Origin of the sequence: Streptomyces sp. NBC_01454, assembly GCF_036227565.1 — a bacterium.
In the GTDB taxonomy this organism is placed as follows: Bacteria; Actinomycetota; Actinomycetes; order Streptomycetales; family Streptomycetaceae; genus Streptomyces.
The window spans coordinates 230,687-288,357 of the sequence record NZ_CP109460.1 but is presented as its reverse complement, the minus strand read 5'-3'; the positions used below and the strand labels follow the sequence as shown (position 1 = coordinate 288,357).

Genomic DNA, 57,671 nt, shown 5'->3' with positions numbered 1-57,671 from the left:
CCAGCCGGTCGATATCGGCGAGGTCCTCGTCCGTACCGGTCTCGATGACGTGCCCGATGAGGCTGAGGTGCGTGTACCAGTTGCCCTCGTCCAGCACGGTGAGGCTGACCCGCGGATCACGGCGGAGGTGCGCCAGCCGTTTGCGGCCCTCGTCCATGTTGACCAGCACCCGGCCGTTGTCCCAGAGGTACCAGGTGGCCGTGGAGACCGGCTGGCCGTCCGACCGCAGCGTCGTGATGACCGCCGGGTTCGCCTTGGCCAACACGGCGACCGCCGCATCGGGAAGCGGTGGCTTCGACATCGGGGGCGCTCCTTCCTGGGCTTCTTGATCCGGTCCGGGGCCATCTTGCACGGATCCCCGCGCTTTATTCGGCAGCACCCACCGCGGGAGCGGCACACCGGTGGCTGCGGCCGGTGGGCCGTGCCGGTCCGGTCGATGCCACCGGGGCGGTGCCGGGCTGCTCCGGGGCGGTGCCGGCCGGCTTCCGCAGCAGCAGCATGGCGGCGTCGTCGTGCAGCTCCCCGCCCACGTGCGCGAGCAGGTCCTCGTGCAGTGCGGCGAGGGTGCGGGACGGTTCCTCCGAAAGGTGCTGGGCCAGCCGTTCCCCCAGCGGGTAGAACGCCCGCTCGTGGTCGCGGGCCTCGGTGACCCCGTCGGTGTAGAAGAGCACCTGATGTCCGTCGACCAGCGTCACGTGCTGGAGGCTCGGCGACTCGCCGGCGAGGGACCGCAGTCCGAGCGGCGGGGCCGGACGGACGGGTTCGACCGGCAGGATTCCGGAGTCGTGGACCAGCAGCGGAGCGGCGTGCCCGCAATTGACGAGCTCCATGCGGCCGTCCTCCGGGTACCCGGCGAGCACCGCCGTGACGAAGTCGTCCGGACCGAGGTTGCGCGCCAGGCTCCGCTCGATACGGTGCACCACGTCGAGGAGGTCCGGCTCGTCGTAGGCCGCTTCCCGGAACACGCCCAGTACCAGGGCGGCGACCCCCACGGCCGGCAGTCCCTTGCCGCGCACGTCGCCCACGATGAGCCGCACCCCGTACGGCGTCGGCACCAGCGCGTAGAGGTCACCACCGATCCGTGCCTCGGCAGCGGCGGCGCTGTAGTGGACCGCCGCCTGGAACGGCCCGACGGTCGACGGCACCGGCTTGAGAAACGCGTGCTGGGCGGCTTCGGCCACCGAACGGACGGCGGCCAGTACGTGTTCGCGGCGGCGGCGCAGCGCGCTGGCCAGGCCACCGGCCAAGGTCACGGCGGCCAGCGCGGACAGCATGATCGCCTGCTCGGTGCCCGGCGCGCCGCCGCGTACACCGAGCACCGCGGCCAGCGCCACCGCCAGGGCGCCGATGCGCAGCACGCCCCACGGCCCGCTGGTGGCGGCGGCCAGCGCGGGGCCGACGGCCAGCAGCGGCAGCCAGTTCATACCGGTGCCGTCGGCGAGGGCGAGGAACGCGACGACGGCGATGATCAGTACCGGCGCGTGGTGGGTGTAGTGCCGGAAGACGCCTGTGGTGGCGGACGGTTCCTCCACCGAGCGGCGCACCGTTGCCCACAGAGCGGAGAGCGGTGCGGTGAGCTGCCGTCGCGGCCGGTGGTCGTGGGGGTGGATTCGGGCCTGGTGCATGTCCTCGTCCACAGCTCGCTTCCCTGCTCATGGCACATACGCGCCGAAATGTCCGTTTCATCTAGGAAACGGGAGTCGCGCGGCAGCCGCAAGGACCCGGATTTCAGATAGTGAGCGACAAACCCCTGGTCACGCGGCTCGCTGCCGGAAGCAGTCGGTCCCGGACCTCGTCGAAGCGGGAGATCCGGTCCGCCCGGAGCGAGACGCCGAGGGAGCCCAGTATCTGCCCGCTGTACACCGGCACCGCGACGCAGAACGTGCCGAGGGCGTACTCCTCCATGTCTGTGACCACCGGCGATACGGGCATCGTGTCGAGCCGTCGGAGGAGTTCGGCGCGGACGGTGATGGTGCGGGGGGTGAGGTCGGCCAGGGGGTGGCGGGACAGGTAGTCGTCGCGGGCGCCGGCGTCCAGCTCGCGCAGTACGCACTTGCCCAGCGCCGTGGCGTGGCCGGCGTCCTCGAAGCCCACCCACAGGTCGACCCGCGGCGCCCGGGGGCCGTCGACGATCTCGGCGACCCGTATCTCGCCGTCCTCGAAGAAGGTCAGATAGGCGGCGGCCGACAGGTCGTCGCGCAGGGCCGCGAGCGTGGGCCGGATCCGGTTGAGCAGGGCCTGGGCGCGCCCGCCGGACTGGAGTGTGTCCAGCTTGTCGCCGAGGACGTACCCGCCGTCCTCCAGCTTCCGGATGTACCCGTCGTGAGTGAGCGTGCGCAGCAGGTGATAGGCGGTGGCCAGCGGCAACTCCGTCTCCCGTGCCAGCTGCTTGGCCGGGGCGCCGCCCTCGTGTGCACCCACGGCCTCCATGAGGCGGAAGGCTCGCTGGACGGAAGTGATGAGCGTCGGGCCTTCTGCGGTGCCCATACATTCAGCGTGCGCCCGGCGTCCCGCTCAGGCAAGGGTGGCCGACGGGAGGCGGCCCTCCGCGCTCCCTCCCCCACTCCCTCCAGAACATACATTCGAATATGTGGGTACGCTGGAGGCATGGTCACGCACCTCCAGGGCTCACTCTTCGACCAGACCGACGAGGTCCGGCTCGGGTCGCTGTGCGGGATGCGCCGGACCGTGCTCGGCGACGGAGCCTGGCTCGATCTGCTGCCTGGGTGGCTGAGCGGGGCCGATGCCCTGTTCGCCCAGCTCGCCGCCGAAGTGCCCTGGCAGGCCGAGCGCCGGCAGATGTACGAGCAAGTGGTGGATGTACCGCGGCTGCTCGCCTTCTACCGGTCCGGCGACCCGCTGCCGCACCCCACACTGGACGAGGCGCGCGAGGCGCTCACCGCCCACTACGCCGACCAGCTCGGTGAACCGTTCACCACGGCCGGGCTCTGCTACTACCGGGACGGCCGCGACAGTGTGGCCTGGCACGGCGACCGGATCGGTCGCGGGCGACGTGAGAACACCATGGTCGCCATCCTGTCCGTGGGTGAGCCGCGCGATCTGCTGCTGCGCCCGCGACGCGGCGGCGGCAGTGTGCGGCACCCGCTGGGACACGGCGACCTCCTCGTGATGGGCGGTTCCTGTCAGCGCACTTGGGAACACGCGATCCCCAAGACCGCGCGGGCGGCGGGGCCGCGGATCAGCATCCAGTTCCGGCCGCACGGCGTACGCTGACGGCAGGGGCCGCCGGCGACCGCACACCATGGGTGCGTGCCTCGCCGACATGACGAACGGACCCCCGAGCCGAAACGGCTCGGGGGTCCGGTTACTGCCTGGGCGCGATGGTCAGCGACGGTGCCGGCACACCAGGCGCTCCCGGTGCCAGACCCTGATCCAGCGGCCACCGTGACGCATGCCGTGTCCGTCACGCCAGGCCGGGCGCCAGACGCGGGCCCAGTGTCCGCGGAGCATGTGACAGTGCCCGCGGTCGAGGTGTCTTGTGGCGGTGTGGTCGCCGTGGTGAGTGGGTGTGGCCGAGGCGGTTCCCACCGTGGTGAGGACGGCGCCTCCGGCGAGGGCAACGGTGGCGGCGCCCAGAGCGAGGGCGCGCTTGAATCCGTCAATCATTGAGGATCGTGCCTTTCTGCATTGCCGTGGTGCGAGATGCCCTGCCGACGGCCGGGCATGAATGACCATGCACCGGTGACGCCCACCAAATCCGGTCAACACCAATGGCTTTACGCAATGCATACAGAACGCGGAAGAAAGCGACATCTCACGTATCTGCTGTCCCATCTGTCGCAACTTGATGGGGATTTCTCCAGGAGTGCCACGATCGCGGCGTGGCGTGTTTCCTCCGTGGGCGGCGGAGAGGAGTCGTGGGGGCAACGCCCCGGTCATGCACGGTCCTTTCGCGGGGGAAGCGCGTCCGGGAGAGGGGGCGCGGGCACAACCCCGTCTGGTCGCCGGTCGGTGGTCCCTCCGGTGTTTGTCGCCCAAGTCCTGCCGGCACGCGCCTGGTTCGTGAAAGACGCGCCGGACGCGCAGATCACGGCGCCCCGGACCGCCACGCCGCGCCCGCCCCGCCGGCTCCCGCAGACCTGCCCGGCCCCGGCACCGTCCTGCGCCCCGCAGGCCCCGGCCGACACCCGGGCACGCGCCGTTCCACGACGTCCCGCGGCGGCCGCTGCGCCTGATCCGCCGTACGGGTTCCCGGCCGGAGAGACGCATCGCACCAGGTAGCAGGAATGTGGCTGCCGCCGACCGGTTCGCGGGCGGTGCGGGCCCGGGGCCGTACAGGTGATTCCTGCGGACCCGTGGCCGGGCGGGCGCAGTGCGGCGCGGTGGCAGTCCAGAATGGCTCCGCGCCGCCGTGCCACGCCCTCACAGGCCGCTTGTGGCGCCGACACCTTCCGAGGGCGGGGCGCCCCGATGGCCCACCCCCACCAGAGGTGTTGAGTTGAAGCACACAAGCGCACCTACGCCCCGCACCCTCCTCGCCGGTGCCGGTGCGGTGGCCCTGATCGCCGCCGCACTCACCCTGCCGAGCGCCGAGGCCGCTCCCGTCCAGGGGCCCGACCCCCAATCGTCAGCCGCCGCCGTGCAGCGCGCCAAGGCCCTCAGTGCCGCCCTCGGCGCGCGCGGGGCCGGCGCCTATTACGACGCCAGGAACCACCGTCTCGTCGTCAATGTCACCGATCGGGCCGCCGCGGGCACGGTCCGGGTGGCCGGCGCCGAGCCCCGGGTCGTCCGGCATTCCCTCGCCTCGCTGGACGCCGCCCGCGCCACCCTCCGGGAAAAGGCCACCATCCCCGGCACGGCCTGGGCGATGGATCCCAAGGCCAACCGGGTGATCGTCGTCGCGGACCGAACCGTCCAGGGCCGCAAGCTGCGGCAGCTGACGACGGTCGTCTCCTCGCTCGGTGACCGCGCCGCCCTCCAGCGGTCGGCGGGCCAACTCCGGCCGCTGATCGACGGGGGCGACGCCATTTGGGGGCCCGGCGCACGCTGCTCGCTGGGCTTCAATGTCACCAAGGGCGGAAAGCCGTACTTCCTGACCGCCGGGCACTGCACCAGTGCCATGCGGACCTGGTCCGACACACAGGGCGGACCCGAGATCGCGAAGACGGTCTCCAGCGACTTCCCCGGTAACGACTTCGGCATCGCGCGGTACACCGACGACGACATCGAGCACCCCAGCGCCGTCGACCTCTACGACGGCGACTCACAGGAGATCACCGAGGCCGACGACCCGATCGTGGGCCAGCGTGTGGCGCGCAGCGGCAGTACCACCCACCTGCGTGAGGGGGACGTCCTCGCGATCGACGCGACGGCCAACTACCAGGAGGGGACGGTCGACGGACTGATCCAGACCAGTATCTGCGCGGAGGCCGGCGACAGCGGTGGCGCGCTCTTCGAGGACGAGGCCGCGCTGGGCCTGACCTCGGGCGGCCGGGGCGACTGTGCCACGGCCGGCCAGAGCTACTACCAGCCGGTGCGCGAGGCCCTGGAGGAGACCGGAACGCACCTCGGCTGACCCGGCCGTCACGCCGGAGACGCGCAACGCCCTGCTGCGCCACGGGAGGTGGTGCGGCAGGGCGGCGTGGTGCTCGGGGTCCTCAGGCGCGGAGAGCGGCGTCGAGATCGCGAAGGATCTCTCCCACCCGCCCGCCTCCGGGAGGTGCGGCCGGCAGTCGGCCGAGTACCGCGGTGACCGCTGTGGGGGCGTGCTCACGCGCCCAGTCGAGGGTCCCCGCGGTGACGCGCGGGTCCGCTGCGCATGCCAGTTCTTCGGCTCGTGCCGCATGTGCTGCCGCACCGAGTATGTGTTTCACCTGATGGGCGCTTGCCTTGGGATGAAGGTACGCGGCGGCGGCCGCATGGCTCGCCGCTCGGGCCGCGTCGACCACAGCGGGGGAAGCGGCTTGCTGCGCCGCTCGGTACGCCGCCCACGCGCTCTGCCGCAGGGCGCCCGTGCGGCGGCCGCCGGCGGCGAAGGCGTCCGCTGCCTCGATGGCGGCGCGGGGACGCGGGTCAGCAGGATGCATCTCTTCGAAGAGCGCCAGCACCCTGCGCGCACCGTCGGCCGCGTAGCCCGCGATGTCGCGAAGTTCGTGTTCCGTCAGCTCGATCTCGTCCGGTTCAGTGGGCACGGGCCCATCTTGCCGCAGGTCGTCCCTGTGCCGGGGATGGTCGAACCTGGTCGTTCGGACTGTCGCGCCCGCGGTCCGCGAGGTCAAAAACGGCGGACGTAGCGCTTTTGCCAGGGGGTTTCGACGGCGTGGGCGTCATAGTTCCGCCGCACGAATGCCACGGCCTGGGCTGGCGGTACGCCGTCCAGGACGGCGAGGCAGGCTAGGGCGGTGCCGGTGCGGCCGCGGCCGCCGGCGCAGGCGACCTCCACGCGCTCGGCCACGGCACGGGCCCACACCTCGCGGAGCGTCTGCAGTGCCTCCGCACGGTTGACGGGCAGCCGGAAGTCAGGCCAGCGCAGCCACCGGGATTCCCAGGAGAGCGGGGGAGGCTGCGTGCCAAGCAGGCGGACCGTGAAGTGCGGTGGGGGGCCGTCGGGCAGCGGTCGGCGCAAGGCGCGCCCCCGGATAAGGCGTCCGGAGGGAAGCGTCAGCACTCCCGTGTCGGTGGCTGTCCAGGAGTCGGTCACCGGTTCACTGTAGTGCCGAGGCGGGCGCGCGAGGACACCCCGTCGCGACCCGTGCTCTTCGCCGGAGTGGCCCAACTCGGCGCGGAGGGACGGAGTTTATTCGGAGTGGAAACAAAACCTGATGCCGGGACCGTTGCCGCTGTGTAACATGTGCACACGCCAAGCAGCTATTACCGGGGAGGGCTTGATGGTTCCGGAACTTGTCAGGGTGTGGGTGTCCGGCTGGGTGGTGTCGCGGCGCCGGCCGCGGCCGGTCGAGCTGCCCTGGGGGCTCTATATCGACGTCGGCAAGCCCGGTCAGGTGGGGCGTCATGTGCTGCCCGACGCCGAGGAGTCCGCGGTGCGGGCGGCCGCCGCGTCGGTGACCGTGCCGCACACCTGGCTCAAGGTGCCCATGGAGCCGGAGAAGGTGGGGGACTGGCTGTCGCGGGACTGGGTGGTGGACCGGGACGAGGCGGGCCATCTGATGGCAACCGACCTGTGTGCCACGGAGCCGACGGTGCCCGAGGGCTACACTGTGACCACGGAGACCCGTGAGGGCGTCCGCCACGTCCGGGTGCTCGATGCGGCGGGCGAGTGTGCCGCCGACGGCCGGATGGCCCTCCTCGGGCCGGCCGCGGTCGTCGACTGCGTCCGGACCGAGGACGCCCATCGCCGCCGCGGCCTGGGCGACTTCGTGATGCGGGCGCTCGCCGACCACGCCGTGGCCGAGGGCGCGTCGCTCGGTGTCCTGGGGGCGACCGACGACGGACGCGCGCTGTACGAGACGCTGGGCTGGAAGCGGCACGCGCGGCTGGCGGCATGCATCTACCGGCCCTGACGTGGGCACGAGCCCGCGGTGACCGGCGGAAGGTGACGCAATCGTGCGACGCCCCACCGGGTGACCTGCGACGACGCGGTGCGGGGAAGCGCCCTGCCGGGACGGACGCACGGCGCTCGGTCTCAGCGGAGCAGGGCGTGCGTCAAGGTCATCAGGCGTTCCCGGGCGCGGGCGTCGTATGCCTGGTCGTGCGCCCGGGTCTCGGTGAAACGGTCGAAGTAGCGGCCCGTGGTGGAGGCGAGGGCGGGGTCGAGAAGCAGCCGTACGGTCGGCCGTACCCCCTCTTCGATGCCCACCGCGGGCGTCAGGCCATAGGCGCGCACGCCCTCGGTGTCCATCAGATGGGCCGGGTGCAGGGTGTTCACGGTGACGCCGGTGCCGTCGAGTTCGGCGGCCAGCTCGAAGGTCGTCATGATCATCGCGAGCTTGCTGCGGCAGTAGGCGCGCAGTCCCTCGTAGTCGCGCTCCAGCATGACGTTGTCGAAGTCGATGGCCTCCTGGCCGATCGACGCGACATTGACCACCCGGGCGGGGGCCGAGGCGATGAGCAGCGGCAGCAGATCGCGGAGGAGGGCGTAGGGGGCGAGGTGGTTCACGGCGAACCGCAGCTCGTGCCCCTGCCGGCTCAGCTCCCGTCGCAGCGGCTCGGTGCCCCCGCCCGCGACCGCGTTGTTGACCAGCGCGTCGAGCCGGGGTTCGGTCGCGCGGATCCGGTCGGCCATCGCATGGACCTGGTCCAGGTCGGCCAGGTCGGCGAGGTAGGTCCGGACGGTGGTGCCCGGTGCGATCGTCCGTACCTGATCCGCGACGGCATCCAGACGCGTGCGGTCGCGGCCGTGCAGCAGCAGGGTGCCGCCACGGGGGGCCAGGTCGAGCGCGATACCGCGGCCCAGCCCCTGGGTCGCGCCGGTGATCAAGGTGGTGTGTGTGCTCATGCCCGCGATCATGGCGGGCCCGGTACGTGAACGGGAGTGCGTGCTGATCCTGGTGTGGCGACCACCAGTCACCGTTGTGGCCGGTGGCGAGGTGGCGGGGCGGTCCGAACGGCCCTCAAGTGGCCTGTCGTGGAATGCAGTGGGGCGCTGTCGACGGCCGGTGGACACTGTCGTGATGTACTCGGACGCCGATGCCGCCGCGCTGTATGACCTGCTGAATCCGTGGGAACCCGGGAGCCGGTCCAGTGACCGCTTCTACGACGAGCTGGTCAGGGCCGCCGAATCGGTGCTGGACGTCGGCTGCGGGACCGGCGCCATGCTGCACTGGGCGCGCGAGCACGGCCACACCGGCCGTCTCGTCGGCCTCGACCCGGACCGGGCCGCGCTGGCCAGGGCCCGGCGTCGTACCGACATCGAATGGGCCGAGGGCACCGCGGCGGACGCCGCGCCGGAGGCCACGTTCGAGCTCGCGACGATGACCGGGCACGCCTTCCAGTGTCTGGTCACCGACGAGGAACTGCGCGCCTCGCTCGCCGCGATCGGTGCGGCGCTGCGCCCGGGCGGCCGTTTCGTCTTCGAGACCCGGCGCCCGCAGGCACGTGCCTGGCAGGACTGGAACCCGTCGGACGCCCGCGACCTCACCGGCCCGGCCGGACGCGCCCTGCGGGTCTGGCACCGCGTCGAGTCCGTCACCGGTGACCTGGTCACCTTCACCGGCACGACGGCGGAGCCCGACGGCAGCGTGCTCCGCGTCGACCGCACGACCCTGCGCTTCCTCGAGGTGGCGGCGCTCGACGTGTTCCTCGCCGAGGCGGGCTTCGCCCTCGAGGGCCGCTACGGCGACTGGGACCGCGGCCCGGTCACGGGAACGAGCCGGGAGATCATCACGATCGCCCGCCGGAAGTGACCGGAACGGTCCTCGGCGGGCGGCCGGTTGTCGGTGGCGGACTGGTCTCCGGGCCCGTACGGGCGGCAGCGCCGCAACCGGCTCCTCACCCCGGATAGGCCGGGGCCAGCGCGGAGGTCATCAGGCGGTGCGGGGTGCCCTTGCCGTCGGCGGGGACGGTCCACAGATCGGAGCCGTAGTCGCCGGGGAGGGCGTAGACGAGGGTGGAGTGGTCGGACCACAGGGCCTGGTCGTCGATGTTGCGATGCTCGGTGGTGGCGGTTTCGGCCATGCTGCGCAGGTCGAGGACGTACAGCCGCCAGGGGGCGTCGGGGGAGGCGTGGGCCACCCGCTTCTTGTAGGCGAGGCGGGTGCCGTCGGGGGAGAGGGAAGGGCATTCGACGTTGCGGTGCAGGGTGGTCAGGGTGCGGGCGGTGACATCGCCCCGGACGAGATAGGTCCGGCCGCCGGTCGCCAGGGTGGCGTAGAAGCGGTGGTCGTCGGCGAAGGTCACTCCCCAGACATTGACGTCGGAGGCGTGGTATGGCCGGCCGTCCTTGGTGACGGCGAAGGACTCCAGGTTGTCGTCGATCGCCCAGGTGCGGGTGTCGACGAGGGCGGTGCGGGTGGAGAAGTTCGTGCCCGCGTAGGAGTCGCCGCTGACGAAGACGGTCCATGCGACGAGATGGCCGGACGGCGAGACCCGGGCGCGGGTGGGGATGCCGGCGGCCGGGAAGTGGCGGCGCTCGTGCAGCCGGGAGTCGAGGACGACGGCCCGGTAGGTGTCCCGCAGTGCGCCGTGCTCGGCCTGCAGGCAGATCGCGGTGCCCGCGGCCGCGTGGAAGCGCAGGCACTTGACGCCGGAAACGGTGCGCGGTGCCGAGGGCCGGCCGGCGGGCACGGCGGCGATTTCGTCACGGTGCGGGCCCCAGGCCAGGTTGCGCACCAGCAGCTGACGGCCGGCGGACGACTGCAGCGCGACGGTACCCGTCCGCACCGGCGGGCCACCTGCCTGGTCCCGCTCGCGCGAGCCGGACCGGTCGGCGGCGCGCAGCACCGCCACGGTGCCCACGGTCCCGAGCAGTACGACGGCGGCCAGCAGGATGACCACGCGGGTGGTGCGGTTCATGCGGACACCTCATCGTCGGTTCGGTCGGTTCGGTCGGTTCGGTCGGTTCGGTGTGTTCAAGGGTTCAAAGGCGAGCGGGCGCTCCAGCTGCTGGTGCCCACCTGCTGGTCAACCACCTTGACACCAGACGGAGTTCACCAGCGCGGCCGAACCGGCAAGCTCAGTGATGCCCCGGCGGGCCAGGGGCCACACCGGTACCGGGGCAATGGGGCGCCGTAACCGTAGAGGCCGCGGAGGTTCCCGGCCGGGTCCGGCGGGTGAAGACCGGGCGAACGCTTGCCCCGCGCAATCGGGCGCCACCAGGGGCGGGATGCCCGCTACCCGACGGCGCGGGCGATGAGCAGGGCGACATCGTCGTAGTCGTCGGGGTGCCGCAGGGTGCGCAGGAGGTGGTCGCAGGTCTCCTCCAGGCTCATCCGGGGGGTGTCCAGCAGGCCGACCAGGACCTGGAGCCGGGTGTCGATGTCCTGGTCCCGGGTTTCGACCAGGCCGTCGGTGTAGAGGACGAGTTGGTCGCCGGGGGTCAGGTCGATGGTGGTCGCGTGGAAGGTGACGTCACCCACGCCGAGCGGGGCACCGGTGGGCAGGTCCAGGAGCGCGGGAGCGCGGCCGGGCCGGAGGAGAACGGGGGGCAGGTGGCCGGCGGTCGCGATGCGGCACTCGCCGCGGTGCGGGTCGTGGACGGCGTAGACGCAGGTGGCGATGGCCTGTTCCAGGCCGGTGCTGCTGCGGTCGACGTGCTGGAGGACCTGCGCGGGATCCAGGCCGAGATCGGCCAGCGCGCGCGTGGTGTTGCGCAGTTGGCCCATGGTGGCCGCCGCGTTGATCCCGCTGCCCATCACGTCCCCGACGACCAGCGCGGTCCTGTCGCCGGTCAGCGGGATGACGTCGAACCAGTCGCCGCCGACCTCGCTGGCCGCTCCGGCGGGCTGGTAGCGGGAGGCGATCTCCAGCCCCGGCTGGGGCGCCGGACGCTGCGGCAGCAGGGTGCGCTGCAGGGTAAGGGCGGTGGTGCGTTCGCGCTGGTACCAGCGGGCGTTGTCGATGGACACGGCGGCCCGGTTGGCCAACTCGCCGGCCAGGACCAGGTCGTCGTCGTCGAACGGCAGCGGGTTGCGCAGGCGCTTGAGGTCGAGGGCGCCGAGCACGGTGCCGCGCGCGATCAGCGGCACCGCCATGTAGGAGTGCAGCCCGGCCCGGGCCAGACGGGCCGCGGACTCCCCGTCCCGGGCGATCCGCGGCAGATCCTCCGCACCGACATGCGACACGAGGACCGGGGTGCCGGTGGTGACGCACCGGGTGACCAGCCGGTCCGCCTCGTACCGGGCGGGTTCGCCGACGGGATCGGCGGCGCCGACCGCTTCCGTGTCGTAGGCCGCCGCCACCGCCAGGGCACGGAACACCGACTGCCCGCCCGAGGAGCCCCCGGGGCCGGGGGAGTGGTGCAGGGTGGTGTCGAGGATGTCGACGGCGGCCACGTCCGCGAGGTCGGGAACGACGGTATCGGCCAGCTCCCGGGCGGTCTGCTCCAGATCGAGAGTGGTGCCGATGCGCACGGAGGCATCCGCGATCAGCGCCAGCCGCTGACGGGCGTGGTACGCCTCGGTGGCCGCCCGGTGCCGGTCGGTGACGTCGATCACCGAGGCGGCCACCCCCAGGACGGTGCCGCCCGGAGCCTCCAGCCGGTAGTACGACACCGACCAGGCATGATCATGGTCGGGGTCGGCGGGGGTCCGGCCGACGACCGACCGGTCGACCTGCGGGACACCGGTGGCCAGTACCTCGCGCATCGCCGCCTCGACCGCCTTGGCGCCGAGAAAGGGCAGCGCCTGGCGGACCCGCCGGCCGAGGTGCGCCTGTGCGGGCATGCCGTTGATGCGCTCGAGCGCCGGATTGACGGCCACATAGCGCAGGTCGGTGTCCAGCACGGCCAGGCCGATCGGGGATTGCGAGACGAGTCGGGTGGAGAGCGCCACATCCCGTTCCACCTGGCGCAGGATCGCCTGGTCGGTGGCGAGCCCGAGGGCGTAGACGTCCCCGCTGTCGTCGGTGAGCCGCATGTTGCGGAACTCCAGCAGCCGGGTACTGCCGTCCTTGTGCCGGACGGGGAAGATCCCGGCCCAGGTCTCCCCGCTCTCCATCACCCGGGCGAAGAGCTCCAGTACGCGGTCGAAGTCCTCTTCGGCCACCAGCAGCCGGGCCGCGTACTGTCCGAGCGCCTCCTGGGCGGGGTAGCCGAGAAGCTGCTCGGCCTGCGGGCTCCAGAGCACGATCCGCCCGGTCGCGTCGAGCACGACCGCCGCGACGGCCAGTACGTCCAGCAGGCCGCGGGTCGGCGACGGCCCGGCCGAGGCGCGGGCTTCGGACGGGCCGAGATCGGCCTGGAACCCCTCGGTGTCCATACCAGCCGCTCCTGATACCGCCCGCCGAAACGGCGGCCGGTCCCTCTGGTTCACTCACCCGACCCCCCTGAAGACCAGGGGTCTCTTCATCCTCTCTCGACACCGGTGGCTCCCGCAGCTTCACGGGGCGGCGCCTGGATGCCCCGTCGCCCCCGGGCCCGGGGGCGACGGGGCCCTCCGGCTCGCAGCGCGTCCCCTCCCGGTCCGGGCGAGGTCCCCTGTCAGGGCCCGGACGGCTCGTCCGGGGCGAGGGTGAGCTCGGCGACGGCCCCGCCGTCGGGCGCGTTCGAAAACCGCAGCGTGGTGCCCAGCACCCGGGCCTGCCCCAGGGCGATCGTCAGCCCCAGACCGTGCCCGGCCTGCTTCCCGCTGCCCGGCCGGCTCCGGAACCGCTGGGGGCCGTGGGCCAGCAGCTCCTCGGGGTAGCCGTCGCCGTGGTCCCGTACGGTGATCACCGGACCGTCCACGGTCACCGTCACCGGCGGACGCCCGTGCTTGTGGGCATTGCCGACGAGGTTCCCCAGCACACGCTCCAGCCTGCGCTGATCGGTCTCCACCCGGGCGTCGCGCACCACCCGTACCTCGGCCGCCAGCCCCGTGGCCCGCACGGCGCGCTCGGCCAGCGGCCCCAGCGGATGCACATCGAGGTCGGCGCGCTCCGCCTCGGCATCGAGCCGGGAGATCTCCAGCAGGTCCTCGGTCAGCCGGCGCATGGCCCGGACCCGTTCCTGCACCATGTCGGTGGGCCGGCCGGGCGGCAGCAGTTCGGCGGCCGCGTGCAGACCGGTGAGCGGAGTGCGCAGCTCATGGGCCACATCGGCGGTGAAGCGCTGCTCGCTGTGCAGCTTGGTCTGCAGACTCGCGGCCATCGCGTCGAGCGCGGCGGCCACGGCGGCGGGCTCGTCCCTCGCGTATCCGGGGCGCAGGCCGCGGGGGTCGTCCACCCGGGCGTCCAGATCCCCGTCGCTGATCCGGCGCGCCACCTGCGCGGTGCGGTGCAGACGCCGGGTGACCCCCGAAGCGGCGTACAGACCGACGAGCAGCGTCAGGAAGATCGCGACGGCCGCGGAGCCGATGATGGCGCGGTCCAGCCCCTGAAGGACCACGGCCCGCTGGGTGTAGTCCTGCCGGACGGCCAGCGCCGTGCCGTCGGCCGGGGCGACCGCCCACATGACCGGATGGCCGGCGTGCCGGCCGAGCTGGGTGCCGCGCTCGCCCCGCCGCGCCAGGTCGCGCAGCGCCGGCGGCAGATCCGAGGGGTCCACCCTCGCATCGTGGCCGAGGGGTTCGCCGTCGACGTACGCCTCGACCGCCGAGTCCAGCTCGACCAAGGCCGCTTCGCGCGCCTGGTCCTCGGTCTGCCGGCCGACCAGGACATGGACCAGCACACCGAGCACCGTGGCGAGGAAACAGCACATGACGACGGTGAAGAAGGCGGCCTTCCACCGCAGCGTCGCCGTCCACCCGAAGAGGCGCCGGGGCGCGGACCGGCCGGCGCTCATGAGGTGCTCTTGCGGGGCGTGGTCCGGTAGACCTCGTCGAACTCCATGACCCGAAGGATCATGGACTGGGTGCGCTTGTCCCAGGAGTAGACCGTGCGCATGTCGTAGCCGGGCGTGCCCGTCGGCTCCCGGATGATCACATCCCCGCCGGTCACCTCCACCGCCAGCGGTGTGGCGCCGGCGTCCATGATCCGGGTCACCGCTCCGTCCTTGAGCATGAAGACCCACAGGGCCAGGTTGTGGTCCGAGCCTTCGATGCCGACGACCAGTTCGTCCTTGCCGTCGTCGTTCAGATCCCGGTACTGAGGGGCTCGTACGGGGCAGTGCTTCCGGTCGGTGGCACAGTGGTCGATCTTCTGGGTGGTGGCCTGGTCGAACTCCGGTGTGCCCTTGAGCTCGGAGCCCGCCTCGACCTGTGCCTTGACGATGGTGAGCAGCGGCACCTTGCGGATGTCGCCGGACGGGACGCGGGGCACCCCGCGCAGCCGCGCGGGCCGCTCGTGGGAACCGACCTCGTCGGCGGAGGGCTGCGGTGCGGGCGAGCGCTCGGGCCACAGCCGTGCCGGCGCCGACGCGCCCGCGGTGTGCCCCGCGCTCTTGGGCTCCCCGGTCCCCGTGCATCCGCTCAGCAGCAGGACCCCGATCGCCATGCCGAGCACCGGCGGCAGGACCCGTATACGACCGGGAGCCGGCCGGGAGCGGGGAAGGGACACGGCAATTTCCAGTCGGGGAAGCGGGAATGTCAAAGGACACGTGGGCGGCTGCTCGCTGTTGCGGCAATCCCGCGGAAGTGTAACGAAAGGATATGCAGCGGCAAAAGGCACGCTTCCCCGGCAAAATTCCGTGACCGGGCGAACGCGCCTCGAAATCCTCCCAGGTGAGGCTGGGGTTCGGCACTCCACCGGCTCGGTCCGGCGCACCGCGCGGTGTTCCCCGGAGTGAAATTCCCGCGCAGCGGGCGGTGTTGCGGAAACTTTTCCTTGTCGGCTCGATGATCAGGGGTTACAGTCCCCGAGCACATATCGGGGGATCACTGCAAGCGGGGGACATGGCAGACGAAATCGGCGCGCCTGCGAAGGGCGCGTGGGGGCAGGCCGTCGCGGCCGGGGCAGTGGTGGCGGGGCTCGCAGTCGGTCTGTGGGCGTTCGGGGAGACATCGTCCCCGGACAGCGACCCGTCGCCCGCCACCTGCTCGGGCGGGGAGCCCGGGAAGACGCAGGGGGAGTCCGGGAAGGCGTCTCGGCACGTCTCCGGGGCGCAGCTGTGCACGGCGCTGAACCGCCGCGACCTCGCTGAACTGCTGGGCACACCGGGGGAGAGGGCGAAGACCGCCGGCGGCAGCGGCGGCTCCGTGAAGTTCGCCGACGGCAAGGAGATCGAAACTCCCTCGGCCCGCGTCGAGTTCGGGACATACACCGTCACGCTGTCGGCCACCTACGACCGTCGTCCGGTGGCCGGGTCCGCCCTGCTTATGGGGGACGGCGTGCGGCAGCGGAAGGTTCTGGGCCGCCCGGCGGTCCTGTACTCGGACCGCACCATCGGCATCAGCTTCCGCCTCGACGGGAGCGACACGAAAAGCGGCCCCGGCGTCCCGGCCCGCACCGTCATCGTGGCCCGGGACGCACGGGACAGCGGCGGCTCCTTCGAGGTGGCCCTGTGGCGCGCGGACGGCGGGATACCGGACGACGCGACGCTGCTCGGCGTCGCGGAGAAGGTGCTGCCGACGATCCCGGGGTGGACCGCCGGCGGGTGACGGCCGCTGATACGGACGGCGGCCGGGTGCCCGTACGTCCTGCGGGCACCCGGCACGACTCCGGCCGACGGCACGACCCAGGCCGAGTCCGACGACGCGACCCCGGTCGATCGGCGCTACTCGGCCACGTAGGTGCAGCCCGTCCAGACGAACACCTGGAGCGTATGACCGTCCTGCCGGACCCGCTCCGCCGTCGGCTCGAAATGCTCATAACGGTTGCCGCAGAGCAGCTTGAGCGGCGACGCCATGTCCGGCACATAGCGGACCCGCTCCTCCTCTGCCACGTAGGTGGTGGGGCCCCCACGCAGCACTGCGTTCATTTCGTTCATCAGCATGGTCAACTGCCCTTCTTCGAGCCCGTTCGACTGCGTAACTGATCGGCTTTCGGGGTGAGGATGTGCTCTCCGCCATTGGAGCAGGGCCCATGTTCGGGAAACCCCTAAAGCGGCCGCCGCCGGGAACGCACCGCCCTCGCCGGGATCCACCCGAGCCCGGGGCCGTCCGCGGTGCCCGCGCCGGCGCGGTCGAACATCCCCGTCCGATCCGGAAAGACTGGGCATTTCCCCGGGACTTGAGGCGCGGCCGCCCACTGCGGTGGTTCCGTCCGGGCACCCGCTCTAATCTCGGCCGTGCGGCGCCGTGAGGTACTGCTCCGCGCCGATGCCCCGCGAGGCGCGCACCCACCGCCGCAAGGACAGGAGACGCGATGATCGATGAGCTGCTGCCGGAGACGGTCTCCGCGGCCGAGCTCTTCGGCGACGAACCGCCGGCCGCGGCGCTCCTGCCCGAGGAGGAGCCGCACGTCTCCCGCGCGGTCGACAAGCGCGTACGCGAGTTCTCCGCGGGCCGCTGGTGCGCCCGCCGGGCGATGGCCGGGCTCGGTGTGCCGCCCGTACCGGTCCTGCCGGGCCCGCGCGGGGAACCGGGCTGGCCCGCCGGGCTCGTCGGGGCCCTCACCCACTGCGAGGGCTATGCCGCCGCGGTCGTCGCACGGTCCACGGAGGTGCTCGCCCTGGGCATCGACGCCGAGCCGGCCCAGCCGCTGCCGGACGGCGTCCTTGAGGCCGTGGCGCTGCCCGGGGAACGCGCCGGACTTCCCCACAACCCTGACGGGGCACCGCCGTTGCCCTGGGACCGGATGCTGTTCAGCGCCAAGGAGTCCGTGTACAAGGCCTGGTACCCGATGACCGGGCGCCCGCTGGGATTCGAGGACGCCTTCCTCTCCTTCGACCCGGACGACGGGACCTTCACCGCGCGGCTGCTGGTGCCCGGATGGCCGCTCGGAGAGGACCTGCTGACCGGCTTCCGGGGGCGCTGGGCCGTGCGGGCGGGCCTGGTCCTGACCGCGGTCGCCGTCCTCGCCGTCCAGGGAGAGCGGACGAGTCCCGCGCCGGGGTCCGGGGCCGCGGCGGGGTCCGCGCGGTGACCGGCCGCCGCGCCACCTCCGGCGTGGACCGCAGCCGGCCGGGCACGGCACAAGACACCATGCCCCGCGGGACGGTGCGAGGACGCCCTACGGCCGCGACGTCAGGTCGCTGTCCGCTCCGGGTCGAAGAACGAACCCAGGCCACGCCGCCCGGACACCGCGAGCTTGCGGTACACCGAGGTCAGATGCTGCTCGACGGTGCGCTGGGTCACGAACAGCTCCTCGGCGATCTCGCGGTTGGTCTCCCCCACCGCAGCCATCCGCGCCACCTGCGCCTCGCTCGGCGTCAGCGACTCCACTCCGCTCGAAGTGACCCGGCGCGGACGGGCACCGGTGGCCAGCAGCGCGTCGTTGGCCCGGGCGCGCAGCCGGGCGGCGCCGAGCGTGTAGGCCAGATCGAGTCCCTGGCGCAGCGTCTCCCGGGCCGCTTCCGTGTGACCGCACGCATGCAGCGCGGCGCCGTAATCGACCAGAGTGTGGGCCAGTTCGAGGCGTGCCGGGGAACCGGCGAGGGCGGACAGCGCCTCCTCCAGCATGCCTAGCTTCCGGGGGCCGCTCTCCGTCGTCGCGAGGAGCCGCAGACCGGCACCCAGCGCATCGGTCAGATTCCCCTTCCGGGCGCTTTCCACCGCGTCCTCCGCGAGCTCCCGGGCCGGTGCGAGCGCCCCCAGGGCGAGATGGGCACGGCCGGCCCAGGACCACCAGGACGACACCGCCGGACTCGTCCGGGTCCACTGGTGCTGCCGTCTGCCGGCCTCCAGGAGATCCGCCAGCGCCGCCTTCGGATCCTGGTGAGCGAGCCGCAGGCGCCCCCGCGCGCACAGGAACTCGTTCCACTGCCAGGTGTCCAGGCTCGTCGACGGGAAGGCCTGCGCGGCCGCGGCGTCGGCGCCCGCGAGATCACCGGTGTCGATCAACGCATGGATCTGGGTCGCGACCGGCAGCGCCAGCGTGCGGCCCCAGTGGCGGGGCGGTACCACGTTCAGCGCCGAGCGGGTGGCCGCCAGCGACTCCGACAGCGCCCCCAGCCGGTAGCGTGCCTCGGCCCGCAGCGCCTGGCACAGGCCGTACAGCAGCAGCCGCTGGCTCGCCCGGGTGTCGTCGATGATCCGCCCATAGGCGGCATCCGCCTCGTCCGGCAGACCCGCGTACAGCAGCGCCGTCGCCGCCGTGGTCAGGAAGAACGGCGAGTCGACACCGGGCACGCTGCTCTCCAGCACGCGGCGGGCCGCGGCGGCCGACTCCTGCGCCCGGTCCGCGCGCACCGAGCAGAGTCCGGCCCCCGCGGCGATCAGGGCCCGCTCGCCGGGGGTGGTGCCGGGCCGGCTGATGTCGAACGGATACTCCCGCAGGGTCACCGCGAAGCTGCTCAGGTCCTCCGCCGACGCCATCAGCCGCTGACCCTCCAGCAGGCGCTGCAGATCGGCGTCGCGGACCGTCGGCGCCTGCTCGGCGAGCAGCCGCACCGCCTGGAGCGACTGCCCGCTGCGGATCAGGCCGCTGGCCAGTGAGCTGAGCAGCCGGAAGCGCAGCGACGGTTCATGGACGTGCTCCAGCGCCGCCTGCAGATGCCGGACGCTCGCCTGCGGGTCCACGCCCGCCTCGGCCAGTCCCAGCTCCACCAGGACCGCGGTGTCCTCGGGCGGCTGCCCGTCCGCAGGAAGGCAGTGCCGCAGCAGATCCACCGCCAGCGCCGGGGCGCCGCGGAACGACGCCTCCCGGGCGGCCTCCCGCAGCACGGTCACCGCCCAGTCCTCGGTGGCCGGCAGGGTCGTCATCAGCAGATGGCCGGCCACCTGCTCGGCACGCGCCCCCGCGTCCAGCAGCAGACGGGCGGCGCGCTGGTGTGCCTCGGCGAGCCGCTCGGGGGGCAGGTCCGCCACGATGACTTCCCTGATCAGTCCGTGATTGAAGGACCATCTCCGGCCGTCGTCGACCTCCGAGACCAGCCCGTTGGACCGCAGGGCCCACATCGCGGCCGAGTGGGTCGCGTCATCGAGCCCGGCCAGCCGTGCGCACACCTCCGGCAGGGCCTCGTCGCCCATCACCGCCAGCGCGCGGGCCGCCGCCGAGGCGGACTCGGGCTGGCTCTGCAGGATGGCCCGGACCGCCTCGTGGACGAACGTGCCGTCCTGGGCGATGTACCCGAGAGCATCGACCGTGGGCGGCCGGCCGTCGAGCCGGAGCACGCTCAGCAGGGAGTGGACGAGCAGCGGGTTGCCGCCGGTGAGCGCCAGGCAGGCCTCGTGGAATTCCTCGTCCGCCTCGTGACCGAAGACGGTCTTCACCATCCGGCCGATCCCCTGGCAGGTCAGCGGGCCGGGCCGCAGCACCCGGCACAGCGGCTGCGCGGCGATGTCACCGAGGAGCGCGGCGTCCGTCGTCGCCTTGTCGCCGGTGCGCTGGGACAGCACCAGCAGGATGGGCAGGCCCTCGATCCGGCGGGCGAGGTGGGTCAGGAAGCGCAGCGAGGCCATATCGGCGCAGTGCGCGTCGTCGACCACGATGACGAGCGGCGCCTCCGCCGCCACATTGCAGGTGAACCAGTACAGCCCGTGCAGCACGGCGTACGACATGTCCTCGGTGGGGAGCATGACGTCGCCCGGCAGCGTCTCCCCGCTCAGCGCCTGCGCGGCGGTACGGGCACTGCCGGCCAGCAGCCGGGTGAGCCGCGGTTCGTCGAGGGTGGCCAGCAGTGGCTCGAAGAGCTGGCGTACGACGCCGAAGGGGAAGTCGCGCTCCAGCGCGTCACAGCGGGCCTCCAGCACCTGCAGACCCTCGGTGGGGAGCGTGGCCACGAGCCGGTGCAGCAGCAGGCTCTTCCCGATGCCGACGACGCCCTCCACGAGCGCGATACCGCCTGACCCGGCGCGGGCGTCCTGCACGAGAGCGGAGAGCGAGGACATCTCCTCCTCGCGGTTGACGAGGGCCAGCGTGTCCCGCCGGCACTCGAACGCGTCGGTGGGTATCCCGTCGGTCATCGGGAATCTCCTCTGTCCGCACCTGCACCCGGCACGGTCGTGCCGGGCAGTCCTCCGCGGGCAGGAACGCGGCATCCGGGCGCCCGCCGGCCGCCGGCCGGTCGGCTCCCGCCGGAGCCCCGCGCGGTACGCGGCGGCGCCTGTGCGCACAGGAATGCTGCCTGTCCATGACTGTTTCCTTGCCCTCTCCCCGCTGGGAAGCTTTCTCCAGTTTCTCCTATATGTGGTGAACGGGAGGCCGCCGGGGGTGCCCGGGAGGCGACGCTTGGGTGAAGAGGCCTCCCCGTGGCCGTGCGCGTCGTGCTGGAGCACGCCATCTGCCCATCCCTGAGCTGGGATAACTCCGCTCAGGGGCATATGCCCGGGCCGCCGGTGATGCATGCCGGCGACAGCGCGTTCCCGCGGAGTTGACTCTAGCCCGAGCATCCGGCCGGGAGTGAGACCCGTGCACCGTGTGGCGGGACGGACGGGGGCATCGGCAGCGGTCCGCCGGGGCCAGGGTGGCGGTGCCGTACGGGCCGCATCGCCGTCGTCGGCGGCGCAACGCCGCTGCGTGCGGTCCGGTTTCCGGAGTGTGCGGCACGGTGGGGGCCGGCGGCAGGCGCGGGCGGGCTGGCGGCGACCCGGGGCGTACAGCGAAAGTGACGCTACGTCAATTAATGTCGGCGCCAAGGAAGATGGGGCGAATTCCTGGCGAGCACCCGCCCGAAATGCAACACCGGCTCCGTGCGGAGGGGGATTGTCCGCACGGAGCCGGTGTGCTCCAGGCCGGAGGCGTTTGCCGGCCCTTGTCGCCGTCCCAGCAAGACTCCCGGAGCGCGGGGGCCCGGCTCCCGAGAGCGGCTTCGGCGACATATCCATCCTCCCCCGGGGGCAGTTGAGGAATTCCCTACACCCGGGGGTCAGGAGCCGGGCAGGGCAGGCGTGGTGGCCCCGGTGCACGCGGAGGGGCGCCGGGTGCACCGAGAAGGGGCGCCCCGTCGGGGACGCCCCATGGTGCTGCCGGCCGTGCTGAAGCCCTATGAGGCCCGGGAGTTCGTCATGCCCGGCGCGGTCCGGGCGCCCGGTACGGCCGGCGGTGTGCGAGGCGCCGCGGCCTCGGAGCGGGCGGCCGCGGTGCGCTGCCGGGACGCGTCCGCCCGGCGGTTGCGGCTGCGCCGGTTGTCGGCGTCCTTCACGAACTCGGGAAGGACCCTGGGCGGCCAACTGCCGATCGTGAGCATCCCCATGGAGTGCGCCCGGGCGACCAGCGCGGCGCGGTTGGGGGCCTTGAGCCGACGCAGCATCAGACCGACGTGGTACTCCACGCCCTGCCTGCTGAGGTAGAGCCGGGCCGCCAGCTGGACCGTGGAGGCGCCGCTCGCGACGCCTTCGAGGATCTGCGCGTCGAGTTCGGTGAGCAGCTGCCGGCGGCTGGCCGGCGCCTCATCCTGGCCGGTGAGCGCGGCCGAATCGTCGTCGGGCCGCACGACCACGACGAAGGACGGTGCCTGTTCCGATTCGCTGCGCACCGCTATCCCGGTCAGTTCGCCCGAGAACGGCACCTCCTCGCCACGGATTCCCACCATCCGTTCCACGAACCGTGCGCGGTGCCCCTCGGCCAGCCGGGCGAAGTGCCGGTTCAGCAGAGCGGGAGCGCTGGGGTGCAGCAGGGAGTAGAGGCTGCGTCCGCAGGCCTCGGTGGAGTCCTGGCCGAACAGCCGGAAGAACTCCGCGTCGGCGGCCATGATCGCCAGCGTGGCGTCAAGGCTTGCCATACAGGCCTGTTGGGGCTCGAGCTGGCGCCGCCCCGCCGCGGCGGGTTGGTCGGGCGCGCGCGGCGTGTGGGGGTTCGGCGCATGAGGGGCCGCCGCCAGAGGCATCGGGTCGGCGTAGTGCTGGGATGTCAAGGGAGCTACCGTCTTTCTGCGGTCGACGCACCGGGAAATCCGCCCGTCGAATGAGGCATTGGTCGTCCTCGCTCCTTCGGTCCACGGAGCGAAGTGCCTTTCTTTGCATTGGTATTCCGCTGTTCCGAGCCTAGGAACGCCGCAACCCTGGAGTCAACGCGACATGTGGCAAATAGCAAAACACTGTGGTGTCTCGGTGCGGTGGTTCGGTGTCAATACGGTGCGGTAGCAATAACTCTTTGTCATGACCCGATTGTTGAGAGAGGCCGGCGCCGCCAAGCGACGCCGGCCGGTACCACAAATCCGAGGCTGTGCCGGGTCAGTAAGGCGCCGCCGCACCGGAGGAGTCGGACTGCCGGTCGAGTTCTCCCAAAGCCGTGGAGAGATGCCCGCGCCCCGGAATTGACATCTTGCGGTAGCAATTCGTCAGACGCTTTTCCACCGCACGGCACGAGATGTTCAGCTCGTCGGCGATCACCTGGTTCGTCAAACCTGATACGGCAAGCTCGGCGACCTTCCGCTCCGAGGGGGTGAGCTGACCGCGGGTGGCCTCCGGGTCCGGCGGCGCCTCGGCGAGCAGCTCCTCCGCCCGGCCGGCCAGCCACGGGGTGCCGCACACGACGGCCTCCGCGTAGGCCTGGCGCAGCGCCGTGCGGCCACGGGCGTCGGCCGGGCCGAGGCGCTCGCCGAGATCCAGCAGGGCCTGGCACAGCTCGAAGCGGTTGGCGGACAGCCGCAGGACGTCCACCGCCTCCCGCAGCACCTCGGTGCTGCCCGGTCCGTCGACCATGTGGCTGTACACGCGCAGCGCCCGCCCGAGCGGCCCCGGCGCACCCCAGGCACGGGCGCGTTCCACCTCCAGCGCGCTCAACTCCCTGGCCTCCTTGCGCTCGCCGAGGTAGAGGTGCAGAAACGCGGCGGCCGAGGCCCAGGGCAGCAGCGCCGGGTTGAGCCATCCGCACTGCTCAAGACGGCGCCCGGCATCGAGGAACCAGCCCAGCGCCCCGTCCAGATCGCCCGTCCGTGCCGCGCTCTGCCCCTTCAGCATGGCCAGCCCGGACCACACGTACGGATCGTCCTCCGCCCGGTATTTGACGGCGAGCAGCCGGTCGGCGAGCTGGTGGTCGCCGGTCAGGATCGCGCAGGTGGCGAGGGTCATCGACGACACGGTGAAGACTTCCTCGTGCTTCTCCCCGCCCAGTTCGAAGGCCGCGAGCGCCTGCTCCTTGGCCTGCGCCAGCCGGCCGCGGGCCAGCGAGACGAGCGCCTGCTCGGTGCCGATCAGCGCCTGCTCCACGCGCGTCTGCCGCCCCACCGCGTTCTCCTGGACCGCGTCGAGCCAGGAATCCAGCCCCTCGATGGAGTCCGCGGCCACGAGGCTGGCCACCACCATCGGCAGGGTGGTGTGCACATGGGCGGGCAGCGCCGGCTCGCGCTCCAGGACGCGGTTCGCCAGCGGCGCCACCTCATGGGCGGGCAGGGCGTTGGAGAACGTCGCGGCACCGATCAGCGGGGCGAGCAGCTCCCGCTCGGCCACCGTGTCGGTCCTCGGCTCGTCACCCAGCCCGACGAGACGGGCCACGGAGTCCGCCAGTTGCTCCGGATCCGACAGCGTCGACTGCCGGATGCGGGCCTCCAGCCGCAGCGCCAGCTCGCGGTCCGCGCCCTGCAGCCGGTCTCCGGGCCCCAGTGCGTCCGCCGTCTCCTGCAGCAGTTCGTGGACCGGCAGCAGCGTCGAGGAGAACGCACTGGGCGCCAGCCGCACCACGGCCTGCGCGCGCTGTACGGGTCCGTCGCACAGCAGAACGGCCTGGGCGATGTGCCGCACGGCCGCGTACGGGGCGAAGCTGCGTTCCGCCGTGGCCAGGTCGATCAGCAGATCCGCCCGGTCGTTGTCCGGTGCGCTGCCCATCAGCGCATGCCGCAGATAGCGCGCGGCGACCTCGGGTGCCGCTCTGCGCTGCGCGGCGCAGGCCGCCGCGCGCAGCACCTCGGTGGCCCATGGGTAGGTCGGTGTCGTGAGGGCCATCAGATGCTTCGCCACCTGCTCCGGCGGCCGGCCCGCCCGGTGCAGCAACTCGGCCGACAGCGCGTGCATGGCGGTCCGTTCCTCCGGGGGGATGCCCTCCACCACCGCCGTCTGCACGAGGGCGTGGACGAACCGGGGGCGCTGCATGCCGGTCGTCAGGCCGAGGTCCGTCAGCCGGCGCAGGGCCTGGTCCCGTTCGGCGGAGTCCGCCTCGGCCAGCCTGCTCAGCAGCTCGGGATTGGTGTCGTCGCCGAGCACGGCCACCGCCCGCGCAGCCCGCCTGAGCTGTACCGATTGCATGTCCAGGCGCAGCAGCAGCCGGTGTTGCAGCGAGGCCGGCCGCAGCGCGGCGACCGTTTCGGCGCGGTCCGCGGTGGGCCGGAGACCGCGGGGCGCCGCATCCGCCAGCAGGCAGCTCAGGAACAGCGGATTGCCGCCGGTGGCCCGGTGGCAGGCGGCCGTGAACGCCTCGTCCGGCGCTTCCCCGTAGTATCGCCGGATCAGCTCGCCGGTGTCCTGCACGGCGAGGTTTCCGGGGCACAGGGTGTGCGTGGCCTGTGCGATGACAGCCCGGACCGCCGGGTCCTCGGTGAGGGTGTCGCCCTCGCGGACGGCACACACCAGCACCACCGGCAGATCGGACGCCCGCCCGCCCAGGTGCCGCAGCCACCGCAGGGTCGCCGGGTCCGCCCACTGCAGTTCGTCGACGAGCAGGAGAACAGGCTGGTCGCGGGCCATGTTCTCGAGGAGTGCGGTGAGGCCGTCCAATACGGTCTGCGACGGAACGGCGCCGCCGGACCGGCCCGCTTCGATCACGTCGCGCGCGTCGCCCGCGGTCCATCGCGCCAGGGTTTCCGGCGAGGCGTGCCGCAGCGCCGGCTCCAGCAGCTGGCGGGCCACTCCGAAAGAGAAGTCCCGCTCCATCGGGGCCGCGCTCACCCGCAGGTGCAGGGCCCCCTGCGCCGCGCCGAGTGCGCCGATACCGTCGAGGAGTGCTGATTTGCCTACCCCCAACGGACCGCTGACCAGGACCAGAGCGCCTCGCCCGCTCCGCAGGGCGGTGACGGCCAGGTCCAGTTCCACATCGCGGTCCAGCAACATCAGGTTCAGATCCCTTCAGACCGCGAACTGTTGTCGCGGCGGCGGGTGCCGAGGGTGTCGCACGCAGTGCGGGCCGGTGGGGGCGGTGCCGGGGATCTCCCGGCCGCGCAGCCGTCGGCGCTCGGCGCACAGGGCACGTACAGCTTCGGACATGCCGCCGCGGGTGGCGCTGGAGGAGGGGCAGGAAGCGCAAAAATCCGGCTGGGCAGTGCGGTCGAGGCAGCCTGCCGGGGTTTTGCCGCTCACGCCGAGCGCCCGGCGTGTATTGCGGTGAGCCAACTTCTGTTGTGGCCTCCTGTCAGCGCTCACCCTCCAACAGCAGTGCGGTTCACGGGTATTTCGTCATTCGCTGTGTTCAAGGTTGCCACATCGTTCGGTGAACCCTTCCCAGGGGCGCGGAACGGTGCGCTGGACGGCTTTCGAAGGGAGTCTCCTTGGCGGATCCCGGAAGGGGCCTGAAGAAATACTCGGCAGTAGCCTTTCTCCGGGGAAAGAAAAGTTCCTGTGAACGGCGTCCCTCATGAAATTTTTCACGGGATTCTCAGGCTCGGTGCGGCTTCGGGCTCCGCGCGGTGCCGGGACCGTGGATCGCACGGGGAAGGCGAAGCGGAATTCCACCGGAGGCTGACGGGCCGTAACGGTGTGAGCAATGTTACGCACGCATCTCAGGTCTGCTGCGAGGCTCTTGAGGAGAATCTGAGCCTTCTCCTCCGCCGGGGGCGCCCTCGGCTTGTGGCCGGGCCGGGTGTGTCCGTCCGGTCGCCGCGCCGAGGGGTGGTGCACGGGCAGCCGGACCGAACCTCTCAGTCGTGCCTGTCCGGCTGTCTGACAAGTCCTGGACGAATCGTCGAACTCCAGGTGAGAGGTGTCAACCGGACCAACGTCCCGATCTGTGCCGCCACCCGTCCCGCGTCGCAATGACGCAGGTCGTGGCCGGTTTCCTGACCTGCGGGCGGGCGGGTTCGGCCACTCTTCTAGGGAAAAACACAGAAGTTCCCGGTGTGCGTTGACGCCTTTCGTGAGGCGGCCACAGGATGCGACACATGGCCGACCTGGACAGCAGGACAGCAGCGGTACCGTCTCGGCGCGTCAATGCGATGGAGATCGTGCTGAGAGACCTGCGGGGCGCCATCGAGCGCGGCGACTACGAAGTCGGTGACAAGCTCCCCTCGGAGGCGGAGCTGGGTCAGCGCTTCGAGGTGAGCCGCTCCGTCGTCCGCGAAGCCCTCCGCGCCATGCAGGCCTTGGGCCTGACGGCCTCCCGCGCCGGCAAGGGGACCTATGTCGCCTCACCGGGAGCGACGGAGGACCCCACCTTCGGCGCGTACTCCTCACGCGACCTGGTCGAGGTCCGCCGGCACATCGAGATCCCGGTCGCCGCCTACGCCGCCACCCGGCGTACCCAGGACGATCTGGACCTCCTCGACCGGCTGCTCGTACGGATGGAACGGCAGACCGACACCACGGCGTGGGTCGCCCTGGACACCCTGTTCCACATCACCATCGCGCAGTCGGCCGGAAACCCCGTGTTCCGCAAGGTGATTGAGGAGATCCGGGACGCCCTGGCCCGGCAGTCCACCTTTCTCGACATGCTGGCCAGGGACCGCCGCGAGCAGTCCAACCGGGAGCACCGCGCCATCGTCGAGGCGATCGTCGACCGGTCCGAGGACGGCGCCGTGCGGGCCATGACCGCCCACCTCGAACATGTCGAGTGGGCGCTGACCACCATCGTCCGGCCGGACCGCACCGGCGCAGCGGGCCGCGAGACCACCCCGGTCTGCCGGTGTGCGCAGGCGCCGGGGATCCCGGCACCGGCCGACCGCTGATCACCGGCCGCCGACCTCGCGCTCAGGGACATCAGCGCGACCCCCCCTCACCAGGCCGCCTCCGTGGCCGGCAGCACCACCCCCACCAGCACGTTCCTGCCCGCACCGAACCGCTGCCGGGTCTTGCTCGCTTATGCTACTTTTTGCTCGTGAGTGCGAAGAGGGTGAGTGAGCAAGGTGGCCGGACCTTCACCGAGGAGGCCAGGCGCGCCCAGATCGTGCGGGCGGCCATCGACACGGTGGCGGAGCACGGATACCCCAACACATCGTTCAGCAAGATCGCCCAGCGGGCGGGCCTGAGCAGCACGGGCATGATCTCGTACTACTTCGCCGGCAAGGCCGAGCTCTTCGACGAAGTGGTGTCCACGGTCCTGCGAGCCGCCGAGGAATTCGTCGGACCCCGCATCCAGCACGAGCCCACCTACCGGGCGAAGCTCCGCGCCTATATCGAGTCCAATCTCGACTTCATGGCCAAGTACCCCGGGCACACCCTCGCCCTGGCCGAGATCATCATCGGCACCTGCGACCGGGACAATGTGCCGGCCGGCGCCATGAACCAGGCCACCGCCTCCCTCGACGCCCTCGTCGACTGTCTGGACAAGGGGCTGGCCGCCGGGGAGTTCGCGGACGTCGAACCGCGGGTGATGGCCGTCGCCATCCGCGGCGCCATCGACAACACCCTGCGGCACCACATGCTCACCCCCGGCGTCGACCTCGAAAGCTACGGCAGCAAGCTCGCCGACATCTTCGACCGCGCCACCCGGGCCGGCTCCTGAACGACGCCGGGCGGCCTCGCCCCGGTACGCGGGGCGCGCAGACCTTCCTCCCGGCACTCAGAAGGCGCGCGGCGGACAGCGGCACTCCCGGGCCGCCCGCAGTGCCGCCGTCGCCCCCCTCCGGCCCGGCTAAGTGGTCGGCTCCGGAAGTCCTTCGGGGGTTGACTCCTGAGCCTGTCTCGTGCGCGGTGCCGGGTCAGACGTTGGGGTCGGCGGGGTAGAGACTGCAGGCGCAGTCCAGGGCGCCTTCGGGGCTGCCGGCGGGTAGGGCGGTGTCCTTGTAATGGTTGCTGGCTGGTGGCGGTTCCTCTGCGGTGCTGTTTGTGATCTTTCGCGACTGCCCTTCCGGAGCTGCACCCCGGCAAACCAGATGCCGCAGACTACACGGCGACGTAATGTGTGATCCCGGCTGTTGTCTATTACCTGGTCGTTGGTACGGCCACGGCTTCGGGAGGGCTTGATGGTTGCGGACATAGTGAGGACTTGGGTGGCGGGCTGGGCCGTGTCCCGGCGGACGCCCCCGCCTGTCGAGAAGCCCTGGGGGTTCTATATCGAGGTGGCTGGCAACGCCGACGAAGTGGGACGCCATGTCCTGCCCGAGGCCGAGGAGTTGTTGGTTCGCAGCGCCGCGGCCTCGGTGTCCGTGCCGCGGACTTGGATGAAGATGCCCGCGGAGCCGGAGGAGATCGAGTCCTGGCTGCCACAGGGATGGGCCTGGGAGGAGAGCGGCCATCTGATGGCCGTTGACCTGATGGCCACGGACCCGGTCGCGCCTGAGGGGTACACCACGACCGTGGAGACCATTGGGGCCGTCACCTACGCTCGGGTGCTGGATGCGGCGGGCGAGCAGGCGGCCCAGGGGCAGATGGCATCCCTCGGGGAAGCCGTGGTCGTGGACCGGGTGGTGACCGAGGATGCCCATCGGCGGCGCGGGCTGGGCAACTTCGTGATGCGTACGCTTGCCGACCGCGCCCTGGAGACGGGCGCGGTCCTCGCCGTTCTCGGCGCGACCGACGCCGGGTGCGCGCTGTACGAGACGCTGGGCTGGAAGAAGCACACGACGCTGGCGGAGTGCGTCTACCGGCCCTGAAGCAGGAGCATCGGCCGTACGCGGGGGTGGCCGAATCCCAAGACGCCAACAACCCCCGGATAGTCGCCGCTCTGGCCTTCACGCAACTGCGGTCAGGGCCATCCTGTCCCCACTCGGTGCTCATGACGTGGGACGCCGCGCCCAGCCACGACGTCTGGGCTCTGCCCCGGCGGCGGGCGGGGCAGGCTGTGGCTTGCCAGTGATCCACTTCGGCCGATCGGTTCGCCCGCCATGCCCGTCCGCACTGCCTGTCCAATAGCCCTGAGCGCCGCCGAACGCCTGCGGTTGAAGAAGATGGCCTACGGCCACAAGACCGAGCACCGGCTGCGGGTGCGTGCGCAGGTCGTCCTGTACGCCGCGCGCGGACGCTCCAACGCGCGCATCGCCCGGGAGACGGGGCTGCACCTGGACACCGTGCGCCGCTGGCGTGGCCGGTTTGCTCAGGCGGGCCTGCCCGGGCTCAAAGACCGCAGGCGCTGCGGCCGTCCCGCTTCGTTAACGCCGCTGCAGGCCACCGAGGTCAAGGCGCTGGCCTGCCGACTACCCGCCGAGACCGGAGTGCCGATCTCACGCTGGTCGTGCCCGGAACTGGCCCGCGAGGCCATCACCCGCCAGATCGTGACCGCGGTGTCGCCCTCCACCGTGCGACGCTGGCTGACTGAGGACGCGCTCAAGCCCTGGCAGCTCCGCTCCTGGATCTTCATCACCGACTCCGACTTCCACACCAAGGCCGCCCGGGTGCTGGACCTGTACGCCCGCACCTGGCAGGGTCAACCCCTCGGCGAGGACGAGTACGTCATCAGCGCCGACGAGAAGACCTCCATCCAGGCCCGCTGCCGCTGCCACCCCACCCTCGCTCCCGGCAAGGCCCGCGCCATGCGGGTCAACCACACCTACGGCCGTAGCGGCGCCCTGGCTCTGGGCGGGCTCGGTGCTCGGGCCGATGATGCCGACGACGAACGCAGCGATCAGGCCGATGCTGGCGAGGATGACGGTGGGACGGCCCGGTAGAGCCTGCTGGGGTGCCTGCCCTGCGGGCTCCCGGAAGTTTGCCATGTCGCCCTGTTCATTCCTTGATGCCCGAAGCCTTTCTGCAGGCAGGCTTGCCGCTGGCACGAGGGCGCGGGCGGAGGGCCCCCGCGCGGCACCTTCCCTCGACAGCGCCTTCGGCATGGGTGGTGGTGCTCGTCAAGACGGCTGCTCCCAAACAGCTCCGTCAGACCTCTTTGAGGGTGCCGGTGTGGAGTTCGCCCACGCGGCCGTCGGGGGTTTCGTAGGTCCAGAAGGCTTGGACGGTGTTGGTGTTGAGGTTCATCGCGTGGGTGACGGTCATGCCCGACTGCTCGACCCAGCCGACGATGAACACGCCGGGGCTGACCTCGGCGGCATGCAGGTCGACGTCCTCGACGGCGCCCTTGGCCGGTCCGGCGACGGTCTCGTAGTGCAGCCTGGTGCCGTCGGGCGCGTAGGTGTTGTGGAAGACGACGCCGTTGTCGACGCGGAAGCGGAAGGTCTTCCCCGCGTAGGTCCTGTTGCTCACCGCGTTCTCCCTGCCGCTCAGAAGAGGCCGTTGGAGTGCGGGAGCTCGGCCGGGATCGGGGCGATAACGTCCCAGTGCTCGACGATCTTGCCGTCGGCCACACGGAACAGGTCCCAGTAGACGACCGGCACGCCGAACTCGCCCTCGGACTGCAGGAGCACGAAGTCGCCCTCGGCGACGACCTTGTGGACGGTCCGGTAGACCAGGTTCTTGCCCTGCTCGGCCCACTTGGCGGCCGCGGCCCCGAAGCCGTCCAGCCCGTCGGCGGCCTCCGGGTTGTGCTGGAGATAGGTTTCGGTGGAGATGTAGTCGGTCAGCACCGAGTAGTCGGCGCCCTTGAGGACCTTCTCCGCGAACTCCGTGACGAGCGCGCGGTTGGCCTCGGTCGTGTCCAGGTCGCTCGGCGCGGCCGGGCCGTCGGTCTGCGAGCGGCCGGCGGCCGTGTCCGCAACGAGTGGGGTCAGCGCGTCCCAGTGCTCCGCCAGCTTGCCGTTCGCATCCACGCGGAAGAGATCGAAAGCCACCAGCGGCTGCGGGCCGAAGCCGTGGTACGTCCCGTGCAGCGCCACCAGGTCTCCGTCGGCGATCACCCGCGCTCCCTCGTAGCGGAAGCCTTCCGGCAGGCTCGCCACCAGCTGCCGCAGCGCCTCCGGACCGTCTGCGGCCAGGCTGCTGTGCTGACGGTAGTCAGCGGCCACCCAGCGGTCCACCGCGCTCGGGTCCTTGTCCCCGAACAGCTCACCAGCTGCCCTGAGTACGTTTTCCTTGCTGCTCATGCCATGCCTCCGATCTGCGCATTCCGGTGACGCCTTGCCCACCGGCCTGCCCTCCACTCTCCCGGCACCGGGGCCCCGGTGCACGGTAGAGTCAGGCATGGCTATGGTCGAAATGGGACAGACTCCGGTGATCGAACGGGGCTACCGCAACCCCACCCGACCCGGTCTGCGCCTGGAAGTCCTCACCTTCGCCGACCTCGTCCGCCGCCTGCCGGGCGAAGAGTACAAACGGGTGCATCGGCTGGACTTCCACCACCTCACCCTGGTCCACCGGGGCGAAGGCACCGTCATGGTCGACTTCGTCGACCGCCCCTGCCGGCCGGGCACGCTGCTGCACGTCCGTCCCGGGCAGGTCCAGCGCCTGCCCACAGCACCCGACGGCGCTCCCGCGGACCTGGACGCCACGATCGTCCTGTTCACCCCGGACTTCCCGCCCCGACTCCCCGCGAGCATCCCGGTGACCGACGACCCGTTCGGCCCGCCCCTCTGGCAGCTCGGCCCCGGCGACCACGACCGCTTCCGCCACGCACTGGCCGACCTCGCCACCGAATACGCCGACCTCCCCGCCCAGGACCCGGAGATCACCAAGGAACTCCTGCGCCAGCTGCTGGTCGGGATCCTGCTACGCATCGCCCGCCTCCCCACGCCCGACGACAGCGCACAGACCCCTGCCACGCAGGAGCCGTACCGCCTCTTCCAGCACGAACTGGAGCGCTCCTTCGCCGTCCTGCGCCAGGCCCACGACTACGCCACCCGGCTCGGCTACTCCCTCAAGACCCTCAATCGCGCCTGCCAACGCGCCACCGGACACACCGCCAAACAGCTCATCGAAGCCCGCGTCACCCTGGAGGCCAAGCGCATGCTGGCCCACACCGACCTGCCCGTCGCCGCCATCAGCCACCGGCTCGGCTTCACCGAACCCACCAACTTCAGCAAGTTCTTCACCCGCGCGACCAGCCAGACCCCAGGCGCCTTCCGGGCCGCACAGAGCTGACCAGCCGCAAGCCAGCCGAGCGACGTGTGAGCTCTGCGGTGGAAGCCCGAGTGAGAACGCACCGGAGCCACTGCTTTCTCTCGCAGCAATGAGCAATTGCGGCGGCCAACAAGCTGGGTGCCCCCACCTCGCTACCCCCAACATCTGGCCAGAGACCACCACGTACAACACGGGCCTGAAGTCAACCCCCGAAGGACTTCCAGAACGGACCACTAAGCCAGCGTCCTCATCCCCGCGACCAGCGTCCTGGCCTGCACATTCAGATGGTGGCTGTACTTCAGCAGCTCATTGATCTGACACAGGGTCACCCAGCGGAAGTCCTCGGGTGCCTCGGTCGGGAAGTCCTCGTCCACCTCGACGATGAGGTAGCGGCTGCGGGCATACAGGAAGCGGCCGCCCTCCTCCGACAGCACGGCATCGAACAGCGTCCGCTCCGGACGGCGCTCCAGCACGGCATCGAGATACCGGGGACGGTCACCCTCGGGAAGATGCGCGTAGCTCTGCGGCGTGCACTGCACGGTGGGCCCCAGCTCCACCACATCCAGGAAACCCGGCTCGACCCGGGCGCTCAGCAGCGCGTGCGGTACACCCCCGATCCGCTTCACCAGCAGCGCCGCCATTCCCAGCCCGTGCGGTTCGAGCAGCGGCTGCGACCAGGCGGGCACCTCCCGCCGGTGCGAGCTGACATCGACGGCGACGATACTGAAGAAGCGCCCGCTCTCATGCGAGATGGCGTCCGGCGAGCGGTGCCAGCCCGCCGCCTCGCGCAGCGGCAGCGGCTCGGTGGTGATCTCGTGCCGGGCCCGTCGCGTCGTGACCCAGCTGCGGATCTCCGTATCGGAGTGCAGGCCGGCATTGGCCGTCGAGGAGCCCGCCCGCCAGTCGGGGATGCAGGACAGCACCGTACGGGCGTCCATGTTCACCAGGTCGGGATGGCGCAGCAGCGCACCGAGCTGGCCCAGGGTGACCCAGCAGAAGTCCTCGTCCGCCTCGACCTCGGGGCCCACCTCGACCACCATGTTGCGGTTGCGCTTCCGGTAGAACCACGACCCCTGCTCGGACTGGAGCACATCGGCCAGCACCCGGCGCGGATCGGGATCGACGAAGCAGTCCATGTACGGAACCGCGGAACCGCCGTGCACCCGCGTGTAGTTGCTCTTGGTGGCCTGCACCGTGGGGGAGAGCTGCACCCCGTTGGCGTTCCCCGGCTCCGGCTTCGCCTGCATCAGACAGTGCAGCACCCCGTCGATCTCGCGCACCGCGATGCCCAGCACACCGATCTCGGGCTGGTGGATGATCGGCTGGCACCACTCGCGGACCGGCCCGTAGTCGGAGCGGACCCGCAGGCCCTCGATGGAGAAGAAACGCCCGCTGTCATGCCGCAGGTTCCCGCTCCCGGGAGCGAAGCCCCAGCCCCGCAGCTCCTCGAACGGTATCCGGCTGACCTGGAGCGCATGAGTGCGCTGCCGCTCCTCGAACCACGCATGGAACGCTTCGTTGCTCATCACCCCGCCCTCGGTGGCCAGCGCCGAAGCGGCCAGCCGGGACGACAGCGCCACCGCCCGCCGGGAAGACACCACGGAGCCGGATGAGTACGAAGGCTCCACTGTGCTGTCCATATGCATTTCTGCGCCCCTCCACGCTGATGGGTGTACGGCACCGCTGATGGGTGTACGGCACCGGACGGCCGACCTCTCCACCCGCAGCCTGCACCGGGGAGTCCTGGCATTCACCTAGTCTCTGCGGCTCGCCCGCCCGCGGACGGGCCGGCGGCGGCCGCACCCGAGCACCCGGGGAACGGGCGCCGGGCCGCGCCGTCCCAGGCTCCGGGAGGACGCCGCGTACCGCTGCGGAAGCCCTGCTCAGAGCGGTACGGAAGGGTCCTCCGCCGCGCCTAGGAGTTCCCCTAGAGGTGGCCTACGGCCCGCCTTTCGCGGCCCGCCGCTGTGGAACGGTGAACTCCAGCCGTGACTGTGCCGCTTCGCGTAGGGAGTGCGATTGATGAACGGGTCGGAACCCGCGGGCTCCAGGATTCCCTCGCAGGGCGGTGAGCCGATCGCGGTCATCGGCCTGTCCTGCCGCCTGCCCGGGGCAGCCGACCCCGACGCCCTCTGGCAACTCCTGCGCGACGGCAGAAGCGCCGTCACCGAAGCGCCGGCCGACCGGTGGACCACCGAACTCCTCGCGCAGTCAGAGCTGTCCGAGCTGCCCCGGGGCGGCTTCCTCGACGATGTCGCCGGCTTCGACGCAGGCTTCTTCGGTGTCTCCCCGCGCGAGGCCCGGTCGATGGCCCCCCAGCAGCGGCTCGCCCTCGAACTCGGCTGGGAGGCACTGGAAAGCGCCCGCATCCGCCCGGAACGGCTCCACGGCCACCGGACCGGGGTGTACATCGGAGCCACCGTCGAGGACTACGCCGTACTCGTCCACCAGCAGGGCCCCGAGGCACTCGACCACCACACTCCGACCGGCCTCAACCGCGGACTCATCGCCAACCGCCTCTCCTACCACCTCGGCCTGCGCGGCCCCAGCATGACCCTGGACACCGCTCAGTCCTCCTCCCTCGTCGCGGTCCAGGCCGCGTGCGACAGCCTGCACCGCGGCGACTGCGACACCGCGCTGGCCGGCGGGGTACACCTCAACCTCGCCCCCGAGAGCACTCTCGCCATGGCCCGCTTCGGCGCGCTCAGCCCGAGCGGCCGCTGCCACACCTTCGACGCCCGCGCGGACGGCTTCGTCCGCGGCGAGGGAGGCGGCCTCGTCGTCCTCAAGCCCCTCTCCAGGGCCCTGGCGGACGGCGACCACGTCCACTGTGTGATCCGCGGCGGCGCGGTCAACAACGACGGCGGCGGGCCCGGCCTCACCACCCCGGACGCCGCCGCGCAGGAAGAGGTGCTGCGCCTGGCCTGCGCACGCGCCGGCGTCCACCCCGGCGACCTCGGCTATGTGGAGCTGCACGGCACCGGCACCAAGGTCGGTGACCCCATCGAGGCGGCGTCGCTCGGCGCCGCGTTCGGCACCGACCCGCGCCGGAGCACCCCACTGCCCGTGGGTTCGGTCAAAACCAATATCGGCCACCTCGAAGGCGCCGCCGGCATCGCGGGACTGCTGAAGGTGGTGCTGTGCGTGGAGCACGGCCACCTCGTTCCGAGCCTCAACTTCGCGACACCCCACCCCGACATTCCGCTCGACGCCCTGAACCTGCGGGTGCAGACCGAGTCCGGCGCCTGGACGGCGCAGGAGGGGCGGCAACTCATCGCCGGGGTCTCCTCGTTCGGGATGGGCGGCACGAATGCGCATCTGATCGTGGCACGGACGGAGGACTCCGGGGAGGTTGAGTCTGCCACTGGACGGGGCTGCGTTCCGTCGGCTCCGGATGCGGACGTGACGGTGCCCTGGGTGGTGTCCGGGCGTACCGCCGAAGCCCTGGCGGCGCAGGCGGAGCGACTGGTGTCACGGGTGACGGACGGCGGCTTGTCGCCGGCGGAGGTGGGCTGGTCGCTGCTGACGTCCCGGTCGTCGTTCGAGCACCGAGCGGTCGTGGTGGGTTCCCGGACCGACGAACTGACCGCCGGGGTACGGGCGGTGGCGGAGGGACGCCCCGATGCCGCGGTGACGATCGGCGAGGCAACCGACCGCTCCGGCAACACGGTGACCGACCGCTCCGGCAACACGGTGTTCGTCTTCCCGGGGCAGGGGTCGCAGTGGGCCGGCATGGCGGTGGAGCTGCTCGACTCCTCGCCCGTCTTCGCGAGCCGGCTGGCGGAGTGTGAGGCGGCGTTGGAGCCGTTCACCGACTGGTCGCTGAGTGGTGTGCTGCGTGCGGCTGACGGGGCCCCGGGGCTGGACCGGGTCGATGTCGTCCAGCCGGTGTTGTGGGCGGTGATGGTGTCGTTGGCGGAGGTCTGGCGCTCCCACGGTGTCGAGCCGGCTGCTGTCGTCGGGCACAGCCAGGGGGAGATTGCTGCGGCTTGTGTCGCCGGGGCGTTGACCCTGGAGGACGGCGCCCGGGTGGTGGCGCTGCGCAGCAAGGCCATCCGTGCCCTGTCGGGCCGTGGCGGAATGGTGTCGGTGGCGCTGCCCCGGCCCGAGGTGGAGGAGTTGATCGAGCCATGGGGTGGTCGGATCTCGGTGGCGGCGGTCAACGGGCCGTCGTCGGTGGTGGTGTCCGGTGACGGCGATGTTCTGGGCCGGCTGGTGGAGGAGTGCCGGGAGCGCGAGGTCCGTGCACGGCGGATCGAGGTGGATTACGCCTCGCATTCGGCGCATGTGGAGTCGATCGAGGAGGACCTGAACGACGTCCTGGCGCCGGTCGCGCCCCGGACCCCCGCCGTGCCGCTGTTCTCGACGGCGACGGGGGACTGGCTGGACACGGCGGAGATGGACGCCGGCTACTGGTTCGCCAACCTGCGGCGGACGGTGGAGTTCGCCCCCGCCATCGACGCGCTGACCGCGGCCGGGCACCACACCTTCGTGGAGGTCAGTCCACACCCCGTCCTGACCATGCCGGTGCGGGAGACGGTGGAGGCCGCGGGCGCCGAGGGGGCGGTCGTGGGCACCCTGCGCCGCGGCGAGGGCGGCCTCGCCCGGTTCTACACCTCGCTCGGCGAGCTGTACGTGCAGGGTGTCGACGTCGACTGGGCCCCGGCGTTCGCCGCCCCCCGCCCCCCGCTCGTGGACCTCCCCACCTACGCCTTCCAGCGCGAGCGGCACTGGATCGAGCACCCCGCCGGGCACCCCCGCCGCACGGCCCCCGCCCCTTCCGTGCCGCACCGGCCCGCCACCACCCCGACCGAGCGCTCCGGGACGGGCCGGCCCACCCTCGACGTCGTACGGGACCACGCTGCCGCGGTGCTCGGCCACCGGGACCCCTCAGCGCTCCACGCCGCCCACACCTTCAAGGACCTGGGCTTCGACTCGGTCACCGCCGAGGAGCTGCGGAACCGGCTGAACCGGGCACTCACCGTACGGCTGCCGTCCACCGCGCTCTACAACCACCCCTCACCCACCCGGCTGGCCCGCTACCTCGACGCCGAACTCCTGGGTACTGCCCATGAGTTGCCCCAGCATCAAGGCCCGGCCGCCGACCCCGAGGAGCCCATCGCCATCGTCGCGATGGCCTGCCGCTACCCCGGCGGCGTACGGTCGCCCGAAGACCTCTGGCAGATCCTGCGGGACCGGGTGGACGCGGTATCGCCGTTCCCCACCGACCGGGGCTGGCAGACCGACGGGCTGTACGACCCCGACCCCGAACGCTCGGGCACCAGTTACGTGCGCGAGGGCGGCTTCCTCGATGCCGCGTCCTTCGACGCCGGCTTCTTCGGGATCTCGCCGCGCGAGGCCCTGGCGATGGATCCGCAGCAGCGACTGCTGCTGGAGACCTCGTGGGAGGCGCTGGAACGGGCCGGCATCGACCCGACGGGGGTCCGCGGCAGCCTCACCGGAGTGTTCGTCGGAGCCATGGCCCAGGAGTACGGCCCCCGGCTGCACCAGGCGAGCCAGCAGGTCGAGGGCCATGTCCTGACCGGCACGACCACGAGCGTGGCCTCCGGACGCATCGCCTACACACTCGGTCTCGAGGGACCGGCCATCACCGTGGACACGGCGTGCTCCTCCTCCCTGGTGGCGCTGCATCTCGCGGCGCAGGCACTGCGCACCGGAGAGTGCACCCTCGCGCTCGCCGGCGGGGCGACGGTGATGTCCCGGCCCGGCATGTTCGTGGAGTTCAGCCGCCAGCGGGGACTCGCGCCCGACGGCCGGTGCAAGCCGTTCGCCGCGGCCGCCGACGGCACGGCCTGGGGCGAAGGCGCCGGAATCCTGCTGCTGGAACGCCTGTCGGAGGCCCGCCGCAAGGGCCACCCGGTACTGGCGGTGCTGCGCGGCAGCGCCACCAACCAGGACGGCGCCTCGAACGGCCTCAGCGCCCCCAACGGCCCCTCCCAGGAACGCGTGATCCGGGCCGCGCTCTCCGCTGCCGGGCTGCGGCCCTCCGACGTCGACGCGGTCGAGGCGCACGGCACCGGCACAGCGCTCGGCGACCCCATCGAGGCGCAGGCGCTGCTGGCCACGTACGGGCAGGAGCGGGAGGCGGACCGGCCGCTGTGGCTCGGCTCGCTCAAGTCCAACATCGGGCACACCCAGGCCGCCGCCGGTGTCGCCGGGGTCATCAAAATGGTGCTCGCCCTGCGGCACGGCCTCCTCCCGGAAACACTGCACCTCGACGCGCCGTCCCCGCATGTGGACTGGTCGGCGGGCACGGTACGGCTGCTCACCATGGACCAGCCGTGGGAGGTGAACGGGCAGGTGCGCCGGGCCGGCGTCTCCTCGTTCGGCATCAGCGGCACCAATGCGCATGTGATCGTGGAACAGCCTCCGGCCGAAGCCCCGTCCGCACGGCCCGACGCAGCGGAGCCGGGCGACGCGGAAGGAGCGGACGGCGACCACCGTGACCAGCCGGTCGTGCCCTGGGCCGTGCACGGCCGGACCCCGGAAGCACTGCGCGCCCAGGCAGCCGCGCTCGCCACCCACCTCGACTCCCTCCCCGACGCCGCACCGTACGACGTCGCACACTCCCTGCTCACGACGCGCGCGGCCCTGGAACACCGAGCGGTGCTCATCGGCACCGACCGCGCCGCCCTCCTCGCGGACCTGCACTCTGTGGCCGAGGGCGACCCCGGCCCCCATACCGCCATCGGCTCCGTACCCACCGCCCCCGCTTCGTCAGCGGTCTTCGTCTTCCCGGGGCAGGGGTCGCAGTGGATGGGCATGGCGGTGGAGTTGCTGGACTCCTCGCCGGTGTTCGCAAGCCGGTTGGCGGAGTGTGAGGCGGCGCTGGAGCCGTTTACCGACTGGTCGTTGAGTGGTGTGTTGCGGGGGGCCGAGGGGGCGCCGGGGCTGGATCGGGTGGATGTGGTTCAGCCGGTGTTGTGGGCGGTGATGGTGTCGTTGGCGGAGGTCTGGCGGGCTCATGGTGTGGAGCCGGCTGCGGTCGTCGGGCACAGTCAGGGGGAGATCGCGGCGGCGTGTGTCGCGGGGGCGTTGAGCTTGGAGGATGGCGCGCGGGTCGTGGCGTTGCGGAGCAAGGCCATCCGTGCGCTGTCCGGTCGCGGTGGGATGGTGTCCGTGGCGCTGTCCCCGTCCGAGGTGTCGAAGCTGATCGAGCCGTGGGGTGGCCGGGTTTCGGTTGCGGCGGTCAACGGCCCCACCTCCGTGGTGGTCTCCGGCGACGCGGACGCGCTCGATGAACTGATGGACGTGTGCCGCGAGCGCGAGGTCCGTGCGCGCCGCATTGACGTGGATTACGCCTCGCATTCGGCCCATGTGGAGTCGATTCGCGAGGAGCTGCTCACAGTCTTGGCGCCGGTGGTGCCGAGGGCGTCCGAGGTGCCGTTCTTTTCGACGGTGAGGGGGGAGTGGCTGGACACGGCGGAGATGGACGCCGGGTACTGGTACGCGAACCTGCGGCGGACGGTGGAGTTCGCCCCCGCCATCGAAGCTCTCACCGAGGCTGGTCACCGCACCTTCGTGGAGGTCAGCCCGCATCCTGTGCTCACCGTGCCGCTTCAGGAGACCGTGGAGGACGCCGGCGCGGATGCGGTGGTGACCGGCACGCTGCGCCGGGACGACGGTGGTCTGCCGCGCCTCTTCACCTCGCTCGGCGCGCTGTATGTGAACGGCGTGGACGTCGACTGGTCCCCCGTCTTCGCCGACCGCCGCCCGCGCCGGGTGGACCTGCCGACGTACGCGTTCCAGCGGCAGCGCTTCTGGCTGGAGCCGGAGGCGCCGGCCGTCGCCGCTTCCCCCGAGGAGGCGGCGTTCTGGACGGCCGTCGGGGACCAGGACGCGGCATCACTGGCGGGCACGCTCGGGCTGCCCGGCGCCGAGGCCCTGGACGAGGTGCTGCCCGCGCTGTCGTCATGGCACAAGAACCGGCGGCGGCGGAGCACGGTCGACGGCTGGCGCTATCGCGTCGTGTGGCGGCCCCTCACGGAGCCAGCCGTCCGTCAACTCGACGGCAACACATGGCTGTTGGCGGTTCCGGCCGGGTACGAGGACGACGCGCTGGTGCGCGGCGCCCGCGAGGCACTGGAGGAAGCGGGCGCCCGCACACACGCACTGACCGTGGACGACAGCGCGGGACTCGCCGATCTGCTGCGTGCCGCCTCCGCACCCTTCACCGGTGTGCTGTCCCTGCTGGCCCTGGACGAACGGCCGGACCGTAGCCAGCCCTGCGTACCCACCGGCCTTTCGCTCACCCTCGCGCTGCTCCAGGCACTCGGAGAGGCCGGGATCGACGCCCCGCTGTGGTGCGTCACCCGAGGCGCGGTCGCCACCGGCACCACGGTCGAGTCTGCGACGGATGCCACCACGGCCGATTCCACCGCTGACCCCACTGGCGATTCCGTGGGGGGCGCCACCGTTGCGGACCATGCGCCGACGCATCCCGACCAGGCCGGGATCTGGGGGCTCGGCCGGGTCGCCGCGCTGGAGCATCCGGAACGTTGGGGCGGCCTCATCGACCTGTCCGGCCAGGTGGCAGCCGATGGCCAGGAAGTGACGCTGCTGGCGCGGATCCTGGCAGCCGGTGGTGACGAGGATCAGCTCGCCGTCCGCGGGACCGCCGTGTACGGGCGTCGGCTGGTCCCCGCGCCGGTCGCCGGGAAGGCCCCGCGGCGCTCCTGGCGCCCGCGCGGCACCGTCCTCGTCACCGGCGGCACCGGAGCGCTCGGTGCCCATATCGCCCGCTGGCTCGCCGCCGAGGGCGCGGAACACCTCGTCCTCACCGGCCGTCGTGGTGCCGACGTCCCCGGCGTCGCCGCACTCCGTTCCGAACTCCGTGACCAGGGCGTCCAGGTCACCGTGGCGGGTTGTGACCTCGCCGATCAGCAGGCGGTGGCGGCCCTGGTACGGCAGATCGAGCAGGACGGGGACCCGGTCCGCACCGTGGTGCACGCCGCCGGAGTCAGCGCCCTCGGTCCGCTGGCGGAGGCAGGCGCGCACGACCTCGCGGCCGCGCTCTCGGGCAAGGTCGCCGGAGCCGACCACCTGGCCGCCGTACTCGATCCCGCACACCTCGACGCCGTCGTCTACTTCTCCTCCATTTCCGGCACGTGGGGCGTGGCCGAGCACGGCGCGTACGCCGCCGCCAACGCGCTCCTCGACGCCCGCGCCGCACGCGGACGGGCCGACGGCCTGCCGGTCCTGTCGGTCGCCTGGGGCCCGTGGGCCGGCGGCGGCATGATCTCCGACTCGATGCACGACGTGCTGCGGCGCCGCGGCGTGCCCGTCATCGACCCGGACACCGCCCTCACCGCCCTCCAGCAGGCGCTTGACCACGACGAGACCTCGCTCGCGGTCGCCGATGTCGACTGGCAGCGCTTCAGCAGCCTCTTCACCTCCATACGTCCCAGCCGACTCCTCACCGAGATCCCGCAACTGGCGGAGGGCGGGGACGGTAGCGGTGATGGCGGAACGGAGCGTGGGTCCGCACGTTCGCCGCTCGCCGAGCGGCTCGCCGGGCTCGATGCCCGGCAGCGCACCGCAGCACTGCTGGACCTCGTCCGTGAGCAGATCGCCTCGGTGCTCGGTCACGACAAGACGGCCCCGGTCGACGCCGAACGCCCCTTCAAGGAGCTGGGTTTCGACTCGCTGACCGCCGTCGAGCTGCGCAATCGCCTGGGCCGGGCCACCGGGCTGCGACTGCCCAGGACCGTCGTCTTCGACCATCCCAGCCCGGCCGCGCTCGCCGGCTACGTCGGCACCGAACTGGCCGGCGAGGAGGAAGGCGCCACCAAGCCGGGCACGGCGCCCGCCCTCGTCCCCGCCCCCGGCTCCACCCCCGCGGACGATGACCCGATCGCCCTCGTGTCCATGGCCTGCCGGTACCCGGGTGGCGTGCAGTCCCCCGAGGACCTGTGGCGGCTCGTCCGGGAGGGCGTCGACGCGATGTCCGCCTTCCCCACCGACCGCGGATGGGACCTCGACGGCCTCTACGACCCCGATGCCGACCAGCCCGGCAGGAGCTACGTCCGGGAGTCCGGATTCCTGCGCGATGCCGGTGACTTCGACGCCGAGTTCTTCGGGATCTCGCCGCGCGAGGCGATCGCCATGGACCCGCAGCAGCGGCTCCTCCTGGAGACCTCGTGGGAGGTCTTCGAGCGGGCGGGCATCGACCCCAAGTCCCTGCGCGGCAGCGGGATCGGTGTCTACATGGGCGTCACCGACCAGGAGTACGGGAACCGGCTGCGAACGTCGGATCCTGAGCAGTTCGAGGGCTATCTCGCGACCGGGGCGGCCGCGAGCGTCGCCTCCGGCCGGGTCGCCTACACCCTGGGACTGGAAGGCCCGGCCGTCACGGTCGACACGGCATGCTCGTCGTCACTGGTCGCCCTGCACATGGCGGTGCGAGCCCTCCGCTCGGGGGAGTGCTCGCTCGCCGTCGCGGGAGCCGCGATGGTCATGGCTGATCCGGGTCCCTTCATCGGCTTCAGCCGGCAGCGGGGACTGGCGCGCGACGGCCGCTGCAAGCCCTTCGCCGCCGCCGCCGACGGCTTCGCACTCTCCGAGGGCGTCGGTGTCCTGCTGGTCGAACGCCTCTCGGAGGCCCGCCGCAACGGGCACCCGGTGCTGGCGGTCATCCGCGGCACGGCCGTCAACCAGGACGGTGCGTCGAACGGCCTCACCGCGCCGAACGGTCCCTCGCAGCAGCGAGTCATCCGTGCCGCGCTCGCCGATGCGGGTCTGTCGGCCGGTGCGGTGGATGTGGTGGAGGCGCACGGTACGGGTACGTCGTTGGGCGATCCGATCGAGGCGCAGGCGTTGCTGGCCACGTATGGGCAGGAGCGGGCGGCGGACCGGCCGTTGTGGCTCGGCTCGGTCAAGTCCAACATCGGGCACACCCAGACCGTCTCCGGTGTGGCCGGTGTCATGAAGATGGTGCTCGCCATGCGGCACGGCGAGCTGCCGGCGACCTTGCACGTGGACGAGCCGTCGCCGCATGTGGAGTGGTCGTCGGGCGCGGTGGAACTGCTGACCGAGGCCCGTCCGTGGACGCCGGAAGACGGCCGTCCGCGCCGCGCCGGCGTCTCCTCGTTCGGTATCAGTGGGACCAATGCGCATGTGATCGTGGAGCAGGCGGAGCCGGAAACGCAGGCGGAGGCGGAGTCGGCTGAGGGAGAGGCCGTCGCGCCGTCGTCGGCTTCGGGTGTGGTGGTTCCATGGGTGGTGTCCGGGCGTTCCGCCGAGGCGTTGGTGGCGCAGGCGGAGCGGTTGGCATCGCGAGTGGTGGACAGCGACTGGTCGCCGGCTGAGGTGGGTTGGTCGCTGGTGGCGTCCCGGTCGTCGTTCGAGCACCGGGCGGTCGTAGTGGGCTCGGATATCGCTGAACTCACCACACAACTAGGGAAGTTGAACCCCTCTTCGGCGGTGAGTGATCCGGGTCGGACGGTGTTCGTCTTCCCGGGGCAGGGGTCGCAGTGGGTGGGGATGGCGGTGGAGTTGCTGGACTCCTCGCCGGTGTTCGCAAGCCGGTTGGCGGAGTGTGAGGCGGCGTTGGAGCCGTTCACCGACTGGTCGCTGAGCGAGGTGCTCCGTGCGGCCGAGGGGGCGCCGGGTCTGGACCGGGTGGATGTGGTCCAGCCGGTGCTGTGGGCGGTGATGGTCTCGTTGGCGGAGGTCTGGCGCGCCCACGGTGTCGAGCCGGCTGCTGTCGTCGGGCACAGTCAGGGTGAGATTGCCGCGGCTTGTGTCGCCGGGGCGTTGACTCTGGAGGATGGCGCGCGGGTGGTGGCGTTGCGGAGCAAGGCCATCCGTGCGCTGTCCGGTCGCGGCGGGATGGTGTCGGTGGCCCTGCCGTCGTCCGAGGTCCCGGAGCTTGTCGAGCCGTGGAACGGTCGCATATCGCTTGCGGCCATCAACGGCCCCACCTCCGTGGTGGTCTCCGGCGACGCGGACGCGCTCGATGAACTGGCCGATGCGTGCCGGGAGCGCGAGGTCCGGGCCCGCCGCATTGACGTGGACTACGCCTCGCACTCGGCCCACGTGGAGTCGATCGAGGAGACGCTGGGGGAGCTCCTGGCGCCCGTCGCGCCCCGGAAGTCGTCCGTGCCGCTGTTTTCGACGGTGACGGGGGAGTGGCTGGACACGGCGGCGATGGACGCCGGGTACTGGTATGCGAACCTGCGGCGGACCGTGGAGTTTGCGCCCGCCATCGAGGCCCTCACGGCCGCCGGCCACCGCACCTTCGTGGAGGTCAGCCCGCACCCCGTGCTCACCGTGCCACTCCAGGAGACCGCCGAGGCGGCAGAGGTCGAGGCGGTGGTGACGGGGACCCTGCGCCGTGATGACGGTGGTCTGTCGCGGCTCTACACCTCCCTCGGCGAGCTGTATGTGAACGGCGTGGAGGTGGACTGGTCCCCGGCCTTCGCCGCCCCCCGCCCCGCAGTCGTCGAGCTGCCCACCTACGCCTTCCAGCACCGCCGTTACTGGCTGGAGTCGGGTCAGCCGGCGGTGGCCGGTGTGGTGGATCCGGTGGAGGTGCGGTTCTGGGATTCGGTGGAGCGGGCGGATCTGGAGGGTCTGGCGGCGACGTTGGGTCTGGCGGATTCGGGTGCTTTGGGTGAGGTGTTGCCGGCGCTGTCGTCGTGGCGGCAGGGCCGGCAGCAGCGGAGCACGGTCGACAGCTGGCGCTATCGGATCGTCTGGCGACCTCAACCCGAGCCAGACCAGGGCGAGTTGGACGGCAGCTGGGTGATCGCCGTACCCGCTGACTACCTGGCGGACGACCTGGTGCAGGCGACCTCTCGCGGTCTCGGCGAACGGGCTCGCCTCCTGCCCGTATCGGCCACCGCCGACCGCGCGGAACTGGCGGCACAGCTGACGGCGCTGCACGGTGACGCGGATGCCCCGCTGCACGTGGTGTCGCTGCTCGCGCTGGACGACCGGGACGCCGGCGGCCACCGGGGAGTGCCCGGCAGCCTGCTCAGCACCCTTGCGCTCACCCAGGCACTCGCCGACACGGAGGTGAAGGCCCGCCTGTGGGCGGTCACCCAGGGAGCCGTCTCCACCGACGCCGCCGCAGGGGGACCGGAATCCGGCCGGGCGTCCGACCCGCTACGCAATCCCGGCCAGGCGGCGATCTGGGGTCTGGCCCGGGTCTTCGGCCTCGACCACCGTGAGCGCTGGGGTGGCCTGATCGATCTGCCGGGGACCCTGGACGACGACGCACTGCGCCGTTTCCGGTCCCTGCTCAGCGGTGACGGTGGCAGTCAGGACGAGTACGCCGTCCGCCCGTCCGGGGTCCATGCCCGGCGCATGGTGCGCGCGCCCCTCGACCCGTCGGCCGCCGCCGAGCCGTGGCAGCCGCGCGGCACCGTTCTCATCACCGGGGGCACCGGAGCGCTCGGCGCCCATGTGGCGCGGGCGCTCGCGGACGGCGGCGCCGAGCACCTGGTGCTCGTCGGCAGGCGCGGACCGGACGCCCCGGGCGCATCCGAGTTGTCCGCCGAGCTGACCGCCCTCGGGGCGCGCGTCACGGTGGCCGCCTGCGACGTCACCGACCGGGCCGCGCTGGCCAAGCTGCTGGACTCGCTCACCGACGAGGCGCCGCTGACCGCCGTGGTGCACACCGCGGGCGTCGTCGGTGAGGCCCGTCCCCTCGACGAGACGTCCCTCGACGACGCGATGGCCGCCGTGCGCGCCAAGATCTCCGGCGCCTGTCACCTCGACGAGCTGCTGGCCGATCACCCGCTGGACGCCTTCGTGCTGTTCTCCTCCGGCGCAGGAGTGTGGGGCAACGGCGGACAGGGCCCGTACGCGGCAGCCAACGCCACCCTCGACGCACTCGCCGCATGGCGCCGGGCACAGGGCCGACCGGCCACGTCCATCGCCTGGGGTGCCTGGGCGGGCGGCGGCATGGTCGACGAGGACGTGGCCGAGCAACTGAGCCGCCGCGGTGTGCCCGCGATGGATCCCGCACTGGCCGTACACGCCCTGCGGGAAGCCGTCGACCAGGGGGAGACCACGCTCGTCGTCGCCGACATCCGATGGGACCGCTTTCTCCCCGCCTACACGGTGAGCGGGCCCCGGCCGCTCCTGGACGAACTCCCGGACGTCCGGCAACTGCTCGCCGGCCAGGAGGAGGAGCGGGCGGACCAGGCCGGCGAGAAGGGCCCGGACCTGCCGGAGCGGCTGGCCGCGCTTCCGGAGCCCAAGCGCAAGCGCATGCTCCTGGACCTCGTCCGCACCCATGCGTCCGCCGTACTGGGGCACTCCTCGACCGAGGCGGTCCGGCCCGCGCGGGCCTTCCGCGAGCTGGGCTTCGACTCACTGACCGGAGTGGAGCTGCGCAACCGGCTCACCACGGCCACCGGACGGAAGCTCCCCGCCACTCTGGTCTTCGACCACCCGACACCGACCGCACTCGCCGCGTACCTGCGGGACGCACTGCTCCCCCCGGAACCGGAGGCAGCGAGCGACCTTCCGGTGCTCCCCGAGCTGCAACAGGTCGCGAGCGCACTGCAAGCGGCCACCGATGACGACACCCGGCGGGCGCTCACCGAAGGGCTGCGCGGCCTGCTCACCCACTGGGAAGGCCAGGAGCCGCTACCGGCAAAGACCGTCGACGACGAACTCGCGGAAGCGAGCGATGAGGACATGTTCGACCTGATTGACAGGGAACTCGGGATCGGCTGATCCGGGACGTACACCGACCGCCGGTTTCTTGAAGGGCTGACGCTACATGGACAACGAGGACAAGCTCCGCGACTACCTCAAGCGGGTCACCACGGACCTGCGGCAGACCCGCCGCAGGCTGCAGGAGGTGGAGTCGCGGGAGCACGATCCCCTCGCGATCGTCGCCATGGCCTGCCGCTTCCCGGGAGGAGTGGCCTCTCCGGAGGAACTGTGGCGGCTGGTGGCCGAAGGCACCGACGCCATCGGGCCCATGCCGACCGACCGCGGCTGGGACGTGGACAAGCTGTACGACCCGGACCCCGACCGGGCCGGTAGCAGCTACGTCCGCCAGGGCGGCTTTCTCTATGACGCCGCGGAGTTCGACGCCGGCTTCTTCGAGATTTCCCCGCGCGAGGCCCTCGCGATGGACCCGCAGCAGCGGCTCCTCCTGGAGACCTCGTGGGAGGTCTTCGAGCGCGCGGGCATCGACCCGACATCGGTACGCGGCAGCGGCGCCGGCGTCTTCGTCGGGTCCAGCAACCAGGGCTACGCCGCTGCCGCCGACGGGAGCACCGCCCCCGAGGGCGTCGAGGGCCATCTGCTGACCGGAGGCTCGGCAGCCGTGCTCTCCGGCCGGCTCGCCTACAGCTTCGGGCTGGAGGGGCCGGCCGTCACCGTCGACACCATGTGCTCGTCCTCGCTGGTCGCCCTGCATCTCGCCATCCAGGCGCTGCGGCACGGCGAGTGCGAGATGGCGCTCGCCTGCGGAGCGACCGTGATGTCCTCGTCACGGAACTTCGTGGAGTTCAGCCGGCAGCGGGGACTCGCACGCGACGGCCGCTGCAAGCCGTTCGCCGCGGCCGCCGACGGCACCGCATGGGGCGAAGGTGTCGGCGTCCTGCTCCTGGAACGCCTGTCGGAGGCCCGCCGCAACGGCCACCCGGTACTGGCGGTGATCCGCGGCAGCGCCGTCAACCAGGACGGCGCCTCGAACGGTCTGACCGCACCCAACGGTCCCTCGCAGCAGCGGGTGATCCGCGCCGCGCTGGCCAATGCGGGTCTGTCGGGCGGCGAGGTGGACGTGGTGGAGGCGCACGGTACGGGTACGTCCTTGGGCGATCCGATCGAGGCGCAGGCGTTGCTGGCCACGTACGGGCAGGAGCGGGAGGCGGACCGGCCGCTGTGGCTCGGCTCGCTCAAGTCGAACATCGGGCATGCGCAGGCCGCCTCCGGCATCGCCGGAGTGATGAAGATGGTCCAGGCGATACGCCATGGCGTCCTGCCCGCGACGCTCCATGTCGACGCGCCCTCACCGCATGTCGACTGGTCGACGGGGAACGTCCGTCTGCTCACCGACGAGACGGCATGGCCCGAGACCGAAGCACCCAGGCGCGCCGGTGTCTCGTCCTTCGGCGGCAGCGGCACCAACGCCCATGTCCTGCTCGAACAGGCACCGGCGGAGGAACCGGCCGACGAACAGCCCGCAGAGGACGCTCCCGCAGAGCACGCTCCCGCGGCGGCCGCTCCCGCAGCGGACGCGGCGCCCGTCGCGCTGCCCTGGGTGGTCTCCGGGCGATCCGCGACGGCCTTGCGCGCGCAGGCAGACCGACTGGCGTCGTGGGCGGAGACCGCCGGACAGCCGCCGGCGGACACGGCGCATGCGCTGGTGGCCTCGCGTGCGGCCCTGGAGCACCGGGCCGTGGTGGTGGGATCCGACCAGAACGCACTGGTCGCCGGACTGCGTGCGGTGGCGGAGGGCGAGACACCCGCCGGTGCGGTGGTCGGCGACGCGGGAGTCCTGGAGGGCGACGTCGATGTGGTGTTCGTCTTCCCGGGGCAGGGGTCGCAGTGGATGGGCATGGCGGTGGAGTTGCTGGACTCCTCGCCGGTGTTCGCAAGCCGGTTCGCGGAGTGTGAGGCGGCGCTGGAGTCGTTCACCGACTGGTCGTTGAGTGGTGTGTTGCGGGGGGCCGAGGGGGCGCCGGGTCTGGACCGGGTGGATGTGGTTCAGCCGGTGTTGTGGGCGGTGATGGTGTCGTTGGCGGAGGTCTGGCGGGCCCATGGTGTGGAGCCGGCTGCGGTCGTCGGGCACAGTCAGGGGGAGATCGCGGCGGCCTGTGTCGCGGGGGCGTTGAGCTTGGAGGATGGCGCGCGGGTCGTGGCGTTGCGGAGCAAGGCCATCCGTGCGCTGTCCGGTCGCGGCGGGATGGTGTCGGTGGCCCTGCCGTCGTCCGAGGTCCCGGGCCTCGTCGAGGCGTGGAACGGTCGCATTTCGATGGCGGCTGTCAACGGCCCCACCTCCGTGGTGGTCTCCGGCGACGCGGATGCGCTCGATGAGCTGATGGACGTGTGCCGCGAGCGTGAGATCCGTGCGCGTCGAATCGACGTGGATTACGCCTCGCATTCGGCTCATGTGGAGTCGATTCGCGAGGAGCTGCTCGAGGTGTTGGCGCCGGTGGTGCCGAGGGCGTCCGGGGTGCCGTTCTTTTCGACGGTGAGGGGGGAGTGGCTGGACACGGCGGAGATGGGTGCCGGGTACTGGTTCACGAATCTGCGGCAGACGGTGCGGCTGGAGCCTGCGGTGCGTGCGCTGCTGGCGTCGGATCATCGGGTGTTTGTGGAGGTCAGTCCGCATCCGGTGCTGACGATGCCGGTGCAGGAGACCGCCGAGGCGGCGGGTGCGGATGCCGTGGTGACGGGGACCCTGCGCCGTGATGACGGTGGTCTGTCGCGGCTCTACACCTCCCTCGGTGAGCTGTATGTGAACGGTGTGGACGTCGACTGGTCGCCCGCCTTCGCCGCCACTCGTCGGGCCAAGGTCGTCGAGCTGCCCACCTATGCCTTCCAGCGTCGCCGATACTGGCTGGAGTCGGGTCAGCCGGCGGTGGCCGGTGTGGTGGATCCGGTGGAGGTGCGGTTCTGGGATTCGGTGGAGCGGGCGGATCTGGAGGGTCTGGCGGCGACGTTGGGTCTGGCGGATTCGGGTGCTTTGGGCGAGGTGTTGCCGGCGCTGTCGTCGTGGCGGCAGGGCCGGCAGCAGCGGAGCACCGTCGACAGCTGGCGCTACCGGATCGTCTGGCGGCCCCAACCCGAGCCGGAAGAGGACAAGTTGGCGGGTCCCTGGCTCGTCGTCGTGCCCGCCGACTACCTGGACAATGACCTCGTACGCGCCACTCTCCAGGGCATGGGGGACAACGGCGCCGAGACCGTGCTCCTCGTCCTGGAGGAGTCGACCACCGACCGTCAGGGCGTGGCCGACCAGCTGCGCAACTCCCTCACGACCGGCGCCCCCAGCGGCGTTGTCTCCTTCCTCGCCCTGGACGAGCGGTCCCTGACCGGGCACCCCGAGGTCACCGTGGGACTTGTCCAGTCCGTGTCCCTGATGCAGGCGCTCCTCGACGCCGCCGTCGAGGCTCCGCTGTGGCTGCTCACGACCGAGTCCGCCGCCACCGGTGCCGCCGGCGACGAGGTCCGGCACCCGCTCCAGGCAGCCGTGTGGGGCCTGGCCCGCGTGTTCGCCCTGGAGCACCCCAAGCAGTGGGGCGGCCTCGTCGACCTGCCCGCCGCGCTGGACGACCGTGCGGCGGCCCTGCTGTCCGGGGTCCTCGCCGCGGGCGGGGACGAGGACCAGCTCGCCCTCCGCGACTCCGCACTCCTCACCCGCCGGCTGACCCGTGCCCCACTGGACGGCGGCGAGCCGGCCACCCCCTGGCGCACCAGCGGAACCGCGCTGGTCACCGGCGGCACCGGTGGTCTGGGTGCGCACACCGCCCGGCTGCTTGCCCGTAACGGTGCCGAGCATCTGGTGCTGACCAGCCGGCGCGGCCCGGACGCACCGGGTGCGGCCGAACTCCGCGACGAGCTGGCCGAGTTGGGGGCTCGGGTCACCATCGCCGCTTGCGATGTGACGGACGCCGATGCGCTGGCCGAGCTGGTCGCCCAGGTCGAGTCCGACGGCCCCGCCATCCGCTCCGTCGTGCACACCGCCGGCGTCGGTCTGCTCGTGCCGCTCGCCGACACCACACTGGAGGAGTTCGCCGAGGGCGCCCGCGCCAAGCTGCTCGGTGCCCGCAACCTCGACGCGCTCTTCGACCGTGACGGACTGGACGCGTTCGTGCTGTACTCGTCCGTCGCCGGCACCTGGGGCAGCGGCGACCACGGGGCCTACGCCGCGTCGAACTCCTACGTCGACGCGCTCGCGGCACACCGGCGCGCCCGCGGTCTGACGGGTACCTCGATCGCCTGGGGCATCTGGAGCCCGGAAGGCGGCGGCATGGCCGTCGATGTCGTCCAGGAGCAACTGCGCTGGCGCGGCATCCCGTTCATGCCGGCGCACCTGGCCGTCCTGGGACTTCAGCAGGCGCTCGACCACGATGAGACGTTCCTCGCCGTGGCCGACATCGACTGGGAACGCTTCGTCCCCGTCTTCACCGCCGCGCACCGCCGCCCGCTGCTGCACGAGGTCCCGGAGGTACTGCGGGCACTGGAGGCCGATGAGGCCGACACGGACGCCGCCGAGAACACCTCCGAGTCGCTCCGCTCCCAGCTCGCCGGGCTGGTTCCCGCCGAACGTGAGCGGCAGGTCTCCGACCTCGTGCGCAAGCAGGTCGCGGCCGTACTCGGATACGCGGACACCTCGGAGGTCGAGGTCGGCCGGGCCTTCCGCGAGCTGGGCTTCGACTCCCTCACCGCGGTGGAGCTGCGCAACCGGCTCAACACGGCCACCGGACTGAAGCTCCCCGCCACCGTGGTCTTCGACCATCCGACCGTGAAGGCGCTCGCCGGGCATCTGGAGACCACGCTGGTCGGCCACGGTGCCGGTGGCGGCGCCGTGCTGCCCGTACGGGCCGCCGCCCCGGAAACCGTGGCCCCCGCCGCCCCGGCCGCGGACGACGCGATCGCGATCGTGTCCATGGCCTGCCGATACCCGGGCGGCGTGCAGTCGCCCGAGGACCTGTGGCAGCTGGTGCGGGACCGGACGGACGCGATCTCGGAGTTCCCCGCCGACCGTGGCTGGGACCTCGACGGGCTCTACGACCCGGACCCGGACCGCACCGGCACCTGCTACGTCCGCGAAGGCGGATTCCTCGACGCAGCCGGTGACTTCGACCCCGAGTTCTTCGGGATCTCGCCCCGCGAGGCCCTCGCCATGGACCCGCAGCAACGACTCCTCCTGGAGACTTCCTGGGAGGCGATCGAGCGCGGTGGCATCGACCCCAGGACGCTGCGGGGCACCCCGACCGGCGTCTTCTTCGGAGCCGCCTACCAGGGATACGGCAACGGCGAGGCTCCCGAAGGGCTGGAAGGGCACCTCATCACCGGAACGGTGACCAGCATCGCCTCCGGCCGCATCTCCTACACCCTCGGGCTGGAAGGCCCCGCGGTCACGCTGGACACCGGCTGCTCGTCCTCGCTGGTGTCGCTGCACCTGGCGGTGCAGGCGCTGCGCTCCGGGGAGTGCTCCCTGGCGATCGCCGGAGCCGCAGCCGTGATGAGCGAACCGATCGGCCTCGTGGGCTTCAGCCGGCAGCGGGGGCTGGCGCGGGACGGCCGGTGCAAGCCGTTCTCGGCGTCCGCCGACGGCATGGGCATGGCCGAAGGCGTCGGCGTCCTGCTGGTGGAACGGCTCTCGGACGCCCGCCGCAACGGCCACCGAGTGCTGGCGGTCGTCCGCGGCACGGCCGTCAACCAGGACGGTGCGTCGAACGGTCTGACCGCACCCAACGGTCTGTCCCAGCAGCGGGTGATCCGTGCCGCGCTGGCCAATGCGGGTCTGTCGGCCGGTGCGGTGGATGTGGTGGAGGCGCACGGTACGGGTACGTCGTTGGGCGATCCGATCGAGGCGCAGGCGTTGCTGGCCACGTACGGGCAGGAGCGGGAGGCGGACCGGCCGCTGTGGCTCGGCTCGGTCAAGTCGAACATCGGACACAGCCAGGCCGCCTCCGGAATGGCCGGTGTCATCAAGATGGTGCAGGCACTGCGCCATGGCGAAATGCCGGCGACGCTCCATGCCGACGAGCCGTCGCCGCATGTGGAGTGGTCGTCGGGCGCGGTGGAACTGCTCACCGAGGCCCGTCCGTGGACGCCGGAAGACGGCCGTCCGCGCCGCGCGGGCATCTCCTCGTTCGGCGTGAGCGGGACCAATGCGCATGTGATCGTGGAGCAGGTGGAGGCGGAAACGCAGGCGGAAAAGCAGGCGGAGGCGGAGGCGGAGCCGAGTGAGGGAGAGGCCGTCGCGCCGTCGTCGGCTTCGGGTGTGGTGGTTCCGTGGGTGGTGTCCGGGCGTTCCGCCGAGGCGTTGGTGGCGCAGGCGGAGCGGTTGGCATCGCGAGTGGTGGACAGCGACTGGTCGCCGGCTGAGGTGGGTTGGTCGCTGGTGGCGTCCCGGTCGTCGTTCGAGCACCGGGCGGTGGTCGTCGGCTCGGATATCGCTGAACTCACCACAAAGATAGGTGAGGTGAAGACCACCTCTCCGGTGGGCGACCCGGGCCGTACGGTATTCGTCTTCCCGGGGCAGGGGTCGCAGTGGATGGGCATGGCGGTGGAGTTGCTGGACTCCTCGCCGGTGTTCGCAAGCCGGTTGGCGGAGTGTGAGGCGGCGTTGGAGTCGTTCACCGACTGGTCGTTGAGTGGTGTGTTGCGGGGGGCCGAGGGGGCGCCGGGTCTGGACCGGGTGGATGTGGTCCAGCCGGTGTTGTGGGCGGTGATGGTGTCGTTGGCGGAGGTCTGGCGGGCTCATGGTGTGGAGCCGGCCGCGGTCATCGGTCATAGCCAGGGGGAGATTGCCGCGGCTTGTGTCGCCGGGGCGTTGACTCTGGAGGATGGCGCCCGGGTGGTGGCGTTGCGGAGCAAGGCCATCCGTGCGCTGTCCGGTCGCGGCGGGATGGTGTCGGTGGCCCTGCCGTCGTCCGAGGTCCCGGGCCTCGTCGAGGCGTGGAACGGTCGCATTTCGATGGCGGCTGTCAACGGCCCCACCTCCGTGGTGGTCTCCGGCGACGCGGATGCGCTCGATGAGCTGATGGACGTGTGCCGCGAGCGTGAGATCCGTGCGCGTCGAATCGACGTGGATTACGCCTCGCATTCGGCTCATGTGGAGTCGATTCGCGAGGAGCTGCTCGAGGTGTTGGCGCCGGTGGTGCCCAGGGCGTCCGGGGTGCCGTTCTTTTCGACGGTGAGGGGGGAGTGGCTGGACACGGCGGAGATGGGTGCCGGGTACTGGTTCACGAATCTGCGGCAGACGGTGCGGCTGGAGCCTGCGGTGCGTGCGCTGCTGGCGTCGGATCATCGGGTGTTTGTGGAGGTCAGTCCGCATCCGGTGCTGACGATGCCGGTGCAGGAGACCGCCGAGGCGGCAGAGGTCGAGGCGGTGGTGACGGGGACCCTGCGCCGTGATGACGGTGGTCTGTCGCGGCTCTACACCTCCCTCGGCGAGCTGTATGTGAACGGCGTGGAGGTGGACTGGTCCCCGGCCTTCGCCGCTCCCCGGCCCGCAGTCGTCGAGCTGCCCACCTACGCCTTCCAGCACCGCCGCTACTGGCTCGCCTCGCACAAGGCCGCGGCTGGTACGGCCACTTCGGGACCCGTCGATGCCGCAGATGCCCGTTTCTGGGAGACCATCGAGCGCGAGGACACGGACACCCTGGCCGAGACGCTCGGGCTGTCCGACGACGGTGCGCTGCGCGAGGTGCTGCCGGCGCTGTCGCTGTGGCACAAGCAGCGGCAGCAGCGGAGCACGGTCGACGGCTGGCGCTACCGGATCGTCTGGCGCCCCCAGCCGGAGCCCGAGCGCACCGACCTGGACGGTACCTGGCTGGTCGTCGTGCCGGAGGGCCACCAGGACTCCCCGGTGGCCGAGGGCGTCGTCCGCGCGCTGCGGTCGGGCGCCGCGGACATCAGGACCCTGGTCGTCGGTAGCGAGGACGCCGACCGCGAACGGCTCGCGGAGCGCTTGCGGGACGAGGCGGGGGCGGCCGGCGGGACGATCGCCGGGGTGCTGTCCCTCGCCGCGCTGGACGAGCGGCCGTGGATCGCCACCGAGTCCCTGCCGGCCGGGCTGGTGCTGATGACGTCGCTGCTGCAGGCGCTCGGTGCCGCCGGGATCGACGCGCCGCTGTGGTGTGCGACGCGTGGCGCGGTGTCGGTCAACCGGGCCGAGGCCGTCGGCCACCCGACGCAGGCGATGGCGTGGGGGCTGGGCCGGATCGCCGCCTTCGAATATCCGCAGCGGTGGGGCGGACTCGTCGATCTGCCGGGCGAGTTGGACGACCGGGCCGGGCGCCGGCTGGTCGCCCTGCTGGCGCAGGACCGGGGCGAGGACCAGGTGGCGCTGCGTGCTTCCGGTGTCTTCACCCGGCGGATGCTGCGGTCGCTCCCCGCGGACCGGCCGGCCGGTGAGGGCTGGCGGCCGCGCGGCACCGTCCTGGTCACCGGTGGTACGGGTGCGCTGGGCGGGCATCTCGCCCGCTGGCTCGCCCGCAACGGTGCCGAACACCTCGTACTCGTCAGCCGCCGGGGACCCGAGGCGCCGGGTGCCGACGCACTCGTCGAGGAACTTGCCGGGCTCGGGGCGCGGGCGACCGTGCGGGCGTGCGACGTCGGCGACCCGGCGGCGGTGACGGCTCTCCTGGGGAGCCTGCCGCCGGAGCAGCCGCTGACGGCCGTGGTGCACACCGCGGGCGTCCTCGACGACGGAGTGATCGACCAGCTCACCCCGGACCGCGCCGCGACGGTGTGGGAGCCCAAGGCGGGGGCGGCGTTCGCCCTGCACGAGGCGACCCGGCACCTGGACCTGTCGGCGTTCGTGCTCTTCTCGTCCATGGCGGGCACGCTCGGTGGGCCCGGCCAGGGCAGCTATGCGGCGGCGAACGCCTGCCTCGACGCACTCGCCCTGCAGCGCCGCGCCGAGGGACTGCCCGCCACCTCGATCGCCTGGGGCGCCTGGGGCGGCGGCGGTCTGGTGAGCGAGGAACTGGGCCTGCGGCTCCGCCGCGACGGCGTGCCGCCGATGGATCCCGACCTGGCCGTCTCCGCCCTGCAGAGGGCGCTGGACGAGGACGAGACGTTCCTGGTCGTCGCGGACGTCGACTGGCGCAAGGCTCCGGCCCGGCAGGTCGCCGCGGTCAGTGAGCTGCCCGAGGTCCGGGCGTCGGCCGGGGCGGACGCGGACGAGGCCACGGTGCGCGGCGACGCCGCGCCGCTCGTCGCGCGGCTGCGGGAACACGCACCGGCAGAGCGGCGCGCCGCGCTGCTGGACGAGGTCCGGGCCGCGGCCGCCGCCGTCCTCGGCTACGACCGCCCCGACGCCCTCCCCGCCGACCGGGCGTTCCGCGAGCTGGGCTATGACTCGCTGACCGCGGTCGAGCTGCGCAACCGGCTCGCCGAGGCGACGGGTCTGCGGCTGCCGGTCACCCTGGTGTTCGATCACCCGACGGCGACCGCGCTCACGGCCTTCCTCCACGACGGCCTCTTCGGCGCGGAGCCGGAGTCCGCGGACCGGGCCGCGGCCGCCGTTCCGGCCGATGACGATCCGGTCGTCATCGTCGGGATGAGCTGCCGCTACCCGGGGCAGGCCGATTCGCCCGAGGAGCTTTGGCGGCTGCTCGACGAGGGCACCGACGCCGTCTCGGGCTTCCCCACCAACCGGGGCTGGGACATCGAGCGGCTCTACGACCCGGACCCCGACAAGCCGGGCACCTTCTACGCCCGCGACGGCGGATTCCTCTACGACGCCGACCACTTCGACCCGGCGTTCTTCGGGATCTCGCCGCGTGAGGCGGTCGCCATCGACCCCCAGCAGCGGCTCCTCCTGGAGACCTCCTGGGAAGCGATCGAACGGGCCGGCATCGATCCGGAGGCGCTCCGGGGCACCGCGGCCGGCGTCTTCGTCGGTTCCAACTACAACGACTACGGCTCCCGGGCGCACACCGCCCCGGAGGGCATGGAGGGATATCTGGCGACGGGCAGCGCGAGCAGCGTCGCATCCGGCCGTATCGCCTACACCTTCGGGCTGGAGGGGCCGGCCGTCACGGTGGACACCGCGTGTTCGTCGTCGCTGGTCGCCCTGCATCTGGCGGCCCAGGCCCTGCGGTCCGGCGAATGCTCGTTGGCGCTTGCCGCCGGCGTGACCGTGATCTCGACGCCGCAGACCTTCATCGAATTCAGCAGGCAACGGGCGCTCGCTCCCGACGGTCGCTGCAAGGCGTTCTCGGCGGACGCCGACGGCGCCGGGTGGGCCGAGGGCGTCGGTGTCGTGCTGCTGGAACGGCTCTCCGAGGCCCGTCGGCGCGGGCACCCGGTGCTGGCCGTCGTCAAGGGCACGGCCGTCAACCAGGACGGTGCCTCCAACGGCCTGACCGCACCCAACGGGCCGGCCCAACAGCGCGTCATCCGCCAGGCGTTGGCCAATGCGGGCCTGGCCGCGGGCGACGTGGACGCCGTCGAGGCGCACGGGACCGGCACCCAGCTCGGCGACCCGATCGAAGCCCAGGC

Annotated in this window: 31 protein-coding genes (2 of these 31 running past the window's edge); 13 read left to right on the top strand and 18 right to left on the bottom strand. The window is 71.9% G+C overall.

Annotated features, from left to right (window positions below; genetic code table 11):
• From OIU81_RS00785 to OIU81_RS00775, 3 genes are all read right to left on the bottom strand, one after another.
• Positions 1 to 301, bottom strand: partial view of a PPOX class F420-dependent oxidoreductase gene (locus OIU81_RS00785; protein WP_329142016.1) — the 5' portion only. 119 nt of this gene lie to the left of the window's left edge; the window shows 301 of its 420 coding nt (coding positions 1-301); its start codon is at positions 299 to 301; its stop codon lies beyond the left edge, outside the window.
• A 64-nt stretch (positions 302 to 365) separates the two neighbouring features.
• Positions 366 to 1,625, bottom strand: a complete 1,260-nt coding sequence (locus OIU81_RS00780) for a PP2C family protein-serine/threonine phosphatase (RefSeq protein ID WP_443074107.1) — start codon at positions 1,623 to 1,625, stop codon at positions 366 to 368.
• A gap of 103 nt (positions 1,626 to 1,728) precedes the next feature.
• Positions 1,729 to 2,487 (bottom strand): IclR family transcriptional regulator, encoded by a 759-nt coding sequence (locus OIU81_RS00775; protein ID WP_329142014.1) that lies wholly within the window; start codon positions 2,485 to 2,487, stop codon positions 1,729 to 1,731.
• Positions 2,488 to 2,607: 120 nt separating this feature from the next.
• On the opposite strand from OIU81_RS00775, the gene OIU81_RS00770 reads away from it, so the two are divergent.
• Positions 2,608 to 3,234, top strand: coding sequence for an alpha-ketoglutarate-dependent dioxygenase AlkB (locus tag OIU81_RS00770; RefSeq protein ID WP_329142012.1), 627 nt, complete (start codon positions 2,608 to 2,610; stop codon positions 3,232 to 3,234).
• 111 nt (positions 3,235 to 3,345) lie between these two features.
• Here OIU81_RS00770 and OIU81_RS00765 read toward each other — a convergent pair whose 3' ends face one another.
• Entirely contained in the window at positions 3,346 to 3,627 is a 282-nt protein-coding gene (locus OIU81_RS00765) for a hypothetical protein (RefSeq protein ID WP_329142010.1), read from the bottom strand.
• An 832-nt stretch (positions 3,628 to 4,459) separates the two neighbouring features.
• On the opposite strand from OIU81_RS00765, the gene OIU81_RS00760 reads away from it, so the two are divergent.
• The gene (locus OIU81_RS00760; RefSeq protein WP_329142008.1) at positions 4,460 to 5,536 is read left to right on the top strand and encodes a S1 family peptidase; all 1,077 of its coding nucleotides are present in this window, start codon (positions 4,460 to 4,462) and stop codon (positions 5,534 to 5,536) included.
• Positions 5,537 to 5,618: 82 nt separating this feature from the next.
• Here OIU81_RS00760 and OIU81_RS00755 read toward each other — a convergent pair whose 3' ends face one another.
• Together OIU81_RS00755 and OIU81_RS00750 are read right to left on the bottom strand one after the other, a co-directional pair.
• Entirely contained in the window at positions 5,619 to 6,152 is a 534-nt protein-coding gene (locus OIU81_RS00755) for a putative immunity protein (RefSeq protein WP_329142007.1), read from the bottom strand.
• A gap of 83 nt (positions 6,153 to 6,235) precedes the next feature.
• Positions 6,236 to 6,661 (bottom strand): protein-tyrosine phosphatase family protein, encoded by a 426-nt coding sequence (locus OIU81_RS00750; protein ID WP_329142005.1) that lies wholly within the window; start codon positions 6,659 to 6,661, stop codon positions 6,236 to 6,238.
• Between the two features lie 187 nt (positions 6,662 to 6,848).
• Here OIU81_RS00750 and OIU81_RS00745 point away from each other — a divergent pair, with 187 nt between their 5' ends.
• Positions 6,849 to 7,481: a GNAT family N-acetyltransferase gene (locus OIU81_RS00745; RefSeq protein WP_329142003.1), complete on the top strand. Its 633-nt coding sequence runs from the start codon at positions 6,849 to 6,851 to the stop codon at positions 7,479 to 7,481.
• A gap of 122 nt (positions 7,482 to 7,603) precedes the next feature.
• Here the strand turns inward: OIU81_RS00745 and OIU81_RS00740 are convergent, their stop codons facing one another.
• On the bottom strand, positions 7,604 to 8,416 hold the full coding sequence (locus tag OIU81_RS00740; RefSeq protein WP_329142001.1) for an SDR family NAD(P)-dependent oxidoreductase: 813 nt from the start codon (positions 8,414 to 8,416) through the stop codon (positions 7,604 to 7,606).
• Between the two features lie 175 nt (positions 8,417 to 8,591).
• On the opposite strand from OIU81_RS00740, the gene OIU81_RS00735 reads away from it, so the two are divergent.
• Complete coding sequence (locus tag OIU81_RS00735) at positions 8,592 to 9,323, top strand: class I SAM-dependent methyltransferase (RefSeq protein ID WP_329141998.1); 732 nt, start codon at positions 8,592 to 8,594, stop codon at positions 9,321 to 9,323.
• A gap of 85 nt (positions 9,324 to 9,408) precedes the next feature.
• On the opposite strand, the gene OIU81_RS00730 is transcribed toward OIU81_RS00735, so the two are convergent.
• From OIU81_RS00730 to OIU81_RS00715, 4 genes are all read right to left on the bottom strand, one after another.
• On the bottom strand, positions 9,409 to 10,431 hold the full coding sequence (locus OIU81_RS00730; RefSeq protein ID WP_329141996.1) for a TolB family protein: 1,023 nt from the start codon (positions 10,429 to 10,431) through the stop codon (positions 9,409 to 9,411).
• Positions 10,432 to 10,748: 317 nt separating this feature from the next.
• On the bottom strand, positions 10,749 to 12,833 hold the full coding sequence (locus OIU81_RS00725) for a SpoIIE family protein phosphatase (RefSeq protein WP_329141994.1): 2,085 nt from the start codon (positions 12,831 to 12,833) through the stop codon (positions 10,749 to 10,751).
• Between the two features lie 221 nt (positions 12,834 to 13,054).
• Positions 13,055 to 14,335, bottom strand: a complete 1,281-nt coding sequence (locus OIU81_RS00720) for a sensor histidine kinase (RefSeq protein WP_329141992.1) — start codon at positions 14,333 to 14,335, stop codon at positions 13,055 to 13,057.
• The gene (locus OIU81_RS00715; RefSeq protein WP_329141990.1) at positions 14,332 to 14,985 is read right to left on the bottom strand and encodes a hypothetical protein; all 654 of its coding nucleotides are present in this window, start codon (positions 14,983 to 14,985) and stop codon (positions 14,332 to 14,334) included. The genes OIU81_RS00720 and OIU81_RS00715 overlap by 4 nt, the downstream gene beginning before the upstream one ends.
• Before the next feature lie 398 nt (positions 14,986 to 15,383).
• On the opposite strand from OIU81_RS00715, the gene OIU81_RS00710 reads away from it, so the two are divergent.
• Complete coding sequence (locus tag OIU81_RS00710; RefSeq protein WP_329141988.1) at positions 15,384 to 16,088, top strand: DUF6215 domain-containing protein; 705 nt, start codon at positions 15,384 to 15,386, stop codon at positions 16,086 to 16,088.
• Between the two features lie 116 nt (positions 16,089 to 16,204).
• Here the strand turns inward: OIU81_RS00710 and OIU81_RS00705 are convergent, their stop codons facing one another.
• Positions 16,205 to 16,417, bottom strand: a complete 213-nt coding sequence (locus OIU81_RS00705; RefSeq protein WP_443074884.1) for a DUF5988 family protein — start codon at positions 16,415 to 16,417, stop codon at positions 16,205 to 16,207.
• A gap of 377 nt (positions 16,418 to 16,794) precedes the next feature.
• Between OIU81_RS00705 and OIU81_RS00700 the strand changes: the two genes are divergently transcribed.
• The gene (locus tag OIU81_RS00700; RefSeq protein ID WP_329141982.1) at positions 16,795 to 17,514 is read left to right on the top strand and encodes a 4'-phosphopantetheinyl transferase family protein; all 720 of its coding nucleotides are present in this window, start codon (positions 16,795 to 16,797) and stop codon (positions 17,512 to 17,514) included.
• 101 nt (positions 17,515 to 17,615) lie between these two features.
• On the opposite strand, the gene OIU81_RS00695 is transcribed toward OIU81_RS00700, so the two are convergent.
• From OIU81_RS00695 to OIU81_RS00685, 3 genes are all read right to left on the bottom strand, one after another.
• A complete protein-coding gene (locus OIU81_RS00695) occupies positions 17,616 to 20,495 on the bottom strand; it encodes an ATP-binding protein (RefSeq protein WP_329141980.1) in 2,880 nt (959 codons plus the stop codon).
• 1,019 nt (positions 20,496 to 21,514) lie between these two features.
• Complete coding sequence (locus OIU81_RS00690) at positions 21,515 to 22,357, bottom strand: helix-turn-helix transcriptional regulator (RefSeq protein ID WP_329154773.1); 843 nt, start codon at positions 22,355 to 22,357, stop codon at positions 21,515 to 21,517.
• A 346-nt stretch (positions 22,358 to 22,703) separates the two neighbouring features.
• Entirely contained in the window at positions 22,704 to 25,514 is a 2,811-nt protein-coding gene (locus tag OIU81_RS00685) for an ATP-binding protein (protein WP_329141978.1), read from the bottom strand.
• A gap of 1,043 nt (positions 25,515 to 26,557) precedes the next feature.
• On the opposite strand from OIU81_RS00685, the gene OIU81_RS00680 reads away from it, so the two are divergent.
• The 4 genes from OIU81_RS00680 (at position 26,558) to OIU81_RS00665 (ending at position 30,217) form a co-directional block, all read left to right on the top strand.
• The gene (locus OIU81_RS00680) at positions 26,558 to 27,340 is read left to right on the top strand and encodes a FadR/GntR family transcriptional regulator (protein ID WP_329141976.1); all 783 of its coding nucleotides are present in this window, start codon (positions 26,558 to 26,560) and stop codon (positions 27,338 to 27,340) included.
• 149 nt (positions 27,341 to 27,489) lie between these two features.
• Positions 27,490 to 28,116, top strand: coding sequence for a TetR/AcrR family transcriptional regulator (locus tag OIU81_RS00675; protein ID WP_329141974.1), 627 nt, complete (start codon positions 27,490 to 27,492; stop codon positions 28,114 to 28,116).
• Positions 28,117 to 28,672: 556 nt separating this feature from the next.
• Complete coding sequence (locus tag OIU81_RS00670) at positions 28,673 to 29,206, top strand: GNAT family N-acetyltransferase (RefSeq protein WP_329141972.1); 534 nt, start codon at positions 28,673 to 28,675, stop codon at positions 29,204 to 29,206.
• Positions 29,207 to 29,437: 231 nt separating this feature from the next.
• A complete protein-coding gene (locus tag OIU81_RS00665) occupies positions 29,438 to 30,217 on the top strand; it encodes an IS630 family transposase (RefSeq protein WP_329141970.1) in 780 nt (259 codons plus the stop codon).
• A 205-nt stretch (positions 30,218 to 30,422) separates the two neighbouring features.
• Here the strand turns inward: OIU81_RS00665 and OIU81_RS00660 are convergent, their stop codons facing one another.
• The gene (locus tag OIU81_RS00660; protein ID WP_329141968.1) at positions 30,423 to 30,746 is read right to left on the bottom strand and encodes a MoaF-related domain-containing protein; all 324 of its coding nucleotides are present in this window, start codon (positions 30,744 to 30,746) and stop codon (positions 30,423 to 30,425) included.
• A gap of 17 nt (positions 30,747 to 30,763) precedes the next feature.
• Entirely contained in the window at positions 30,764 to 31,522 is a 759-nt protein-coding gene (locus OIU81_RS00655) for a nuclear transport factor 2 family protein (RefSeq protein ID WP_329141966.1), read from the bottom strand.
• Between the two features lie 97 nt (positions 31,523 to 31,619).
• Between OIU81_RS00655 and OIU81_RS00650 the strand changes: the two genes are divergently transcribed.
• Positions 31,620 to 32,516 carry an AraC family transcriptional regulator gene (locus OIU81_RS00650; RefSeq protein WP_329141964.1) on the top strand — a complete coding sequence of 299 codons (897 nt, stop codon included), beginning with the start codon at positions 31,620 to 31,622 and terminating at the stop codon, positions 32,514 to 32,516.
• Between the two features lie 212 nt (positions 32,517 to 32,728).
• Here the strand turns inward: OIU81_RS00650 and OIU81_RS00645 are convergent, their stop codons facing one another.
• Entirely contained in the window at positions 32,729 to 34,135 is a 1,407-nt protein-coding gene (locus OIU81_RS00645) for an NDP-hexose 2,3-dehydratase family protein (protein ID WP_329141961.1), read from the bottom strand.
• Between the two features lie 382 nt (positions 34,136 to 34,517).
• Between OIU81_RS00645 and OIU81_RS00640 the strand changes: the two genes are divergently transcribed.
• Together OIU81_RS00640 and OIU81_RS00635 are read left to right on the top strand one after the other, a co-directional pair.
• Positions 34,518 to 47,204 carry a type I polyketide synthase gene (locus tag OIU81_RS00640; RefSeq protein WP_329141959.1) on the top strand — a complete coding sequence of 4,229 codons (12,687 nt, stop codon included), beginning with the start codon at positions 34,518 to 34,520 and terminating at the stop codon, positions 47,202 to 47,204.
• A 46-nt stretch (positions 47,205 to 47,250) separates the two neighbouring features.
• A protein-coding gene (locus OIU81_RS00635) for a type I polyketide synthase (RefSeq protein WP_329141957.1) crosses the window boundary here: on the top strand, positions 47,251 to 57,671 show its 5' portion. The gene runs 4,522 nt beyond the window's last position; the window shows 10,421 of its 14,943 coding nt (coding positions 1-10,421); the start codon lies at positions 47,251 to 47,253; the stop codon falls past the right edge of the window.

Excerpts from the sequence above, each read along its gene's own strand:
- OIU81_RS00685 (WP_329141978.1), bottom strand. The coding sequence starts at position 25,514 with ATGTTGCTGGACCGCGATGTGGAACTGGACCTGGCCGTCACCGCCCTG.
- OIU81_RS00770 (WP_329142012.1), top strand. The coding sequence starts at position 2,608 with ATGGTCACGCACCTCCAGGGCTCACTCTTCGACCAGACCGACGAGGTC.
- OIU81_RS00745 (WP_329142003.1), top strand. The coding sequence starts at position 6,849 with ATGGTTCCGGAACTTGTCAGGGTGTGGGTGTCCGGCTGGGTGGTGTCG.
- OIU81_RS00720 (WP_329141992.1), bottom strand. The coding sequence starts at position 14,335 with ATGAGCGCCGGCCGGTCCGCGCCCCGGCGCCTCTTCGGGTGGACGGCG.
- OIU81_RS00710 (WP_329141988.1), top strand. The coding sequence starts at position 15,384 with ATGGCAGACGAAATCGGCGCGCCTGCGAAGGGCGCGTGGGGGCAGGCC.
- OIU81_RS00725 (WP_329141994.1), bottom strand. The coding sequence starts at position 12,833 with ATGGACACCGAGGGGTTCCAGGCCGATCTCGGCCCGTCCGAAGCCCGC.
- OIU81_RS00655 (WP_329141966.1), bottom strand. The coding sequence starts at position 31,522 with ATGAGCAGCAAGGAAAACGTACTCAGGGCAGCTGGTGAGCTGTTCGGG.
- OIU81_RS00765 (WP_329142010.1), bottom strand. The coding sequence starts at position 3,627 with ATGATTGACGGATTCAAGCGCGCCCTCGCTCTGGGCGCCGCCACCGTT.
- OIU81_RS00680 (WP_329141976.1), top strand. The coding sequence starts at position 26,558 with ATGGCCGACCTGGACAGCAGGACAGCAGCGGTACCGTCTCGGCGCGTC.
- OIU81_RS00735 (WP_329141998.1), top strand. The coding sequence starts at position 8,592 with ATGTACTCGGACGCCGATGCCGCCGCGCTGTATGACCTGCTGAATCCG.
- OIU81_RS00665 (WP_329141970.1), top strand. The coding sequence starts at position 29,438 with ATGCCCGTCCGCACTGCCTGTCCAATAGCCCTGAGCGCCGCCGAACGC.
- OIU81_RS00730 (WP_329141996.1), bottom strand. The coding sequence starts at position 10,431 with ATGAACCGCACCACCCGCGTGGTCATCCTGCTGGCCGCCGTCGTACTG.
- OIU81_RS00640 (WP_329141959.1), top strand. The coding sequence starts at position 34,518 with ATGAACGGGTCGGAACCCGCGGGCTCCAGGATTCCCTCGCAGGGCGGT.
- OIU81_RS00705 (WP_443074884.1), bottom strand. The coding sequence starts at position 16,417 with ATGAACGAAATGAACGCAGTGCTGCGTGGGGGCCCCACCACCTACGTG.
- OIU81_RS00650 (WP_329141964.1), top strand. The coding sequence starts at position 31,620 with ATGGCTATGGTCGAAATGGGACAGACTCCGGTGATCGAACGGGGCTAC.
- OIU81_RS00695 (WP_329141980.1), bottom strand. The coding sequence starts at position 20,495 with ATGACCGACGGGATACCCACCGACGCGTTCGAGTGCCGGCGGGACACG.
- OIU81_RS00700 (WP_329141982.1), top strand. The coding sequence starts at position 16,795 with ATGATCGATGAGCTGCTGCCGGAGACGGTCTCCGCGGCCGAGCTCTTC.
- OIU81_RS00645 (WP_329141961.1), bottom strand. The coding sequence starts at position 34,135 with ATGGACAGCACAGTGGAGCCTTCGTACTCATCCGGCTCCGTGGTGTCT.
- OIU81_RS00740 (WP_329142001.1), bottom strand. The coding sequence starts at position 8,416 with ATGAGCACACACACCACCTTGATCACCGGCGCGACCCAGGGGCTGGGC.
- OIU81_RS00775 (WP_329142014.1), bottom strand. The coding sequence starts at position 2,487 with ATGGGCACCGCAGAAGGCCCGACGCTCATCACTTCCGTCCAGCGAGCC.
- OIU81_RS00690 (WP_329154773.1), bottom strand. The coding sequence starts at position 22,357 with ATGCCTCTGGCGGCGGCCCCTCATGCGCCGAACCCCCACACGCCGCGC.
- OIU81_RS00780 (WP_443074107.1), bottom strand. The coding sequence starts at position 1,625 with ATGCACCAGGCCCGAATCCACCCCCACGACCACCGGCCGCGACGGCAG.
- OIU81_RS00715 (WP_329141990.1), bottom strand. The coding sequence starts at position 14,985 with ATGGCGATCGGGGTCCTGCTGCTGAGCGGATGCACGGGGACCGGGGAG.